Genomic DNA, 56,949 nt, shown 5'->3' with positions numbered 1-56,949 from the left:
CGAGGTACACGTCCACGCTCTCGCCGAGCTGCGCGATCGCTTCTTCCACGGTGGTGGCCGCCGGCTGGCCGGTGCGGTTGGCCGAGGAGACGGCCAGCGGTCCGGTGGCGCCGAGCAGTTCCAGCGCGGTGTCGTCGTTGGGCACGCGCAGCGCGACGGTGCCGCGGGTCTCCCCCAGATCCCAGGTCAGCGAGGGCTGTGACTGCAGGATGAGGGTCAGTGCGCCGGGCCAGAAGGCCTCGGCGAGCTTGCGGGCTTCATCGGGGATATCCCGGGCGAGCCCGTCCATGGTGGCGACCTGGGCGATCAGCACCGGAGGCGGCATATTGCGCGAGCGGCCCTTGGAGGCCATCAGCATGGCGACGCCCTGCGGGCTGAAGGCGTCGGCTCCGATCCCGTAGACGGTGTCGGTGGGTAGCACGATGCAGCGCTTCTCGCCGAGGGTTTCCTTGGCTGCGCTGATCGCTGCGGCGCGCTGCTCTGCGTTGCTGACATCAAATGTTGTGCTCACGGGTTTATTCTTTCATGCGGTCGGTGGATAACGGGGCAAGGCCGCTGGTGGCTCGCGCCCGTCCGGTGAGGTCCTGGTGCCCGGTGACCGCCTCGAAACCCAGTGCGGCGAGCATCGCGGCGGCGCTTTCGGCTTGCACCTCCGCGTGTTCCATCACGTACATGCCCCCCGGGCGCAGCAGGCGCAGGGCTTCGGCGGAAACCGCCCGCGGGATCTGCAGCCCGTCGCTGCCCAGCCCGTACAGCGCCATCTGCGGGTCGTGCTCACGCACCTCGACCTCGCGCGGGATCGCGTTCGGCGGGATGTACGGCGGGTTCGAAATCACCAGGTCGATGGTTCCGTGCAGAGCTGCGGGCAGCCGTGCCGCGTCCTGGTGCAGGACGTGCACGCCCAGCGGTTCGCAGTTCGCCCGGGTATAGCCGATCGCCTCGGCGGAGAGTTCCACCGCCCATACGGTGGATGCGGGCAGTTCGGTGGCCAGCGCGGCGGCGATCGCCCCGGACCCGGAGCACAGGTCTACACAACGTGAACCTTGTAGCGAACCGATGAAATCCAGGCCCACCTGCACCACCGACTCGGTTTCCGGACGCGGAGAGAACACCCCGGGCCCGACCTTTAGGGTCAGGTAGCGGAAATGGCCTTCGCCGGTCAGGTGCTGCAGCGGGATGCGCCGCGCCCGTCGGGCTACAAGGTCCAGATATTGTGCGTACTGTGCCTCGTCGAGGTTCTCCCCGCGCAGCTCACGCAATTTGAGCTCGGCACGGCTGTCCCCGGTGACGAAGCACAGCAAGAGGTCGGCATCGACGCCGGGGCTTGGCACCCCGGCGCCGGAGAGAACCGCGGCGGCGTCCCGCCGCGCGGTATTGAGCTGCTCCACGCTATGGCTCTTTGCCGCTTAGCGTTCGCCCAGCGCCGCCAGGCGCTCTTCTTCATCGAGCTGGATGCAGGATTCGATCACCGGAGCCAACTCGCCGTCCATCACCGCGTCCAGGTTGTACGCCTTGTAGCCGGTGCGGTGGTCCGCGACGCGGTTTTCCGGGTAGTTGTAGGTGCGGATGCGCTCGGAACGGTCCATGGTGCGGATCTGGCTGGCGCGCACCGCCGAGTTCTCCTCGTCGATGATGGCCTGCTGGTGGGCCAGCAGACGCGAGCGCAGCACGCGCATCGCGGCTTCACGGTTCTGGATCTGCGACTTCTCGTTCTGCATGGCAACCACGATGCCGGTGGGGATGTGGGTCAGGCGCACCGCGGAGTCGGTGGTGTTCACGGACTGCCCGCCGGGGCCGGAAGAACGGTACACGTCGACCTTCAGATCGTTCGCGTGGATGTCCACCTCTTCGGGCTCGTCCACCTCGGGCAGCACCAGCACGCCGGCGGCCGAGGTGTGGATGCGGCCCTGGGATTCGGTCTGCGGGACGCGCTGCACGCGGTGCACGCCGCCCTCGAACTTCAGCTGCGCGTAGACGCCTTCGGCCGGGTCGTTGGACTTGCCCTTGATCGCCACCTGGGCGTCCTTGTAGCCGCCCAGATCGGACTCGTTGAAGGAGATCATCTCCACCTTCCAGCCCTTGTGCTCGGCGAAGCGGGTGTACATGCGCAGCAGGTCCGCGGCGAACAGGGCCGCCTCGTCGCCGCCTTCGCCGCCCTTGACCTCCAGGATCACGTCGCGCGCGTCGTTCGGGTCGCGCGGGATCAGCAGGCGGCGCAGCTTCTCCTCCAGCTCGGGCAGGTCCGCCTTGAGGGTTTCGACCTCTTCGGCGAACTCCGGATCCTCATCGGCCATTTCCTGCGCGGCTTCCAGATCCTCGCTGGCCTGCTTCCACTTGTTGTACGCGTCGACGATGCCCTTGAGCTGAGCCGAACGTCGTCCGAGCTTGCGGGCCTTGGCCTGGTCGGCGTAGACCGCTGGGTCTGAAAGCTCCGCCTGAATCGCGGCGTGCTCCTCAAGTAGCGTCTTGACGGATTCAAACATGTTGGCTGTTCTTCCTGTTATGCGTTGCCCGGCTCACGGATCGTGCGTCGCGCGCTGTAGTCAAAGTCTATGTCGTGTGACGCGCCGATGGCGTCCAGGCGGTCGGCGTGAAATGCCAACTGCCTGGACGCCATGGCGGTCAGGGGTGCTAATCCTTGTTGGGAGTGGTCTTATTGACCAGCATCAAGAATTCGGCGTTCGATTCGGTTTCGCGAATCTTGCCGGTGAGCACCTCGAGGGCCTGCTGCGGATCGATGCCCGAGAGCATCCGGCGCAGACGCCACATGATGCGCACCTCTTCGGCGCTCATCAGCTGCTCTTCGCGGCGAGTGGAGGACTCGTTGACGTCGACCGCCGGGAAGATGCGCTTGTCGGCGAGCTTGCGCGAAAGGCGCAGCTCCATGTTGCCGGTGCCCTTGAACTCCTCGAAGATGACCTCGTCCATCTTGGACCCGGTCTCCACCAGCGCGGTAGCCAGAATGGTCAGCGAGCCGCCGTTCTCGATATTGCGGGCGGCACCGAAGAAGCGCTTCGGCGGGTACAGCGCGGCCGAATCCACACCGCCGGACAGGATACGTCCGGAGGCCGGAGCGGCCAGGTTGTACGCACGGCCCAGACGGGTCATCGAGTCAAGCAAGACCACGACGTCCATGCCCATTTCCACCAGGCGCTTGGCGCGCTCGATGGCGAGCTCTGCGACGGTGGTGTGGTCATCTGCCGGGCGGTCGAAGGTGGAGGCGATAACCTCACCCTTCACGGTGCGCTGCATGTCGGTGACTTCTTCGGGACGCTCATCAACGAGCACCATCATCAGGTGCACTTCTGGGTTGTTGATGGTGATCGCGTTCGCGATGGCCTGCAGGATCAGCGTCTTGCCGGCCTTTGGAGGCGAGACGATCAGGCCACGCTGGCCCTTGCCGATCGGGGCGACCAGGTCGATCACACGTGGGCCGACCAGCTTCGGATCGGTTTCCAGGCGCAGGCGCTCGGTCGGGTACAGCGGAACGAGCTTGTTGAACTCGACGCGCTCCTTGTTGTCTTCGGGCTTCTTACCGTTCACCGAAGTCAGCTGCACCAGGGCGTTGAACTTCTGGCGCGGGTTCGGGGTTTCGCCATCGCGTGGAGCGCGGACCGCACCGACGATCGCGTCGCCCTTGCGCAGGTTGTACTTCTTGACCTGGCCCAGCGTGACGTAGATGTCGTTCTGGCCCGGCAGGTAACCGGAGGTGCGGACGAACGCGTAGTTCTCCAGCACGTCCAGGATGCCAGCCACCGGCAGCAAGACATCGTCTTCGCTCAGCTGTGGCTCGTCCAGGTCATCACGGCGGTTGCGGCGGTTGCGGTTGTTCCGGTCGTTGCGATCATTGCGGTCGCTACGATCATTGCGGTCGTTACGATCGCTGCGGTCGTTGCGATCGTTGCGATCCCCGCGGTTACGTTCGCGGCGGTTGCGGTTGCGTTCGCTGCGCTCGGCATTGCGGTCGTTGCGATCGTTGGAACGCTCATTGCGGTCCTCGGAGTCGTTTGCGCCCTGCTCGTCGTTGCGCTCGTTGTTGCGGTCGCTATTGCGGTCGTTGTTGCGCTCACGCCGGTCATTGCGGTCGTTGCCGCGCTCTTCGCGATCGTTGCGGTTGTTGCCGCGCTCTTCACGATCGTTGCGGTTGTTGCCGCGCTCTTCACGATCGGTGTCGGCCTCGCTGCGCTCAGCGCGCTCGCCACGATCGGCGTTGCGCTCGCGACGATTGGAATTGCGTTCGCGGCGGTTGCCGCGTTCGCGCCGCTCTTCGCGGGCCTCTGGCTGGTTTTCGCCCTCGGCGGCCGGGGCCGATGCGCCAGCATCTGCTTTGGCTTCCGCAGCGGTTTCGGTGTTCTCCGCGGCGACCGGTTCGGCCTTGGCACGCGAGTTGCGTCGCTGGCGCGGAGCCTGCGTCTGCTCGGCCTTCGCGGCCGGAGCCTGCTCGGCCGCTGGCTGAGGAGTTTCGCCGCCTTCGGCTGCCGGAGCGGTGACCTTGCCCGAATCGGTGACGCGACGCGAGGTGCGACGTGCCCGCACAGGCTTTTCTGTCTGCTCGGTCTTCGGCTCTGCAGCAGCCGGAGCTGCCGCCTGGGTCGAAGCCTCGCCCTGAGCTGGCGCCTCGGCCTCGGCCTTAGGTGCGCGACGACCGCGCGGGGCCTTGGCCGCTGCCTTCTTCGCAGGAGCCTTTTCCGCGGTTTCGCTCTGCTCCTTGGCCGGAGCCTTAGCTGCCTTGGCGGATTCCTTGCCGGTTTCCTTGGAAGCTACAGAGCCACCGCGCTGATGATCGCCAATGGATTTCACCAGATCGGCCTTGCGCATGCGCGATCCGCCGGTAATACCTAGCTGGGAGGCCAGCTGCTGGAGCTGGGTCATCTTCAAAGAGGCCAGGCCGGCGCTCTTGGTTTCGGAAGTCTTGGTGTCCACGCCTTCGTTGAGGCTTGTGGTTTCGGTCACGAAAGTTCCTTCTGACTCGTAGGATGGGCTGGTTCAAGCAACCCACTGTGCCGTATGTATAGGCGTCACGACCGAGATTCGATGGTCATCACGCCATCCAGGCCGCTCACGCTAAAAGATTGTGTAAGGCAAACGCTGGACTTAAAAGGTTGATATCTCGACGGCACGAGGAGTGCACAAACGTGGGATATCAGAGGTGCTGCGAACTGCAGAAAAGATCCGGAACGGCTGGACGAACGAAAGTACGGTAAACCGATTTCGCCCGATCAACACTGGCCAAGTGGATTCACTACTGCGCAATGCGCTCAGCAATCCGGTCTGCCGTGAGTGTTACAGCACTTCTACTGTAACACCGTTCTTGGCCAGTTCGGGCACTTTAATGCTCCACGACACCGAAGATCCTGTGGCGAATGACTCGATTACCGCGCGGGCGGCCTGCAGCTGGGCCTCATCGGAGACCAAGGTCAAGATCGTGGGACCGGCCCCGGAGACCACCGCGGCCAGAGAATTCCCGCGCAAGGCGCGCAGCAGCGCGGCGCTTTCGGGCATGGCCACCGCCCGGTAGTCCTGGTGCAGGTAGTCCCGGGTGCCGCCGAGCAGCTGGCTTGGGTCATTGCTCAGCGCGTGGATGAGCAGCGCGGCGCTGGCGGAATTCGCCGAGGCCTGCGCGTGGTCGATCTGCGCGGGCAGCACTCCGCGGGCGGCCTCGGTGGAAAGCCCATTCGAGGGCACGGCGAGCACCGCGCGCACCGCCGGATGCAGCGGCACGGCCACGGTGCTGAAGCTACCTGCCGCATCGGTGGTGGAAATGCTCAACCCCCCGTACACGGCCGGGGCCACGTTATCCGGGTGCCCCTCCCAGGCGGCGGCGGCCTGGAAAATGGCGTCGATCCCGCCGCGCGCTTCTTCCGGGAGCAAGGCGTCGGCGGCGGCGAAGGCGGCAACGATGGCCGCGGCGGAGGAGCCCATGCCGCGGGCATGCTCGATATTGTTCTCCGCGTTCAGCTCGATGCCCACCGGAGCGAAACCGCGCGCCTTCCAGTAGCCGTGCATCTGCGCGATGATCAGGTGCGACTCGTCCGTGGGCAGCGTGTCGGCGCCCTGCCCGGTGAGCGTCACGGAGCTCTGCTCGGCCGTGCGGATTTCGAGGCGGTCACGGTATTCCAGCGCCAGGCCCAGCGAGTCGAAGCCCGGGCCGAGGTTTGCACTGGTGGCCGGCGGGGCCACGATGAGGTGCTGGCCCAGGGCGATCTGCTGCGTCATGGTTCCTTCGAGAAGTTCGGGGTTCATCGGCGTATCAATCTTGGCTCGGATAGTGCTCGGCCCGCCGCATCGAAAGATGATGCGGCGGGCCGATGCTGCATTTTTTAGGCCAGGCCCAGGGCGGTGGCGACTTCGACCACGTCGAAGCCGACCTTGGTCGGTTCCACCTGTGTGCCGTCCGGGTTCTGCAGGGCCCAGTTCGGGTCCTTCAGGCCGTGGCCGGTGACGGTGATGACGATCTTCTTGCCCTTCGGCACGTTTCCGGCGCCGTGGTGCTTGAGCAGCCCGGCAACCCCGGCGGCGGAACCAGGTTCCACGAACACGCCCTCGCGGGAGGAGAGCCAGCGGTGCGCGGCGAGGATTTCCTCGTCGGTCACCGAATCGATCTGTCCGCCGGATTCATCGCGCGCGGCCTCGGCCTGCTCCCAGCTGGCCGGGTTGCCGATGCGGATCGCGGTGGCGATGGTGTCCGGTTCGGTCACCGGGTGGCCCAGCACGATCGGCGCGGCGCCGGCAGCCTGGAAGCCCCACATGATCGGGGTCTTCGTGGAGACCGCCGCGAGCTTGCCGCCGGCCTGGTTGGTGTACTCGGATGCGTACTCCTTGTAGCCCTTCCAGTAGGCGGTGATATTGCCCGCGTTCCCGACGGGAAGCACATGGTAGTCCGGGGCGTCGCCGAGGAAGTCGACGACCTCGAACGCGCCGGTCTTCTGGCCTTCGATGCGCGCCGGATTCACCGAGTTCACCAGGAACACCGGGTAGTTCTCGCTCAGCTTGCGCGCCACGTCCAGGCAGTTGTCGAAGTTGCCGTCGATCTGGATGATGTCGGCCCCGTGCGCAATCGCCTGGGACATCTTGCCCATGGAGATCTTGCCCTCCGGGACGAGCACCGCGCACTTCAGCCCGGCCTGCGTGGCGTAGGCCGCGGCGGAGGCGGAGGTGTTGCCGGTGGAGGCGCAGACCACGGCCTTGGCGCCGGCGGCCACCGCGGCGGTCATCGCCATGGTCATGCCGCGGTCCTTGAAGGATCCGGTCGGGTTCATTCCCTCGACCTTGAGGTAGACGCTCGATCCGGTCAATTCGCTCAGCGCCGGAGCGAAGACCAGCGGGGTCCCGCCTTCGCCGAGCGTGATGACCTGGGTGTTCTCATCGACCGGCAGTCGGTCGGCATATTCGCGGATGACTCCACGCCACTGATGCGCCACTTAGTTTCCTTCAACTCGCATTACGGATAGGACTGAATCCACCGCGTCCAGCGCCGAAAGCGCCGCCACGGTGGAGCTGAGCGCGGCCTCGGTGCCCTGGTGGGTGAGGATGCGCAGCTGGGCCGCTGCTTCCGGCTGCGCCGCCTGCTGGTTCATGGATTCGATGGAGACCCCATGCTCGCCGAAGATCGCGGCGATGCGCGCGAGCACTCCGGGCTCGTCGGAGACGGTCAACCCGATCCAGTAGCGGGTGGTGATCGCGGAGAAGTCCATCAGGTTCGCGGCGGCATCCGCGGAGCCATTGGGCAGCGGGGCCCCGGCGGCCAGCTGGCGGGTGACGGCGATAACGTCGCCCATCACCGCCGATGCGGTCGCGTTGCCGCCGGCCCCGGCACCGTAGAACATCAGGTCCCCGGCGTTCTGCGCCTGGACGAACACCGCGTTGAACGCACCGTGCACGGTGGCCAGCGGGTGGCTGCGGTTGACCAGCGCGGGGTAAACGCGCACCGAAATGCCCTGCTCGGATTTCTCGGCGATGGCCAGCAGCTTGATCACGTAGCCGGCCGCGGCGGCCGCGGATACATCGGCGGCGGACACCTCGGTGATGCCCTCGGTGTGCACCTGGTCCGAGGAGACGGTGGTGTGGAAGGCCAGCGAGGCTAAGATCGCGGCCTTCGCGGCGGCATCGTGCCCGCCCACGTCGGCGGTTGGATCCGCCTCGGCATAGCCGAGCGCCTGGGCTTCGGCGAGCACATCGTCGAAGGCGGCGCCGGTGGTGTCCATCGCGTCGAGGATGAAGTTGGTGGTGCCGTTGACGATGCCCATCACCTTGGTGATGTGGTCCCCGGCCAGCGAATCGGCGATCGGGCGCAGGATCGGAATCGCCCCGGCCACCGCGGCCTCGTAGCGCAGCTGGGCGCCGGAGGCGGCGGCCAGCGCGTTCAATTCGGCGCCCCGGGCGGCGATCAGCGCCTTGTTCCCGGTGATCACGCTGGCCCCGCGGGCCAGCGCCCGGGAGATGTACTCCCCGGCCGGCTCCATGCCGCCGAGCAGCTCGATCACCACGTCGGCGCCATCGATCAGCGCGTTGGCATCGGTGGTGAACAATTGCTGGTCGAGCTGCACATCGCGCTTGGCTTCCAGATTGCGCACGGCAATCCCGGTCAGTTCCAGACTCGCGCCGGAGCGGGCCGCCAGGGCGCCGCTGTCTTCGATCAGGATTCGTGCCACCTGGGCACCTACCGTGCCGCAACCCAGCAGGGCGACCTTCAGGCTTTTTTCACCGCTCACTTAAACTCCCATGTCACGGGCCAACAAATCGGATTCGGTTTCCCTGCGCACGATCAGACGGGCTTGGCCGTCGCGCACCGCAACCACCGCCGGACGGGTCAGGTAGTTGTAGTTGCTCGACAGCGCCCAGCAATAGGCGCCGGTGCCCGGAACCGCCAGCAAATCGGCGGCGGCTACGTCCTCGGGCAGGTAAACGTCATTCACGACTATGTCACCCGACTCGCAGTGTTTCCCAACTACGCGAGAAATAATCGCGTCGCTTTGCGTCACACGGTTGGCCAGCACGGCGCTGTAGTCCGCGTCGTAGAGCACCGGACGGGCGTTGTCGCTCATCCCGCCGTCCACCGACACGTAGCGCCGCGGCGCCGTGCCCCCGGCCCCGTCTTCGACGAACACGTCCTTGCGCACGCCCACCTCGTAGAGGGTGAAGGTCGAAGGCCCGGCGATGGCGCGGCCCGGTTCAATGGAAAGCCGCGGGCAGTCGATGCCCAGCTGCGCGCAGGTCGCGGCGACCACCTCGGCCATCTGCCCGGCGAGCTTCGCCGGGGTGGAGGGGCGGTCGGCCTCGGTGTAGGCGATGCCGTAGCCGCCGCCCAGGTCCAGTTCGGGCAGCGTGACCCCGTGGCGTTCGCGCACCTCGGCGAGGATGCCGAGCATCGTGCGCGCGACGATGGCGAAGCCCTCCGCGTCGAAGATCTGCGAGCCGATATGCGCGTGCAGGCCGAGCAGGTTGATGCCCGGGGCTTCCAGGGCGCGGGCGATGGCCGCCAGCGCCGGGGAGGTGCCGGTGGGCCCGGGCTGGATGGACAGCCCGAACTTCTGGTCCTCGTGCGCGGTGGCGATGGCCTCGTGGGTGGAGGCGTGCACCCCGGGGGTCAGGCGCAGCATCACCTGCGCCGCGATCCCCTCCGCGGCTGCGACCAAGATCACGCGTTCCAGCTCGTCCAGCGAGTCGATGACGATGCGTCCCACGCCCATGCGCAGGGCGCGGGAGATCTCCGGCACGGACTTGTTGTTCCCGTGCAGCGACAGATTCGCCCCGGGCACGCCGGCGGCCTGGGCCACCGCGAGCTCGCCGCCGGAGCAGGTGTCCAGGCGCAAACCCTCGGCGGTGACCCAGCGGGCCACCTCGGTGCACAAGAACGCCTTGCCGGCGTAGTACACGTCCACCTCGCCGCACAGCTGCGCGAAGGCGGCGTCGAAGGCGGTCTTGAAGCCGCGGGCGCGGGCGCGGAAATCGTTTTCGTCCAGCACGAACAGCGGGGTGCCGAATTCCCTGGCGAGCTCCGAGACCGGCACGCCCTGCACGGCCACTTCGCCGTGGGCATCGCGGGAAACTCCGGAGGCCCACTGCACTTCGCGCAGCGCGTTGGGGTCGGCGGGGAAACTGAGCCAGGCCGGAGCCAGTGGTGAAGCGGTCATAAGAATTACATCCTCTCCGGGGCCGAAACGCCCAGCAATCCGAGTCCGTTGGCCAGCACCTGGGTGGTGGCGTCGTTCAGCCACAGCCGGGTGTGGTGCACTTCCTGCACCGGGTCGTCGCCCAGCGGGGTGACGCGGGTGGCCGCATACCAGGAGTGGTAGGCCCCGGCGACCTGTTCCAGGTAGCGGGCAATGCGGTGCGGTTCGCGCGACTGCGCGGCCCCGGCGACCACCGAGGGGAACTGGCCGAGCACGGCCAGCAGTTCGTTCTCGCTCGGGTCGGTGAGCAGCGCCGCGTCGAAGCTCTCGCGGGTGACGCCCTTGGCGACCGCATTCGCCGAGGCGCCGAAGGAGCGCGCATGGGCGTACTGCACGTAGAACACCGGGTTGTCGTTGGTGTTCTTCTTCAGCTGCTCCGGATCCAGTGCGATCGGGGAATCGGCCGGGTAGCGGGCCAGCGAGTAGCGCAGCGCGTCGGCGCCGATCCAGTTGATCAAATCGCGCAGCTCGATGATATTGCCCGCGCGCTTGGAGAGCTTCGCACCGTTGACGGAAATCAGCTGGCCGATCAGCACCTCGATGTTCTTGTCCTTGTCATCCCCGGCGCAGGCGGCGATGGCCTTCAGCCGGTTGACGTAGCCGTGGTGGTCGGCTCCGAGCAGGTAGATCTTCTCGCTGAAGCCGCGGTCCTTCTTGGACAGGTAGTAGGCCGCATCGGCGGCGAAGTAGGTCGGTTCCCCGTTGGCGCGGATCAGCACCCGGTCCTTGTCGTCGCCGAAGTCGGTGGTGCGCAGCCAGACCGCGCCCTCCAGATCGAAGATATGCCCCTGTTCGCGCAGCCGGGCGACGGCGTCCGCCACCGCGCCACCGTCATGCAGGGTGGATTCGGAGTAGAACACATCGAAGTGCACGCCGAAGTCCGCCAGCGTGGACTTGATGTCCGCCAGCTGCGCGGTGTACGCCAGTTCGCGCAGCTTAGGCAGCGCGGTGGCCTCGTCCTGCTCGGCAAGTTCCGGGGCGGCGCCCTGCACGATGTCGGCCAGCTCCTTGATGTACTCCCCCGGGTAGCCGCCCTCGGGGACCGGCAGGCCATGCATGCGGTTGTACACCGAGCGGGCGAACACGTTCATCTGGTTGCCGGCGTCGTTGATGTAGTACTCGCTGGTCACCTCGGCGCCCGAGGCGCGCAGCACGCGGGCGATCGCGTCTCCCAGCGCCGCCCAGCGGGTGTGGCCGATATGCAGCGGGCCGGTGGGGTTGGCGGAGACGAATTCCATGTTGACCACGTGCCCGGCCAGCGCCTGGTTGTGCCCGAAGCTCGCCCCGGCCTCGACGATGGAGCGGGCCAGCTCGCCGGCGGCGGCCGCGTCCAGGGTGATGTTCAGGAAGCCGGGTCCGGCGATCTCCACCGCGCCGACGCCCGGGACTTCGGAAAGCCGTCGCACCAGCATCTGCGCGAAGTCGCGCGGGGCCATGCCGGCCTTCTTGCCCAGTTGCAGCGCGATGTTGGTCGCCCAGTCGCCGTGCTCACGGCTTTTGGGTCGCTCGACGCGCACGGTGTCGGGTACCTCGACGGCGATTTCGCCGGCGGCTACGGCCTGCGTCAGGCATGCGGATATGGCAGCGGAGAGTTCTTCAGGAGTCACCGTTCAAGAATAGCGGTTTTTCGCAGGCATCTTCGGCATTGATGACTTTGCACCCTGTGATGCTGCAGGCATCCCCCGCGCTGGCGCGCCGCCGGGCCAATTGCGCAGATGGCGCTTTCACCTGATAGTATTTTTCCTGTTGCCCAGCAACTTGCCTCTGTAGCTCAGTGGATAGAGCGTCTGCCTCCGGAGCAGAAGGCCGAAGGTTCGATTCCTTTCAGGGGCACCAGCAAAAAGGTTCCGCAGTTGCGGGGCCTTTTTCTTTTCCCCGCGGTGCCGGGTCGCTGCCCCGCCGCCGAGGCTGGCGCTCAGCCGCTCAGCCGGGCGTGGCGCTGCAGCCGGCGCATCCCCTCCGCGTCCGGACCCGGTGCTGGCTGCACCGTTTCTTCCAGTGCCCCGCGCACCAGATGTTCGTCGATCCCGACGCCGATGGCCACCAGCCCCGCTGCCTCGCCTGAAGCATGCGCGGCCACGTGGATATGGCGCCCGACCAGGTTCACCGCCCAGGATTTCGCGCCGCGGGCCGTGGCCACCTGGACGACCCCCTTCAGCCGGTAGACCCCGGACGGCGGGCGCTCGAGCAGGTCCAGCAGCGCGCCGGCCGCGATGGGAGCGGCGGCGGCCACGCTCACCGAGGCGGCATGCTGGTGGGTATGCGAGCCGTGCTCGGCCCGCATCAGCGCGCCGAGCGGCAGCTGGTCTTCGGGGTCTTCGGCCAGGGCCACGTCGAATACCAGCTCCGGGTCGATGGCCCCGCGCACCGCGCGCACCAGCGGAACGCGCGGATTGCGCAGTGCGATGCGCTCTGCGATGCGCGCCAGGACGTCGGCTTTATCCTCGCCCGGGTGAGCTTCCTGTCCGAGCTGGTCGAGCTTGTTCAGCACCACCAGCGAGGCGGCCTCGAATCGCGCCGGCGGATCGGCATGGGTGTCCACGGTCTCGAAGTAGTTCGCCGCATCCACCACCTCGATCAGCCCGGCGGGCCGGATGTTCTTCGCCTGGCTGAAGCGGATCAGCCGGGCCAGGGACAGCGGTTCGGCCACCCCGCTGGCCTCGATGATGATCACGTCCAGCCGCAGCCGCGGCGCGGCGAGCCTGGCCAGGGCCTCGTCCAGTCCCCCGGAATCGTCCAGGCAGCACACGCAGCCGCCAGTGATGGATTGCGCGGCGTCCACCTGCCCGGTGATCAGCCCGGCGTCGACATTGATGGCCCCGAAATCGTTGACCACCACCCCGATCCGCGCCCCCGGGGTGCGCAGCAGGTGGTTGAGCACGGTGGTTTTGCCGGCCCCCAAGTATCCGGTCAGCGCGATCACCGGAATCTGCCTGCGTGCCATCTATCCACCTGGACCTTTCATGCGGTGCTCGCCGGTGCTGCGGAAGCCGCGAGCGGGAAATTCTTCAACCGCTCCCACCCTAGTACGCCGCGCGCCGCCGCGTTGTCCGGTTAAAGCACCGATGGCCGCCGGCGAACCCCGGAATACGGGGAGAGCCGGCGGCCAGCGGAAAGGCAAAGCGGCAAAAGCTACTGCAGCATCGTACGATCGTCGAGCTGCGCGCCCTTGATCTTCTCGAATTCGCCCAGCAGGCCCTTGACCGTCATCTTGCTCTTCGCCTCCTGGTCCAGGTCCAGGATGATCTGCCCGTCATGCATCATTATCAGCCTGGTGCCCAGGGCCAGCGCCTGTTCCATATTGTGCGTGACCATCAGCGTGGTCAGCGCATGGCGCTGCACGATCTCGTTGGTCAGCCGCGAGACCAAGGCCGCGCGCTGCGGATCCAGCGCGGCGGTGTGCTCATCGAGCAGCAGGATCTTCGGCTTGGAGAAGGTGGCCATCAGCAGGCTGAGCGCCTGGCGCTGGCCACCCGAGAGCAGCCCGACCTTTGTCTTCAAGCGATTTTCCAGCCCCAGCTCCAGGGACTTGAGCTCCTCGACGAACAGCTTCCGGCGCTTGGCACCCACCCCCATGCCCAAACCGCGGAAGCGGCCGCGGGCGTGGGCCAGGGCCATATTCTCCTCGATGGTCATCGTCGGCGCGGTGCCGGCCATCGGATCCTGGAAGACCCGGCCGATGTACCTGGCGCGGGTGTAGTCGGCCATCTTGGTGACGTTCTTGCCGTCGACGGTGACCGTCCCGGTATCCGGGAAGAGCTTGCCGGCGACCATATTCAGCACCGTGGACTTGCCCGCGCCGTTGGAACCGATGACGGTGACGAATTCGCCGGGCCCGAGGTTCAGGTTGATATTGCGCAGCGCCTTGCGCTCGTTGACGGTTCCCGGGAAGAAGGTCCGTGAGAGGTTGGAAATTTCAAGCATGGCTGCGCACCTCTTCCTGGATCGGCGCGGCGTCCGAATCCTTGCGTTTGAAGGTTTTCACGATCTTCTGGAAGCCCTTCCATTTCGGCAGCAGCAGCGCCACCACCACGAGCACCGCGGAGATCAGCTTCATGTCGTTGACCTCCAGCCCGGCGACCAGCGCGAACTGGATGACCAGCCGGTAGATGACCGCACCGAAGACGACGGCCAGAGCGGCCAGCCAGATGTAGCGCTGGGTGAAGATGGCCTGGCCGACGATCACCGAGGCCAGCCCGATCAGGATCACGCCGATGCCCATGCCCACATCGGCGAAGCCCTGGTACTGGGCGATCGCCGCGCCGGAGAGGGCGACAAAGCCGTTGGACAGGGCCAGGCCCAGGATCTTCTGGCTATCGGTGCTCACCCCGAAGGAGCGGATCATCTCGTGGTTGTCCCCCGTGGCGCGCATCGCCATGCCCATTTCGGTGTGCAGGAACCAGACGATCGCGGCCACGAAGACCAAGGCGACCGCGAAGAGGATGAGGATCGAGCCCGCGGAGCCGAGAATTCCCGCCGTGCGCAGCGGGCTGATCAGCGTGTCCTCGCCCAGCAGCGGCGTATTCGCCTTGCCCATAATGCGCAGGTTGATCGAGTAGAGGGCGATCATCGTCAGAATACCGGCGAGCAGGCCGTCGATCTTGCCCTTGGTATGCAGCAGGCCGGTGATCGCGCCGGCGACCATGCCGGCGAAGAAGGCGAGCAGCGTGGCCAGCCAGGGGTTCATCCCGTTCACGATGCCCACCGAGGCGACGGCGGCACCGGTGGTGAAGCTGCCGTCGACGGTGAGGTCCGGGAAATCCAGGATGCGGAACGTCAGATATACCCCGAGCGCCATCAGGGCGTAGATGAGCCCGAGTTCAACCGCTGTGATCATAATTGGATCCTTGAGTTGTGAGAAGGTTCTTGGTCACGAGGAAGGCGAGGCGTCTACGTGCTCGCCTCGCCTTCCTCGCAGGTGGGTGGTGCTTTGGCCCTAGTAGGTTTCGACCGCCTCGGACTTCAGTTCCTCGGAGAACTCGATGCCGATCTTCGTCGCGGCGGTTTCGTTCAGGTACAGCTCCACCTCGGTGAGGGTTTCCACCGGCATAGTGGCCGGTTCCGCCTCGCCCTTGAGCAGCTTGTCCGCCATCACCGCGGTCTGCTCGCCGAGCTTCTCGTAGTTGATGCCGTAGGTGGCGGTGGCGCCACGCTTTACGGAGTCACCATCGGCGGCGATCACCGGGACCTTCTTGCCCTGCGCGGTCTGCAGCAGGCCTTCCAGCGCGGAGACGACCGCGTTGTCGGTCGGCACGTAGTAGGCGTCGACGTCCAGCGAGTTGGCCGCCTGCTGCACCTCGGAAGGCGCGGAGATGGCGGACTTTTCGATGCTCAGGCCGAGCTCGCCGGCCGCTTCCTCGGCCCACTGGACCTGGATGGCGGAGTTCGCTTCGCCCGAGGAGTAGACGATGCCGACCTTCTTGGCATCCGGGGAGAGCTCCTTGAGCAGTTCCAGCTGCTCCTTGACCGGGTTCTTGTCCGAGGTGCCGGTGACGTTGGCGCCCGGAGCCTCGTTGGAGGCCACAAGCTTCGCGTCCATCGGATCGGTGACCGCGGAGAAGAGCACCGGAATGCTGGTGATCGACTGGGCCGCGGCCTGCGCCGATGGGGTGGCGATCGCCAGGACCAGGTCGATGTCGCTGTCGGCCGCGAGCTTGCCGGCGATCGAGGCGTTGGTGGCCTGGTCGCCCTGCGCGTTATTGTCGTCGTAGGAAATCTTGTCGCCGGTGTAGCCGGCGTCTTCCATGCCCTGCTTGAAGCCCTTGGTGACGGCGTCAAGGGATGGGTGCGAGACATACTGGAAAATGCCGATCTTGACCGGGCCTTCGGCGGCGGCTCCGCCGTCGCCGGACCCCTCGCTGCCGGTGCCCCCTCCGCAAGCGGTCAATGCCAGCGCGCCGGTGGCGGCCACTGCGGCTAATTTCAAAGCGGTGAATCGCTTCATGGTGATCCTTTCAACAAGTTCCCTGTGCGAGTGATGTCCCCGTGCACGGTGGCCCGGTAGCCAGCTCATCGGCGAAGACAAGCGAACCGGGAACTGCCCGAACCACGTGCAGGTGATTACCCACGATCTTACATGTGAAAGACCTCACTTCGCCCATGATCCCGGTGATACCAAAGACGTTTGCCCCTTGAAACGGCCAATGCCGGACACAAGTGGGCATTTGGCGTGCTCTCGGGCGCACATCCGTATTCGGAGACGAGAGGCTGCCGGCCTTTCGGTGGACGGATTAAAAAATTGACATCGCCATGCTGTGACGCAAATCAAGGGATTTTGCCGGCGCGTGCCCGGTTTTGCGCCCCCGCGGGCGTGGTGAGTCGCGGTGTCTGCCGGCAGCTGCCTGGCCGGAATAGAATGGGCTCATCATGGCCCTCACCATTTCTTATCCCGAAGCCCTTCCCGTTTCCGCCCGCCGCGCCGACATCCTCGATGCGGTGCGCAAGAACCAGGTGGTGATCATCGCCGGTGAAACGGGGTCCGGCAAGACCACCCAGCTGCCCAAGATGCTGCTCGAGCTCGGGTTGGCCAAGCACGGCATGATCGGGCACACCCAGCCGCGCCGGCTGGCCGCGCGCACCGTGGCCGAGCGCATCGCCGAGGAGCTGGGCACGAGCATCGGCGACGAGGTGGGCTTCCATGTGCGCTTCACCGGGGAGGTCTCGCGCAACACGAAGCTGAAGGTGATGACCGACGGCATCCTGCTCGCCGAAATCCAGCGCGACCGGCTGCTGAAGAAGTACTCGGCGATCATCATCGACGAGGCGCACGAGCGCAGCCTGAACATCGACTTCCTGCTCGGCTACCTCAAGCAGATCATGGTCCAGCGCCCGGAGCTGAAGATCATCATCACCTCCGCAACCATCGACCCCGAACGCTTCGCCGCGCACTTCGGCACCCGGGACGCTGCAGGTGCGCTGGTGCCCGCGCCGATCCTCGAGGTCTCCGGGCGCACCTTCCCGGTGGAGATCCGCTACCGGCCGCTGGAGGCCGGCGGTGAAGAGCCGGACGAGGCGGATGCGAACGCGCTGGAAGAGGAGCGCGACCCGCTGGATGCGGTGACCGACGCGGTGCGCGAGCTGTCCGCCGAGGAGCCCGGAGACATCCTGATCTTCTTCTCCGGGGAGCGCGAGATCCGCGACGCCGCCGACGCCCTGCGCGCGATGGTGGCCGGCAACAAGCGGCTGCCGCGCTACGAGGTGCTGCCGCTGTTCGCCCGGCTCTCGCTGGCCGAACAGCACCGGGTCTTCCATCCGGGGTCCGCGCCGCGGCTGATCCTGGCCACCAACGTGGCCGAAACCTCGCTGACCGTGCCGGGCATCAAGTACGTGATCGACACCGGCACCGCGCGCATTTCGCGCTATTCGCACCGCACCAAGGTCCAGCGCCTGCCCATCGAGCGGGTCTCGCAGGCCAGCGCGAACCAGCGTTCGGGCCGCTGCGGGCGCGTCTCGGAGGGCATCGCGATCCGGCTGTATTCCGAAGAGGACTACGCCGCGCGCCCGGAATTCACCGACCCCGAGATCCTGCGCACCTCGCTGGCCAGCGTGATCCTGCAGATGATCTCCATGGGCGTGGTGGCCACCGCCGCCGACGTGGCCGACTTCGGCTTTGTGCAGCCGCCGGACGCGCGGGCGATCTCCGACGGGGTGAATCTGCTGCGCGAACTGGGCGCGCTGGGCGAAGACAAGCGCGCCCAGGTCACGCAGATCGGCCGCAAGCTCGCCCAACTGCCGCTGGATGTGCGCCTGGGCCGGATGATCCTGGAGTCCGCGGAGCGCGGCGTGGCGAAGGAACTGATGGTGCTCGCCGCCGCGCTGAGCATCCAGGACCCGCGCGAGCGGCCCAGCGAGGACACCGGGCAGCGCGAACGCGCCGCCGAACTGCATAAGCGCTTCAAAGATGAGAAGTCCGACTTCATCGGGCTGCTGAATCTTTGGGCCTACCTGCAGGAGCAGCAGAAGGAGCTGTCCTCCTCCGCCTTCCGCCGGCTGTGCAAGGCCGAGCACATCAACTACCTGCGGGTGCGCGAATGGCAGGACCTGTTCACCCAGCTGCGCCAGCTGTCCAAGTCGCTGGACATCACCGTCGCCGCGGCCCCGGTGGACCCGGCGGCCAACGAGGATGCGGTGCACAAGTCACTGCTCTCCGGGCTGCTGGGGCATATCGGGCTCTATGACGAGCGCAAACGCGACTACCAGGGCGCGCGCGGCGGGCGCTTTTCGATTTTCCCCGGCTCCGCGCTGTTCAAGAAGTCCCCGACCTGGGTGATGGCCGCCGAGCTGGTGGAGACCTCCCGGCTCTGGGCGCGCACCGCGGCGGTCATCGACCCCGCCTGGGTGGAGGAGCTCGCCCCGAATCTGCTCAAGCGCAGCTACTCCGAGCCGCATTGGTCCAAGAAAATGGGCTCGGTGATGGGCTACGAGAAGGTCACGCTCTTCGGGCTGCCGATCGTGCTCAAGCGCCGCATGCACTACTGGCGGGTGGATAAGCCGCTGGCCCGCGAGCTGTTCATCCGGCACGCGCTGGTGGAGGGCGACTGGCGCACCCACCACAAGTTCTTCGAGCGCAACCGGGCGGTGCTCGCCGAGGTGGAGGAGCTCGAAACCCGGATGCGCCGCCACGATCTGCGCATCTCCGACGAAGACCTGTTCGACTTCTACGATGCGCGGCTGGGCGAAGAGGTCGTCTCCGAGCGGCACTTCGACCGCTGGTTCAAACGCGCGGCGGCCAAGGATCCGGGCCTGCTGGACTTCGATCCGGCCGCGGTGCTCGCCGGCGACGCACAGCAGCTCGATGAGACCGCGTTCCCGCGCACCTGGTCCCACGGGTCCATCGCGCTGCCGCTGAGCTACGAGTACAACCCGGCCGCCGCCGACGCCGAAGGGGACGGGGTGAGCCTGCAGGTGCCGGTGGTGTTCCTCAACCAGCTCGATCCGGCGCGCTTCGCCTGGCTGATCCCGGGGCTGCGCCACGAGCTGCTCACCGCGCTGATCCGCTCCATGCCCAAGGCGATCCGCAAGAACTTCGTGCCCGCCCCGGATGTGGCAGGCCAGGCGCTGGCCATGCTCGACGCGGACTTCGATCCGGGCAGCGACGACCTGGCCGTTTCCCTGGCACTGGTGCTGCGCCGGCTGCGCGGCATCGTGGTGGACCCGGCGATCTTCGACTTCTCGACGCTGCCGGCGCATCTGCGCTTCGGCTTCGAAGTGGTGGACGCCGCGGGCAAGCCGCTGGGGCACGGCGATGACCTCGCCGCCCTGCAGTACAAGCTGGCCGCGGCGAACCGGGCGGCGCTGGCCAGCCAGGTCAACTCCCCCGCCACCGTGCGCGCCGCGGCCCCGGCGCAGGCCAAGGGCGTGAAGGGATCCAAGGCCACCCCGCCGGCTAAGGCTCCGAAGTCGGCGCCTGGCTCCGGGCAGTGGGACCAGCGCGGGCTGACCGGCTGGCCGAAGCTGCACACGGCCGGGAACGCGCTGCCGGCCCAGGTCACCACCACGGTGATGGGCCAGGAGATCACCGCCTATCCGGGGCTGCACGACGCCGGCAAGGATGCGGCGCTGAGCGTCTACCGCACCGCGGCCGAACGCGATGCCGCGCACCGGGCCGGGATCATCCGCCTGCTGATGCTGCGCCTGCCGCCGGCGGCGAAGTTCGTCATCGGGCACCTGAGCAATGCCGAGCGCCTGGCCTTCAGCCAGAACCCGCACGGGTCGATCGACGAGCTGATCGCCGACTGCACCATGGCCGCGGTGGACAAGCTGGTGCCCGAGGCGCTACCGATGGATGAGGCGGGCTACGAGAAGCTCTTCGAAACCGTGCGCGCCGAGCAGATCGACACGGTCTTCTCGATCACCTCGGTGATTTCCCAGGTGTTCGGCGCCGCGACCCGGGTGGCGAATGCGCTGAAGTCCACCAAGTCGCTGGCGATGTACGCCGCGGTCAGCGACATCCGCTCGCAGCTGGAGCAGCTGATCTACCCCGGGTTCATCGCCGCCACCGGGGCCGCGCACCTGATGCGCCTGCCGCGCTACCTGGCGGGCATCGAATCGCGGTTGGTGAAGCTCAATTCCGGGGCGGTCACCCGCGACGGGCAGTCGCTGACGGTGATCCAGAAGCTGGAGGACGACTACGACGGCGCGCTGGGGCGGGTGCCGGAGGGCGCGCGCACCCCGGCCGGGCTGCGCGAGGTGAAGTGGATGCTCGAGGAGATGCGCATCTCGCTGTTCGCCCAGGAGCTGGGCACCGCCTATTCGGTCAGCGAGAAGCGCATCCGCAAGGCCATCAAGGACGGGCTCGCGGCGCTCTAGCCGCGGGGCCCGCCGGCGGCGATCACCTGCACCGGGTCCTCGTAGATGATGCGGCCCGGATCGGCAGTTTCCAGCCGTTCCCAACGGATCTGGTGCGCATCGAGCAGCAGCAGGTAGGGCTCCACGCGCGCCAGCAGGTGCACGGCGCCGTGCTTGAACCAGGCGGCCGCGCCCGGGTTGAGCGCCCGGTCGTAGACCTGCGGGTCGCTGAGGCTCGGATTCGGGTAGGCCGCGTTGTACCAGTCGTTTCCGGCCCGCCAGCGCGCGTGCTCGGCCGGGCTCAGTTCCCCCTGCGCGCCCAGCTTGTTGACCAGCGCGAAAATGCCGGGGTGCACCCCGCGTTGATTGGGCACCAGCGACTGGTAGCGGATGAACCGCGCAGGCTCAATCGGCGGGCACAAATTCGCTGTGCCCGTCTTCGCGCAGGGCCGCACGCAGCTTGGCCGCGCTCGCGTCCATGCGTGCCGCCTCCGGGTTCAGCATCGCGTTGGACAGGTCGAAATCGGCCAGCGAGTTCGTCGGCCATACATGCACGTGCAGGTGCGGCACCTCAAAACCGGCGATCATCAGCCCGGCGCGCTGCGCGTTGAAGGCGCGTTTCTGCGCGCGGCCGATCTTCGCGGCCACCAGGTTCAGGTGGCTGAGCAGCGCCTCGTCGGCGTCGGTGAATTCGTCGATCTCCGCGCGCGGGACCACCAGGGTGTGCCCGTCGGTCAGCGGTCCGATGGACAGGAACGCGACGCAGCTCTCATCGGACCAGATGAAGCGTCCGGGGATCTCGCCGTCGATAATTTTGGTGAAGAGCGTGCTCATGGCGGCCTTTCTCGGCTCGGTTAGTGACGGTGTTGTTCATCGCTCGTGGCGATCGGAGACTGCGGGTAGGAGCAGTATTGCGACCAGCTGCCCGGGTAGAGGGCGGCCGTGCGGCCCGCGTGCTCGGCGGCGAGCACCTGGTGGGCGGCGGTGATCCCGGAGCCGCAATAGGCCGCCAGCGGAAGGTTTTCCGGCGCGATTTTGGCGAAGGCCGCCGCGAGCCGCTCGGCGGAAAAGAATTTGGCCTGCGCGTCGAGGTTGTCGGTGGTCGGCCGGTTGCGCGCCCCGGGGATATGCCCGGCTACCGGGTCGATCGGCTCCTGGATGCCCAGGTAGCGGGCGGTGGCGCGCGAGTCGATGAGCGTGCCGGAGTAGCTGGCCAGCTCCTGGTATTCGAGCACCGGCATCCCGCCCCAGCTCAGCGCCACCTCCGACGGCTCCCTGGTTTCGATCCCGGTGGCCAGGTGGCCGCCGCGTTCCTTCCACGCATCCAGTCCCCCGTCGAGCACGGCCACGTTCTCAAAGCCGGCGTGGCGCAGCAGCCACCAGGCGCGGGCGGCGGCCAGCGCCCCGGAATCGTCGTAGGCGACGACGAAGGAATCCGCTCCGATCCCCCAGCGGCGCGCGGCGGCCTCGAAGTCGGCCGGTTCGGGCAGCGGGTGGCGTCCGGTATGCGCTCCGGTCGCCCCCGAAAGCTCGGTCTCCAGTTCGACGAACACCGCGCCGGGGATATGCCCGGCGGCGTAGTGCTCCTGCCCGTCTTTGCGGCCGAGCACCCAGCGCACATCGAGCAGCACCAGGCTTTCATCGGCTAGCCTGGCGGTGAGTTCTCCGGCGCTGATCAGCGTGTTCATTTTCTCTCTCCCGCCGGTGTTCCGGAATTCTGCCCGCTGCCTTCGGCCAGCTCGTCGAGCAGGTGGGTGGTGCCCGCCTCCAGCCGGCGCAGCAGGCTGCCGGTGGCTTCGGCGCGGGCGCCGAGCATGGTGTCGAAGAGGTTCAGCCCGCGTTCGTTGAGCAGCCCGTCGTGGATCGGCACCCAGACCGGCGCGTTCAGCGCGGTGGCGAAGTCCATGGTCTGCCCGATCCTCGCCCACGGGGCCATCAGCGGCAGCAGCAACACCTGCGGGCGGATCCCGATCGGCACCTGGTAGCTGTCTCCCGGGTGGAAGAGCTGCTCGTCGCCCAGCAGGTAGCCGACGTTGGCCACCAGCTCGATCGAGCCGTGGATTCTGGCGTGGGTTCCGCCGAAGGTGCGCACCCGGATGCCGCCGACCACGAAGTCCTCCCCCGGCGCCACGGTGATGATCTGCGCCCGCTTGGGCGCCGGCAGCTGCTCGCGCAGGATCCGGGCCAGCGCATCGGGGGCATACACGCGCAGCAGCGAGCTGTCCTGCACCGCGGCGAGGATCTGGCGCTGGTCCGCATGGTCGGGGTGCTGGTGGGTGAGCAGCACGGCGCTGACGCCGGCGAAGGCCCCGTCCAGCTGCGAAAAGCTGCCCGGATCCAGCAGCAGCGAACCGTCGATGGTGGTGGCTTCCAAGCAGGAATGCCCGCGTAGTGTGATGCGCATAGCTTCAGCCTAGGCCGACGGCGCGCCCTCGGCCAGCCACTGACACGCACTCGGCCGAAAAGTTGGCTAAAATTGGGTGGAACGGGGCCGAACGCGTTTCGCCCGAAACAGCTTTTCAGAAGGAATGGTGCAAGTCGATGGTGCAGCCAGAAACCCGCGTGACCAAGCAGCGGCTCGCGGTGGCCGAGGCCTTGGGCGAGGTCGATGATTTTGCGACCGCCCAGGAACTGCACCGCTGGCTGGTGGATACGCAGAAGAAGGTCTCGCTGGCCACCGTCTACCGGCTCTTGCAGTCCATGGCCGACGACGGGCTGGTGGACGTGCTGCGCAGCGGCGACGGCGAGGCGCGCTTCCGCCAGTGCCTCACCGAGGTGCACCACCACCACCTGGTCTGCCGGGTGTGCTCGAAGACCGTGGAGGTGCTCGCCCCGGCGGTGGAGCGCTGGGCCGCGCGCGTCGCGCAGGAGAACGGCTTCACCGACCCGGAGCACACCGTGGAAATCTACGGGCTCTGCGAAGAGTGCCGCCGCAAGGCCAGCTGAACGGCTCCATCGAACCCCAAAGGCGAAGGCCGCCCGCCATTTACGGTGGGCGGCCTTTGCGCTGCGCCGAGCGGGCCGGTGGCCCGCTCGGCTAGACCAGGTGCTTGCGCGGGGAGCGCAGCGCCTCGATCCCCCGGCAGACCAGGTAGATCACGAAGGATATGGTGGTCACATACGGGCTGATAGGCAGCGAGCCGGCCAGCGCCAGCAGGATCCCGCCGAGCACCGAAATTTCGGCGAAGAGAATCGCCAGGAACACCGTGAGCCCGGGGTTGGAGCTGATCCGCAGGGCCGCGGCGGCCGGGGTGATCAGCAGCGCCAGCACCAGCAGCGCGCCGACCACCTGGATGGCCACGGCCACCGCCAGGGCGAGGATCACCATGAAGATTATCGACAGCCCGCCGGTGCGCACCCCGCGGGCGTTGGCCAGCACCGGGTCCACCGAGGCGAAGGTCAGCGGCCGCCAGACGACCAGCAGCGCGAGCACCACCACCGCGCAAAGGGCCAGCATGCCGGAAAGCTGCACATCGTCCACCGCGACGATCTGCCCGGTGAGCAGTCCGAACTTATTCGCGCTGCGCCCCTCGTAGAGCGAGAGGAACAGGATCCCGAGCCCCAGGCCGAAGGGCATCAGCACCCCGGTGATGGAGTTGCGGTCCTTGGCCCGGGTGCCCAGCACGCCGAGCACCAGCGCCGCGACCAGCGAGCCGAACACCGAGCCGGTGACCACATCCACGCCGATGAGCAGCGCAAAGGCCGCCCCGGCGAAGGAGAGTTCGGCGATGCCGTGCACCGCGAAGGCCATATCGCGCATCATGATGAAGATGCCGATCAGCCCGCCGACGATGCCCAGCGCCGCCCCGGCGATCAGCGAGTTGGTCACCAGCGGCAGCAGCTGCGCGTAGTCATCAAAATTCAGCGTGCGCTCCAGGAAGTCTGCGAAATTCATCGCGCGCCTACCTTCCGGTCTCTAGTGCGTGGTCTTCGGGGTGCTCATGCCCATCCGGCGGCAGCGCCCGGTTCCCGTCGCCGCTGACCACCACGATCCGCCCGTTCACGCGCAATACCTGCACCGGGGCGCCATAGAGCGCGCTCAGCACCTCGGAGCGCATCACTTCGTCGACGCTGCCCAGGTGGAATTTGCCCTCGGCCAGGTAGAGCACCCGGTCCACATAGGGCAGGATCGGGTTGATCTCGTGGGTGACGAAGATGACCGCGGCCCCGTGCTGCACGGCCTGGCGGTGGATCACCTCGCTGATCGCCTGCTGGTGGTGCAGGTCCAGGGAGAGCAGCGGCTCGTCGCAGAGCAGCACCCGCGGATCCCCTGCGAGCGCTTGCGCGGCGCGCAGCCGCTGCTGTTCGCCGCCGGAAAGATCGGAGACCGGGCGGTGCGCGTAGTCCTGCGCGCCGACCAGCTCGAGCAGTTCGTCCACCTTCGCGTGAACCTTTCGGCGGGCCAGCCGGATGCCGGGGCGGTTGCCGTCCACGCCCAGGGCCACCAGGTCGCGGGCGCGCAGGGGCACGTTGTCGCCGAAGGGGCGCTGCTGCGGGATCAGGCCCACCAGCTCCGAGCCGCGGCGCACCGGGTCCCCGGCGATGGACACGGTACCGGCGTTCAGGGCCGTGGTGCCGAGCATGGTGTTGATAAAGCTGGTTTTGCCCGAGCCGTTGGGCCCGAGCACCGCCAAGAACTCCCCGGGCTGCACTTGCAGGTCCAGCCCCTCCCACAGCGCCCGGGACCCGAAGGCCAGGCGTGCGGCGTCGAAGGTGACAATCGGGGATGTGCTCATGAACCGGCTTTCGCGCTTAAAGAAGACTGCGGCACCGCTGAAGCGGTGCCGCAGTCAATCCTACCAGTTGCGACTGGTTCGCATTACGCGTTTGGCTGTGAGACTAATTGCCGTTCGCCTTGCTCGGTGGAGCGTGGCGCTTCTGCGTCGAGTCGCTGATCTCGCCGACCAGCACCTCGATGATGTCCTCCAGGAACAGCACGCCGATGGTGTGCCCCGCCTCGTCGACCACGGCCGAGAGGTGGTTGCCCTCCTGGCGCATGCTCTCCAGCGCCTCCTCGATTTCCGCGTCCTGCTTGACCACGCCCAGCGGGTGCAGCGGCAGGTCGCGCAGCGGCGCGGTGGAGTGCGCGTCGTCGATCAGCATCACGTCCTTGACATGCCAGTAGCCCACCGGCACCTCGTCGCGGGTGATCAGCATGCGCGAGTAGCCGGTCTTGCCGACCTTCTTCTCGAATTCGCGCGCGGTGGTCTGCCCCCACTCCAGGGTGAACAGGTCATCGACCCGAACCATGCAGGAGGCGGCCGTGACGGTGGAGAATTCCAGCGCCTTGGTCAGCCGCAGCGCATGCTCGTTGCGCAGCGTGCCCTCCTGGGAGGAGGTGTCGATGATCGAGCGGACCTCCGCGGCGGTGTAGGAGCTGGTCACCTCGTCCTGCGGCTCGACGCCGAAGAGCTTCAGGAACAGGTTCGCCGCGCCGTTGAGCATCGAGATGATCGGCTTGAGCACCTTGGCCACGCCCACCAGCGGCATGGCAAGCACCAGCACCGCCTTGTCGGCGACGGAGACCGAGATGTTCTTCGGCACCATTTCGCCGAAGGTCACGTGCAGGAAGGTCACCAGCACCAGCGCGATGAGGAAGGCGGCGGTGTCCGCGATCTGCTCCGGCATGCCCAGCGCCGTCATCGGCACCTCCAGCAGGTGGTGCAGCGCCGGTTCGGAGATGTTCAGGATCAGCAGCGAGCAGACGGTGATGCCCAGCTGGCAGACCGCGAGCATGATCGAGACGTGCTCCATCGCATACAGCGCGATCTTCGCCCGCTTGTTTCCCTCGTCGGCCAGCGGCTCGATCTGCGAGCGGCGCGCGGACATGACCGCAAATTCGCCGGCGACGAAAAATGCATTGACCGCCAGCAGCACGACCAGCCAGGCCAGCCCGATGAAGTCACTCATTGGTCTCCTCCTTGGTCCGCGCGGCAGGTTCGAAGCGCACCTGGGCGATCCGGCGGCCATCGAGCTCGGTCACCGTGAAAATTCCCGCCTCGGTGTGCACCGTATCGTTCAGTTCGGCCAAACGCCCCAGTTCGGAGAGCATGAACCCGCCGATGGTGTCGTAGGCCGAATCGTCGGCGATGACATCGCTGGCGAAGTGCTCGTTGACCTGGTCCGGGCGGTACATGCCGGGGAACAGCCACTTGCCGTCCGGCTGGGTGACCGCCTCTTCCTCGTCCTCGTCGTGCTCATCGGAGACCTCGCCGACGATCTCTTCGACCAGGTCCTCCAGAGTGACCAGCCCGGCGGTTCCGCCGTACTCGTCCATCACGATGGCCACCTGGAACTCCGCGGCGCGCAGCTGCTCGAGCAGCACGTCGAGGTGGATGGTTTCCGGCACGTAGAGCGCATCGCGCGCGAATTCGCCGACCTGCAGTGCCGCGCGGCGTTCGCGCGGCACCGAGACCACCGCCTTGACATGGCAGATGCCCTGGATGTCATCGCTCGATCCCTCGGTGACCGGGAACCGGGAGAACCCGGTGTCCGCGCTCATCAGGATCAGTTCGGATAATGCCGCCTCGGACTCGATGGTGGACATCGAGGTGCGCGGGGTCATCACATCGGCCGCGGTGCGTTCGGAGAATTCGATGGTCGATTCCACGAAGCGCGCGGTCTGGATGTCCAGCGTGCCGAGTTCCGCCGAGCGGCGCACCAGCGAGGCGAGCTCCTGGGCGCTGCGGGCGGCCGAAATTTCCTCCTTGGCCTCCAGCCCGAAGAACTTGCGCAGCACCGAGTTCGAAAAACCGTTGAGCAGCACGATGGCAGGCTTGAAGATGGCGGTGAAGATCAGCTGCGGGCGGGCCAGCGCCTTGCCCACGGCCATGGCCTTCGCGATGGCCAGGTTCTTGGGCACCAGCTCGCCGATCAGCATCGAGAGCAGCGTGGCGATCACCATCGAGATGACCACCGAGATGGCCTTGGAGCTGGCTCCCACCACGCCGAGGTTCTCGAGCACCGGGGCCAGGAGCTTGCTCATCGCCGGTTCGAGCACATAGCCGGTGAGCAGGGTGGTCAGGGTGATGCCCAGCTGGCAGCTGGAAAGCTGGGTGGAGAGCGAGGTCAGGCACTGCAAAAGAGCTTTGGAACCGCGTTCGCCGCGATCGATGGCCTGTTGAACGGTGCTCTTGTCGAGGGCAACGAGGGAGAATTCCACGGCCACGAAGAAGCCGGTGCCCAGAATCAGCAGCAGGCCGAAAAGTATGTAGATCCATTCCATGGGCGGCTAACCACGCCCCCGGATTGGATGGGTTAAGTTGCGTCTAATTTGCCGTAAGCGGCAACTAGAAGGCTCCAATTGGGAGGCGGAGCCTTCGGGACGATGGCAAAGATGGCCGGCACTGCGCCCGCGGGCGGCGGTCCGGCTAGGAGAATGAGATTCCATAGTGCGACTCATTCTATCCAATGATCCTGCTTCGCGCACAATAGCCACGCACGCACGACCAGCGGCACGGGAAACAAGCTAAACGGGCAGTGTTAAGCGCCACTTTCGAGATATTCCTGACGACTCGTGGCAAAACCTTTGAAAAAGTCACTAGACTGGGGCGCAGGTCTAGAAATCTTGTGAGTATCGGTGGCCATTATTCACGTCCTCGGGCTACCACCGGCTCAAGCTAGAACAACGTAGAAATCAGGGAAGAGGCGTTGCACGTGCCAGAGCAAGCACACCACCGACTTACTGAAGAGTTTGGTGGAAACGAGTGGCTAGTAGACGAGCTGTACCAGCAGTATCTCGTCGATAAGAACTCGGTCGATAAGAAATGGTGGGACATTTTCGAGTCCCTCACCACCGAAAACAACGCACCGGCAGCACCAGCGGCCAAGGCCGCGCCGAGCGCGCCGCCGGCGGCGGCGGCGAAACCTGCTCCTGCAGCCAACGGCCAGGGCGCACCACGCGCCGCGGCCGAGGCGCGCAGCACCGAATCGGCTCCCGCGACAGCCGCGGCCAAAGCCGAACCAGCAGCAAAGGAAGCGGCGCCGAAGACGGCTCCGATTCCGGCCCAGGCTCCGAAGGCTACGCCTTCCACCGAGCTGTACGGCGAGGAGAAGCGCACCCCGTTGCGCGGGCCAATGAAGGCCATCGCAACCAATATGGATGCTTCGCTCACCGTGCCGACCGCCACCACCGTGCGCGCGGTTCCGGCCAAGGTGATGATCGATAACCGCATCGTCATCAACAACCACCTCAAGCGTGCCCGCGGCGGCAAGATCTCCTTCACCCACCTGATCGGCTTCGCCGTGATTCGCGCGCTGAAGCAGATCCCGTCGATGAACGTCACCTACGACGTGATCGACAAGAAGCCGACCGCCGTCCAGCCGGCCCACGTGAACTTCGGCATCGCGATCGACATGCCAAAGCCGGACGGCTCGCGCATGCTCGCGGTCCCGAATATCAAGGTCGCCGAGACCCTGAGCTTCAACGAGTTCTGGGCCACCTACGAAGACCTGATCAAGCGCGCCCGCAATAACAAGCTGACCGCCGACGACTACTCCGGCACCACCGTGTCGCTGACCAACCCCGGCGGCATCGGCACCGTGCACTCGGTGCCGCGCCTGTCCAAGGGCCAGGCCGCGATCATCGGTGTCGGCGCGCTGGAATACCCGGCCGAGTACCGCGGATCATCCGAGAAGACCGTCGCGTCCCTGGGCATCGGCAAGCACATCACGCTGACCTCCACCTATGACCACCGCGTCATCCAGGGTGCCGGTTCGGGCGAATTCCTGAAGCTGGTCGAGGCGCTGCTGCTCGGCGAGCAGGGCTTCTACGATGAGATCTTCGAGCAGCTGCGCATCCCATACGAACCGGTGCGCTGGGCCATCGACAACCAGGTCGACGTCGACCTGGCGGTCAACAAGGTCGCCCGCATCCAGCACCTGATCAACTCCTACCGCGTGCGCGGCCACCTGATGGCCGATACCAACCCGCTGGAATACATCCAGCGCAAGCACCCGGACCTGGACATCCAGACCTATGGGCTGACCCTGTGGGATCTGGATCGCGAATGGGTTGCCGGCGGACTGGGCGGCAAGAACCGCGCGCTGCTGCGCGACGTGCTGGGCATCCTGCGCGACGCCTACTGCCGCACCACCGGCACCGAGTACATGCACCTGCAGAACCCGGAAGAACGCGAGTGGTTCCAGGCGAAGCTGGAGTCCGGCTACGCGAAGCCGACCCGCGACGAACAGCTGCGCATCCTCTCCAAGCTGAACGCCGCCGAGGCCTTCGAAACCTTCTTGCAGACCAAGTTCGTCGGCCAGAAGCGCTTCTCCCTGGAGGGCGGTGAATCGCTGATTCCATTGCTCGATGCGATCATTTCCGACGCGGCCGACGAGCAGCTGGACGAGGTCGCGATCGGCATGGCGCACCGCGGCCGGCTGAACGTGCTGACCAACATCGCCGGCAAGACCTACGCGCAGGTCTTCCGCGAATTCGAGGGCACCGCAACCCCGGGCTCCGTCCAGGGTTCGGGCGATGTGAAGTACCACCTGGGCACCGAGGGTTCCTACACCTCGGACGCCGGCAACGCCACCAAGGTCTATCTGGCGGCCAACCCATCGCACCTGGAAGCCGTGGATCCGGTGCTCGAGGGCATCACCCGCGCGAAGCTGGACCGCATGGGCTCGAAGAACAACGTGCTGCCGATCCTGGTGCACGGCGACGCGGCCTTCGCCGGCCAGGGCGTCGTCTCCGAGGTGCTCGCGATGAGCCAGCTGCCGGGCTACAAGACCGGCGGCACCGTGCACGTGATCGTGAACAACCAGATCGGCTTCACCACCGCTCCGAGTTCTTCGCGCTCTTCGGTGTACGCCACCGATGTGGCACGCACCGTGCAGGCACCGATCTTCCACGTCAACGGGGATGACCCGGAGGCAGTGGTGCACGTGGGCCAGATGGCCTTCGAGTACCGCCAGAAGTTCGGCAAGGACGTGGTCATCGACCTCATCTGCTACCGCCGCCGCGGCCACAACGAGGGCGACGATCCCTCGATGACCCAGCCGATCATGTACAACCTGATCGAAGCGAAGCGCTCCACCCGCAAGCTGTACACCGAGGCCCTGGTCGGCCGCGGTGACATCACGCAGGAAGAAGCCGAAAACGTGCTGGCCGAATACAAGGAGAATCTGGAGCGCATCTTCTCCGAGACGCATGCCGCCCAGACCTCCCCGATCCCGATCATCACCCCGGGTTCGACCATCAACGACCTGGAGAAGCCTTTCGCGCAGGCCGCCGACGAGAACACCGTCGATGGCGCCCGCGGTTCGGCGATCAGCGAGCAGACGCTGGCGAAGATCGGCGCGGCCCACCTGGCGGTGCCCGAAGACTTCACCATGCACACCAAGCTCAAGGCACTGCTCGAACGCCGCGAGAAGATGTCCCGCGAAGGCGGCATCGACTGGGGCTTCGCCGAGCTGGCGGCCCTCGGCTCGCTGTCCATGGAAGGCGTGCCGGTTCGCCTGGCAGGCCAGGACTCGCGCCGCGGCACCTTCGTGCAGCGCCACTCGGTCTTCCACGACCGCGAGAACGACAACGAGTGGTACCCGCTGCACCACCTGAGCGATGACCAGGCACCGCTGTGGATCTACGACTCGCTGCTTTCCGAATACGCGGCCCTCGGCTTCGAATACGGCTACTCGGTGGAACGCCCGAATGCATTGGTCTTGTGGGAAGCGCAGTTCGGCGACTTCGTCAACGGCGCGCAGACCGTGATCGACGAGTTCATCTCCTCGGCCGAGCAGAAGTGGTCGCAGTCCACCTCCCTGGTGATGCTGCTGCCGCACGGCTACGAAGGCCAGGGCCCGGACCACTCCTCGGCGCGCATCGAACGCTTCTTGCAGATGTGCGCGGAGAACAACATGGTGGTCGCCCAGCCTTCGAACGGTGCCAACCACTTCCACCTGCTGCGCCGCCAGGCCTACGCCCGGCCACGCAAGCCGCTGATCGTCTTCACCCCGAAGCAGCTGCTGCGCCTGAAGGCCGCGGCCACCTCGGTGGAGGACTTCACCACCGGCGGCTTCCAGGAGGTCATCGGCGACAAGTCGATCGCCAATGCGGAGGCCGTGGAGAAGGTGCTGCTGGTTTCCGGTCGCCTGTACTACGATCTGCTCGCCGCGCGCACCAAGGCGCAGGATGAGAAGGTCGCGATCGTCCGCGTTGAGCAGCTCTACCCGGCTCCGGCCGAGCAGATCGCTGCCGAGCTGGCCAAGTACCCGAACGCCAAGGTTTCGTGGGTTCAGGACGAACCAGCCAACCAGGGCCCATGGCCGTTCTTCGGCCTGTACGTCGCCCCGGAGCTGGAGAAGAAGGTCACCCTGGTCTCGCGTCCGGCCTCGGCCGCGACCTCTGCCGGTACCGCCAAGCGCCACGACGCCGAAGCCGCGGTGCTGCTGAAGCAGGCCTTCGCCCGCTAGCCGACACGCTCGGTTCAACGGCGCACAGCCGGCGAACCCGACCCCGTCATCACGGAGCCGGGTTCGCCGGCTGTGGCATTTAACCCGCTTTGTCCTCCCCGATCCGGCAAGTCAACACTGCTAAGGTTGACGAAGATTCAGATTTCCCAACGAAAGGTCGCCAAGTTGGAGTTTCGCACCATCCGCATCACCGCCATCGGCGATGAGCTACTTGCAGGACATGGTGACCCGCGTGCGCTGGGCTGGTTTGGCCGCGTGATGGCTCGGACCCAGGACCCGGCATTGCGTTTGCAGTCCTTCGTGCTCGCCAGCCCCGCCGAAGGTTCCGAGGCCCTGGCCGAACGCTGGATGGGGGAAGCCTCCCGCCGTTTCGGCGATCAGGTGGAAAACCGTCTGGTCATCGCGCTCTCCGATCGCGACGTCGACCTCGGGCTGACCACCGCGCGCAGCCGGCTGAACCTGGCAAACATTCTCGACTCGGCCTCGCAGATGAGCATCAAGGCCTTGCTCGTCGGCCCGGCCCCGGGCTTGGATGATGCACGCAACGAACGCGTCGCGGAACTGAACCGGGTCTATTCGGATGTGGCCCTGCGCCGCAACCACCACTACATCGACACCTTCACGCCCTTGCGGGCGCACTCGCAGTGGCGCAGCGACCTGACGGCTTCCGGCGGAGTGCCCGGACAGGCCGGCTATGGGCTGATGGCGTGGCTGGTGCTGCACCGCGGCTGGTACTCCTGGCTGGAGTTGCCCGAACCCGACGCCAGCTAAGCCGTCGGGCAGCAGATCGCGGCCCATGCCTCTGGTTAGGGAAATCACATCAAGGTGTGAAAGACTACTAGCCGACCCGGGAGATCGGGAAGAGAAATATTGATCGCGCAAAGGAGTCACCATGTCGAAGCGTTCGCGTAAGCGTAAAGATCGCAAGCGTGGCGGTGCCAACCATGGCAAGCGCCCAAACAGCTAAGCGATGCGAGTAAAAAGAACCCCGTAGCATTCGAAGTTTTCGAAGGATACGGGGTTTTTCTTATGCCCTTGGCCGCCTGCGCCTCGCGCCGGCGGCAAAAGCGCGACAATCAGTGTCCGGATTCGATCCGAATCTGCGAAATACGCGTGATGATATTCGCCTTCAGCTGCTGCGGGGCATGCTCCTGGCAGCTGCGGCGCACCACCGAACGGATAATGCATTCCAGGTCGTACTGCTCGGTGCATTCCGGGCAGTGATCCAGGTGTGCCTTGACGTCTTTGAGGTCATTCAGCGTCAACGCGCCGTCCAGGTATTCATAGATGCGCACCATGCGGTCATCGGCGCAATCCCCCAATGAGTTACAGTCCATCGCTACTTCTCTGCTTTCTTCGCTGTGGCCTTGGTTTTGCTCTCCGCCGGCTTGATGCCGCGGTCGGCTGCATAATCTGCGAGTAGTTCACGCAACGACTTGCGTCCGCGATGCAGCCGGGACATCACCGTGCCGATCGGCACCCCGAGGATTTCGGCCGCTTCCTTGTAGCTGAAGCCCTCGACGTCCACGAAGTAGACAGCCATCCTGAAGTCCTCGCCGATGGACTGCAGCGCAGCCTTCACATCGGAGTCCGGCAGGTGGTCCAAGGCCTCGGCCTCGGCGGAGCGCAACCCGGTGGAGGAATGCTCCATCGCGGCGGCCATCTGCCAGTCCTCGACCGTGTCGGTGGAGGTGCGTTGCGGCTCGCGCTGCCGCTTGCGGTACAGGTTGATGTAGGTGTTCGTCAGAATCCGGTACAGCCAAGCCTTCAGATTCGTGCCGGGCTTGTACTGATGGAATGCCGAGTAGGCCTTCGTGAAGGCCTCCTGCACCAAATCTTCGGCGTCCGACGGGTTGCGCGCCATGCGCAGCGCCGCCGAGTACAGCTGGTCGACATAGCCCAGCGCATCGCGTTCGAAGCGCTCGCGACGTTGTTGATCGGTCTCCTTGCTCACATCGGGCAAGTCCGTGTCCACGGTGTTATCAGTCATCACCACAGAGTCTACGCGCTTGGCCCGATGGCTGGACAGGGTGCGGCTCACACCGGGGCAAGCCGTCTGCTGCGTCTGAATGTCTTCAATCGTCGTCACACTTATCTCAACCGCGGTAGCTATGCGGATATTCCCGCCACGCTCTCGGCTAGAATTGTGCCAAGAGTCCGACGGCTGATTTGAAGGAAGTGCGATTATCTCTGTGAGCACTCATGGAAGCGAGCTGAACTGGTGGGAGGCACCTTTTGCCTCCGGCGCGCTGGATGCGACGGTGAGCGTTCCGGCGTCGAAATCCTTGACCAACCGGTATCTGGTGTTGGCCGCGCTGGCAGATTCACCCTCCACGATCCACAACACGCTGATCAGCCGCGATACGGAACTGATGCTGCGTGCTCTGGAGCAGTTCGGCGTGCGCGTTCAGCGAACCGCGCAGGAGGACGGCTCCACCACGGTGGTGCTCACCCCAGGTGGCCCCGCGGGCGCCGAAACCCCGCGCGTGGACTGCGGGTTGGCCGGCACCGTGATGCGCTTTGTGCCCGCACTGGCGGCAGTCACCGGGGCGAAGGTCCACTTTGACGGGGACCCCGCCGCCCGGGTGCGCCCGATGGCCCCGGTGCTTGACGCGCTGGCCGCGCTCGGCGTCGGATTCGATTTCCACGCACAGCCCTCCATGCTGCCCTTCACCATGGATGCCTCCGCGGTGGCCGCGCGCGAATCGGTCACCATCGACGCTTCGGCCAGCTCCCAATTCATTTCCGCGATGCTGCTCATCGGGCATGCGCTGCCCGGCGGGCTGCACCTGCGGGCCGCCGCAGGGCATATCGCCAGCCCCGACCACATCCTGATGACCGTGGCCACGCTGCGCGAACTAGGCGTTGCGGTCGCGGAAGACGCCGACGGGCGCGGCTGGCAGATCGCTCCCGGCGCCATCGCCGGCTTCACCGTCACCGTGGAACCGGATCTCTCGAATGCCGGACCGTTCCTGGCCGCGGCGCTGGCCACCGCGGGCACCGTGCGGGTGCCTTTCTGGCCCGAAAACACCACCCAGGTCGGGGGCAAATGGGTGCAGATCCTCAGCGCCATGGGCGCCGAGGTCTCGCGCTCCGCGGACGGGGTGCTCTCGGTGCGCGGTTCCGGAACCATCCACGGGATCGACTACGCGGATGCCTCCGAGCTGGCTCCCACCCTGGCGGCGCTGTGCGTGCTGGCCGATGCGCCGAGTACGCTGCACGGCATCGGGCATCTGCGCGGCCACGAAACCGACCGGCTCGCCGCGCTGGAAACCGAGCTGTCCAAGGTGGGCGCCCGGGTGCGCGCCACCGAGGATGGGCTGCGCATCGAACCCGGGGCGCTGCAGGCGGCGGACCTGCACAGCTATGAGGACCACCGGATGGCCACCGCCGGCGCGCTGCTGGGTCTGGCCATCGAAGGGGTGCGCGTGGAGAACATCGCCACCACCGCAAAAACCATGCCCGATTTCCCGCAGCTCTGGGCGCAGATGGCCAGCACCGCAGCGCCCGGCGCACCGGGTCAGGCAGGCTGATGAGCTACAGCGAATACGACGATTTCACGGTGCGGGTCCGGCCCAACAAGAAGGGCTCCCGCCCGCGCACCAAGGAGCGCCCGGCCTACGAGAAGGCGGTCATCGGACGCATCATCACCGTGGACCGCGGCCGCTACACGGCAATCCTGGACGAGGACACGCCCGAGGAGCGGATCGTGGTCGCCGCGCGCGCCCGCGAGCTGCGCCGCCAGGCGGTCGTGCCCGGGGATCTGGTGGCGCTGGTCGGCGACACCAGCGGCAAGCCGGACACCCTGGCACGGCTGGTGCGCATCGAGGAACGCACCACGCTGCTGCGCCGCAGCGCCGATGACACCGACGCGACCGCGCGGGTGGTCGTGGCGAATGTCGACAAGCTGGTGATCGTGGTCGCCGCCGCCAACCCCGAGCCGCGCACCGGCTTCGTGGACCGCGCCCTGGTGGCCGCCTATGATGCCGGGATCCAGCCGGTGCTCTGCGTGACCAAGGCCGATGTGAAGGACCCGGCCGAATTCCTGGGCCACTACGAGGGGCTGGCGCTGCCGGTAGTCATCTCGCGCACCACCGGGGATGAGGCCACCGGCGTGGATGCGCGCGGTGCCGACGGATCCAGCGCCCGGCTAGCGGTCGGCGCGCTGGAGGAACTCGAAGAACTGCTCTCGGGCTGCGTTTCGGTGGTGCTCGGCCATTCCGGGGTGGGCAAATCCACGCTGGTCAACGCGCTGACCGGATCCACCCGTGCCACCGGGCAGGTGAACTCGGTGACCGGCCGCGGCCGGCACACCTCATCGAATGCGCTGGCGCTGCGCCTGGGCGAGGCCGCCGGCGGCTGGCTGATCGACACCCCCGGCATCCGGTCCTTCGGGCTGGGCCTGGTGGATCCGGACAATATCCTGGGCGCTTTCGAGGAGCTGGCAGATATCGCCACCGGCTGCCCGCGCGGCTGCAACCACCAGGCCAACGCCGCCGGCTGCGCGCTGGAAGCCTGGGTGCAGGATCCGCAAACGCCTCCGGCCGCCGCCTCCCGGCTGGCTTCCTACCGCCGACTGATCACCACCGAGGACACCACGCACGAGAAGGAGCTGGGCGCGCTCTAGCGCCACCACACCATGGCCGAATACACCTTGCAGCAAGACCTTGAATTCGCCTTGGCGATGGCCGATAAGGTCGATGCGCTCACCTTGGCCCGCTACGGTTCCAACGACCTGCGGGTGGAAACCAAACCCGATATGACCCCGGTCTCCGACGCGGACCGCGGCGCCGAGGAACTGATCCTCGCAGAGCTCGCCGCGCACCGCCCCGAAGATTCGGTGCTCGGCGAGGAATTCGGGGTGCACGGCACCGGGTCCCGGCGCTGGGTCATCGACCCGATCGACGGGACGAAGAACTTCGTGCGCCGCGTGCCGGTGTGGGCGACGCTGATCGCGCTGCTCATCGACGACGAGCCGGTGCTCGGCGTGGTTTCCGCTCCGGCGCTTTCCCGCCGCTGGCATGCGGCCACCGGGCTGGGGGCATTCGTCACCGAGCCGGGCAGCGAAGGCCAACGCCGCTTGGCGGTCTCGGCGGTGGCCGAACTGCCCGACGCCTCGCTGTCCTACGCCTCGCTGAACGGCTGGAAGGAACGCGGCAAGCTCGATGGCCTGCTCGAACTGCTTGGGACGGCCTGGCGCACCCGCGGCTACGGCGACTTCCTGTCCTACGCGCTGGTCGCCGAGGGCGCGGTGGACGCCGCCTTCGAACCGGAACTGGAACTCTACGACATGGCCGCGCTGGTCCCCGTCGTGCGCGAGGCCGGCGGCCGCTTCACCTCCATCGCCGGCGTGGAGGGCTGCCACGACGGCAATGCGCTGGCCAGCAACGGGAAATTGCACGACGCGATCCTGCCCTACCTGAACCGCGGCTAGCCATGCCCGGATATGATCCGCGCAAGCTGACCACCAGCGAGGAAGACTACCTCAAGGCGCTGTACCTGCTCACCGAGTGGGAAGAGACCCCGGTCGGCACCGGTGCGCTGGCCGACCAGCTGGGCCTATCCCCCGCCTCGGCCACCGCGATGGTGCAGAAGCTGGCGGCTAAGAACCTGGTGGACCATATCCCGCGCGGGGCCATCTCGCTTCGCGCCACCGGGCGGCGCGAAGCGCTGCGCATGGTGCGCCGGCACCGCATCCTGGAGACCTTCCTGCGCGATGAGCTCGGCTATGGCTGGGATGAGGTCCACGACGAGGCCGAACAGCTCGAGCATACCGTCACCGACCGATTCATCGACGCACTGCACGCACGGCTGGGCCACCCGGCGGTAGACCCGCACGGAGACGCAATTCCCTCGGCCGCCGGTGTGCTCGCAGCACGCGATGCGCAACGGCTGGACCGCTTCGACGGACCGCGCGCGGTCATCTGCCGGGTCAGCGACGAGGACCCGGAATTCCTGCGCCGCGCCAAGGACCTGGGACTCGTCCCCGGAGCGGTTATCGAGATTCCGCACGGCTTGGATTACATCTCGGCATCGCTGATCTGGGTTCGCGAACTGTGATTCGCAGGCAGACCGTCTACCGGCTCTTTGCGGTAGCAATTGGCGGCGCACTCGGAGCCTACGCCCGGGTCGGGGTGGACATGCTTCTGCCAGCCAACGAGTGGGCCGCGTCGACCTTGCTGGTCAATGTGCTGGGCAGCACCGCCCTGGCCGGGCTGAGCGCCTACGGCGCCCGCAGGCCATTGAATCCGCTGCTCCAGCTGGCCGCCGGTACCGGTTTCTTTGGCGCATTCACCACCCTGTCCACCGTGCTGCTGCTCTTCACCGCGATGAGCGCCACCGGCTACCTGGGCTATTTGGCCCTGACCGTCACGCTGTGCCTTGCCGCGGTCTTCACCACCCACCGAGTGATCCTCCGTCTGGTACCAGCATCCAAGGGCCGCCCATGATCGGACTCTTGCTGCTGGCTGGGGCGCTAGGCGCGGTGGGACGATACCTGCTTGACCGAGCGCTTCCCGCCACCCATGACGATACCCACAGCCTCTGGCGTGGCTGGCCGCTGGGAATCCTCACCGCCAACATCGTCGGCACCTTCGCGCTGGGCCTTTTCCTTGGCTATGCGCACGCTCACGGACTAGAGCTCACCCGGGACAGCTTCGCTGGCACCTTATCTGCCGCGGACCGTTTATGGTTGCTGACTGCCGGGTTCTGCGGTTCGCTGACCACTGCAAGCACCCTCTTCGTCGGCTTCCACCTGCTCTACGAGGTAAACCGCGCCCGCGCCATCATGTTCCTGTTAGGCACGCTGGTATTTGCCGGAATCGCCGGGCTGCTGGGCTGGTTGCTGAACGTCTAAACCTCGCCTGGCGGGTACGAGCAAGGGCCCGGTCAGTTGACCGAGCCCCTCATTACTAGCCGTGAAAACTTAGCGTGCCGCGCGGCGTCCACGATTTTGGCTGCGCTTGGCATCCTGCACAGGGGGCGGGGTGGCCGGACCGCGCTTCTCGCGGTCATGTGGAACCACGTATCCGCCGGTGGCCAGGATCAGGATTGCGCTAATGCCGGTCAACGACAGCATCGCGATCGCCCAGATTTGCGATTGATCGGTGAATGAATGATCCACGCTCAGCCAGAGCACGTAGGCACCGACCAGGTAGAACAGATGAATGAGCATCAAGCGTGTGCGCAAGCGGAGCCGGAACTTCGCCTTAGGCGAGAAGAACAGCGCCCAGATGATCAACAAAGGCACTACGACCACGAGGATCGATGGAATCGTCGGCCACGGAATGAAAGCAATGGCGGCCAGCGCAGCGGCGAAAAGCAAACCAACTTCGAGGAGGAATGCGACCACAGCATAGAGTGCCGAAATTACCGGTGATACCCGCTGGGAACCGTTTTTACCCATCGTTTTCGATCTCACTCCGTTTCAGCGATCTGGCCGTCGGCTTGGCCGTTCTGTTTAAGTCTAAGTGCTAAACCATAGCCCCGCGACATGACTCGCTCGCAAGGCTCCTTGTTACCTATCTTAACCACACATGGCAGGGGCCCTGGAAGCGGTGTTTCGACGACTGCTGGCGACAGGAGTTTTCGGTGTTGTAAACGTTGCGCAATCAACGATCATCACTCTGGTCACTGCTATGTTCCGCGCGATTGCAGTCCATAGGTGACCGGTATTCGTCCGCCCCATGTCAAGGGACATTGGTTTCTGCCCAACGGTGGCCACGAAAAATGCCCACTGATGGCCAACAAAACTGCCCACTGACGGTCACCACCACTGCCCACTGAACAATAAAAGCCAGTATGGCAGTGACCATCAACAACAACAACAGCCCACCATTGATATGGGTTACGTCAACGAGCTCACCCCCACCCCAGCCAACGCCTGCGTCAACCGCACCGAATCGCCACTGGTCTGGCAAATATGAGCATGATGCAACAACCGATCCACCGTCGCAGTAGCCAACGTCTTCGGCATCAACTCGTCAAACCCCGACGGATGCAAATTCGAAGAAATCGCCACCGAACGTTTCTCATACGCGGTATCAACCACCCGATACAAAGCCTCAGCAGCATCCTGGGGCACCGGCAACAGGCCAATATCGTCAATAACGACTAAATCTGCCCGAAGCACCTTGTCAACAGCCCTGTTCACCGTGGCATCCACCCGGTGCGACCGGATAATCCCGGCTAACTTCTCCAGCGTGAACCAGACAACTTTCATCCCCTGATCCACCGCCTGCTGACCCAACGCTTCAAGGAAAAAAGTTTTGCCGGTCCCTGACGGTCCTGCAAGCACCAGATTCTCTTTACGCTGCACCCATTCCAAGCTACGCAACGCTTGCTGCGTAGCCACCGGAATCGTTGAAAGCGCAGGATCCCACGTATCAAACGTCTTCCCCGAGGGGAAACCTGCAGCTTTGCGACGGGTCGCAGTCACCGAGCGGGAACGACCTGCCATCTCTTCTTCCAGCAACGCTCGCAATACTTCGACCGGTTCCCACCGCTGGGATTTCGCCGTTGCCAACAGCTCAGGTGCTGCCACGCGTGCGTGAGGCATCCTCAAAGCACGTAACTGCTGCTCAATCTCAGGCGGGAGCAGCGGGGCCGTATGTGTGGTGGTGATAGCCATTTTACTGTTCTTCTTCCGGTTCGATAACTCCAAAATCAGCCCAAGATCTAGTTCCTTGAGTCAAAGAATTTACTTCGCTGGCCTGCTGCTGTGCTGGCTGTTCCCGGGTGACTTCGGAGGCGAGGAGGGAACGTAGGTCCTCATATCCGAAACGGTGATGAGTTGCGGCCAAGCCCAAGGCACGATCCACCGGGGCAGCGCCGTGCAATTTAGCCAGGCTCACCGCTTCAGCCATTTTCACTAGGATCCTGTCAGTGCCGGTCGAGGCTGCTTCAGTAAGCCAGCTGGTCGCTTCGGCACCGATCTGGCAGAAGTCCCGCTCGGCCTGATTACGTGGCTTCGGTTCTTTGAACCCAGGGATTTTCTTGTCTTGGTTTCCGTTGAAATGCTCCGATTTCACGCCCACCATTCCTGGCCCCAGCTTCGAATGAGAGGCCACTTGCACCGGACCATCAACGCCCTGATGAACAATAATCACTGTCGCGTGGTGCCCCACCCCGACGGTGCGCACCCAAACGCTCTGACCCAAAAGGCTTCCCGGAACGGAGTAGCGGGCATTTTCATAGGTGATCATTGACGTGTTCATCGGAACCTTGCGGCTTTCACCTAAAGCCAAGGTAAACGGGTCGGCCGGGACCGCGTGCAATAAGGACTGCTCGGTGGCGGTGAGTCTATCCATCGGTGCTTGCCCTGTAGCACGGTGCTTCTTCTGATTCACTTGCGCCATGAACTGCTCGCACGCTTGCTCAACTTCTTCGAAGGACGCGTACGCTTCACGCAGGTTAGTGCCGGTAGGTACCAGATCTGCTTTCGCTATTTTCACTGCGTTCTCCACCCCGCCCTTCGTCGCAGGGTCCCGTGGTTCGCAGGTCAGCACACTGACTGAGTAGTAGCGGGCGAACGTTACTACGGACCGGTTACGGACCGGGATGCCGGCAACGTGCATGACGGTCACCGTTTTTTCGTTGTCTGTCAGCACGTAAGTTGGTGCTCCGCCGAGCAAGCGGAACGTGCGGTCCAACGCGGCGAACACCGTCGGGCCCTGCCGGTCAGGTAACGCAATGACCACGCGGAAGCGTGACCAGGCCAGCCAAGCAACAAACAACACAGTTTTCACTCCGTCCACGACCGGTCCGTCCCCGAAATCGTATTGAAGCCACAGCCCTGGCTCGGTGACCCACGGGGCATGATTACGTTGGTTTCCTAGCCGGTACGCGAGCTTCGCTTCCGCAACGCTGCGGCGGGTGGAGCGCTCTGAGCCGGTGAAGCCCATGCTGACCAAGGTTTCGTGGACTTTGTCGGCACGCACGACGCCGCTTGTTGCTTTGATGAGTTCTTCAATTTTGTCCCGAAAAGTGTCGGTGAGTTTCACCCGGGGTTTCACCGTGGGGATTGGGGCGCCCGCGTTACGGGCTTTGACGTGTTTGGCGACTGTGTGATGCGAGCATCCGGTCAGTTCGGCTGCGGCTGCGGCGCGAAACGACCCGGTCCGGTCGTACGCTGCAAGGATTTCCATGATTTCTCCGTCAGACTTCATAGAGGGGCTCCTTTCAGAACCATGGATTGATGAGTTGTTGGTACTTTTCATCAAACCCGATGGAAGGGGCCCCGCTCTCATACCTGCCGTGGCGGCGTGGTGGTGAGAAAGTGGGTGGTTACGAAATCAGTGGGCAAAGATCACTGGCCGTGGATGGGTATTACTGCTGTCCGTCAGTGGGCAGTTTTGTTGGCCGCGTGTGGGCATTTATTTGGCCACCTATGGGCAGTTTTTCATGTCCGCTTACAGCCCTATCCGCTGGTATATTGATCGCAGGAATTGTCGGCCAAATGCGTTGCCCACGAAACCTCTGAGAAGTTGGTTAAGGTACTGCAACTCCGGGCACTAATTGTCGTCCCCGACCGATACACTCGTGTCGATGTCTACTGAAGAACTCGTGAAGAAATTAGCTCCGCTCCCCTTGGTAGTTGCCTTGTCCCTCGCCGGCTGCACCGCATATGAAGTAACCCCGGGACCGCGGACGATGCCCGCCGTTGAGAAGGGAACCGAAGCCAACACCGGCTCCACCGAGCTGCGCTATTACGCCAATGAGCTCACCACGCCGGAGGACCCGCAGCAATGGGCCGACGAGAAAATAAACCAGTATCTCAATGGTCGGGGAGCTCGAAGTTTCGCGGCTTTCAAGGGCTGGACTCCGCAGCACGGAACCATCGGCTGGGAATCGCCGGAGACAGGTTTACTCGTGATCACCGTCCAGGACGCCTACTGGGTCAATCTTCAAGCCGCGCATTCGTACGCCGAAGCCGTGATGTCGGGGGTGGGATATGAGTCGCCGGAGCTGCAACGCGTCACGTTGACAACGCAGGATGGTAGCAATAGCGTTACCATTCTTCGCGAGGATGTCCCGGGCCTGTATTGAAAGAAACTAACGGAACTGTATCGAGCTGCCGCATTCCGTGATTAGCCATAGTCGCCCGGCCAATAGCCAAGCCAATTAGGCCGTCGGGCAAAAGAAAACCCCGGGATCACGAGGATCCCGGGGTTAAAATACGTGGAGATGGGGAGAATTGAACTCCCGTCCGATGTGGCGTTGCCAGGTCTTCTCCGGGCGCAGTTTGCTGCGGAATTTCTCTGCCCCAACCATCACGCAAACATGTGGTTGATCCGGGCACAGTTACCAAAATATGTACCCAACAGCGGTAACGGCCGCTGGATACAGTGGCTATCTAAATGACGTAAGGAACAGGGGCGATAGCATCCCCTGGCTTACGGACTGTCTGGCTGCTTAGGCAGCGAGAGCGAAGTCAGTGCGCTTTGAGTCGGCACTTATTGTTTTGCAAAGAGCGTTTACGAGATAACTTTGCATCCTCGGCCCGCTTCATCTGTCGCGACTCACACCGTCGAAACCGATCATCCCCGTATTTTGTTGTCAGTCCCGGTCTCCCGGGTGCAACCACACCAATGGTGCGTTAATCAATCATAGCGCAATTCGGGAGGGTATCCCAACGAGTTTCGCCTCACGCTTATGCGTGGCCGCGATTACGCTCTCGCATTGCCCGTAGTGCTTCGCGATTGTCCTGCTGTTCACGCAGCGTCTGTCGCTTATCGTATTCGCGCTTGCCGCGGGCCACACCGATTTCGATCTTCGCGCGCCCATCTTTGAAGTACAACTTCAATGGGACGATTGTCAGACCTGACTCAGAGATTTTACGTTCGATCTTGAGCAGTTCTGCGCGATGCAGCAATAGCTTGCGACGACGTCGGGCGGCATGATTAGTCCACGAACCGTTCAGGTACTCAGGAATGTAGCAGTTCTCAATGTAGAGCTCATTGCGGTAGAACTGGCCGAAGCCCTCCACCAGCGAAGCTTTGCCTTCGCGCAGTGACTTAACTTCGGTCCCTGTCAGCACCATGCCCGCTTCGAAGGTATCTAGAATCTCAAAATCGTGGCGCGCCTTGCGGTTGCTCGCGATGATGCGATCTTCTTGGTTCTTCTTAGCCATGACACTCCTTGCATGTCGCGGGCGGATTCCCGCGCACAAATAACAAGTCTAACGCTAGAGAAGTCCCAATGGGTTCACATGCGAACCGTTGATGATCGTTTCGAAGTGCAGGTGACAGCCGGTCGAGTTACCCGTCGTGCCCACATACCCGACAACTTGGCCCTGGTTGACGTGCTGCCCGTTGCTCACAGCGATACGTGAAAGGTGATGGTAGTTTGTCGCCAAAGCCTTGCCCTTGACGACACCGTGCGAGACGGTCACCTTATTGCCCGAGGAACCACCCCATCCGGCGAACCACACTTCACCACTGGTAGCTGCGACAACCGGTGAACCACATTGGCCGCCGAAACCCCAGTCGACGCCTGCGTGAACATAGCCACCGCGACCGGTGTAGTCAATGGTTCCCGCCGGGGTCGGACGCCAGCCGAAGCTGGAAGTAATTCGCGAGCTGCTCGTTGGCTTGATCAAGCCCCAGCTGCTTGGTTCCGCGCGGGATTCGGTCTTCGGCTTTGCCTTGGGAGCGACGTATTGCTTCTTCTGGTACGTCTGCTGCTTCCGCTTCGCTTCGGCGGCTTGGCGCTCCTGCTCGGCCTCGTAGGCTTCCTTCTCTTTAGCGATGCGCTGACGCTCCGCCTCGGCTTCCTTGCGAGCTTTCTCCTCCGCCTTGCGCTTGCGCTCGGCTTCTTCGCGGATCAGGCGCTCTTGGCGTTCTTTGATCTGCTGATTCACCGTGGCGTATTCCTGCTCTTGCGACTTCAGCTTCGCCTGAATCTGCGGCTTCTTAGATTCCAGCTCGGCGCTGAGAGATTCGGTGCTGGCCACGAGGGCGTTCAATTCATCTTTGGCCGATTGCGCTGCATCGCGGGCGCCCTGTTCCTGCGCGAGAGCTTCTTCGGCTTGTCCCTTGAGTGAAGAAATTTCTTCCTCCACGGCGGCCAGGCGAAGTTTGTTACTCTCGTCAGTTGCCTTCTCTTGCGCCAGATCGTTATATACGGCGTTCTGAGAATCCATGGCCCTATTGGCCATGTCTAGACCGTCGGCCATGGCAGTGGCCGAGTCCATGTTCAGGATCATGTCTAGACCACTGGAAACTCCACCGCGCTTGTAAGCCTCGGAGGCGATTTGCGCCATGGTGTTTTCAGCTTCAGCTATCTTGGCTGCGTTTTCTTCGATCGCTTTGGCAACCTTGTCACGGGTGGCCTGGGCACTGATCAACCGGTTCGTCAGGTCAGCGACAGTGGCTTGGGCATTTGCTACACGGCTTTGCGCGTCGGCCAAGGCCGCTTCTGCCACTGGAACTTGGGCTTGTTGCTCTCGCAGCTTGCGATCCGTCTCAACGATATCCGCGTCTAGGACTTCCATATCCTGTTCAAGGTTGTCGATGTTCTGTTCGACCTTTTCCTTACGGTCATCCAGTTCGTCGGCGAGTACGATACCCGCCGGCAAAGTAAGCGACAAAGCAAGGGCTCCACCGATGGTGGCGCGTAGGAACTTACGTCGCACCGCGTTGGATAGCATACTGCTCCTTAGAGGGTTTTTGTGCATCAAGTTCTGAAGTTCGATCAAAGATAACGAACAGCTAAACCTTCAGGTAACGCTTCAACGTTACCACTGAAGAAATTGTGGCTAAAACGATACCAATAATCAAGAGCCCTGGAGCAACGAGTAGAACTTCATTCGTCGAGATGAAGGCAACGCCAACGTTTTCGTTGGCGAGTTTATCTTGAACAAGGAACTTCACAAGCAGCCACAAGGTGCCCGAAGCAAGTAAACCACCGATAACGGAGGCAATCACGCCTTCGATAATAAACGGAAGTTGGATGGTCGTTTTCGAAGCACCGACCAAACGCATAATCGTGGTTTCCAAACGCCGGTGCATCGCAGAAAGTTGAATGGTCGTACCGGTCAACAGCACCGCGCAGGCAATCATCACGATCGCCACCACAGCCGCAGCGGCCGATGCTACTCGGACGAGCTGGAAGACCTTTTCCAAAAGTTCGCGTTGATCCACCACCGAGTCGACGCCCGCAACGGTGGAGAACGCCTCGTTGATCACCGGATACTTCTCCGGGTCAACTAGCCCAACACGGAACGACTCCGGAAGCTGATCCTCGGTGACCTGATCCACCAGGGAAGAGTTCTTGTATTGCTCCTTGAAGTTCTTCAGGGCATCAGACTTCGACTCATACGCGAATTCCTTGATGTACGGAGACATCTCGTCAGATTCCAGCAGCTGTTGAATACTCGTGCGCTGCTCATCGGTGACCCCCTCGCCGGCGCAATTGGGCGCGGCGGTGTTGTCGTCGCACAGGAAGACCGCAACTTCCATGCGGTCGTACCAGTAGCCCTTCATCTGGTTGATCTGCAGCTGCAGCAACGCCGAAGCGCCGACGAAGGTCAGGGATACGAATGTCACCAAAACAACCGAGACGACCATGATGACATTTTGCCGAAGGCCCTTAGCAGCCTCGCGGAGGATAAATCCTAGTCTCACTGGTCCTCGTCCTTCTCTACGTTCGTTGCGAGCTCGCCAGATGCTTCCTTAGCGGCCTCACCGGTGAGCAGCTCGCGAGAACCATCTTGATTAATTACGGTGGTCATCGCCGTGTACTGACCATCAGCTTCGTCGCGGACGACGTTGCCCTTACTCAGTTCGATGACGCGATGACGGAATTCGCTGACCAATTCGTGGGCATGCGTGGCCATCAGCACGGTGGTGCCATTCTGATTAATCCGATCAAGCACGTTCATAACCTCGACGCTGTTTTTGCGGTCGAGGTTACCAGTCGGCTCATCGGCAAGCAGGATCGATGGCTTGTTCACGATGGCGCGGGCAATACCCACGCGTTGCTGCTCGCCACCTGAAAGTTCGGTTGGTTTACGGCGGGCTTTGTCTTCTAGCCCGACCATTCTCAGCGCGTCCGGAACTCGATCACGAATCTGCGCGCGGGAGGCACCAATAACTTCCATCGCAAACGCGACATTATCGAACACTGTCCGTTCGCGAAGTAGCCTAAAGTCCTGGAACACGAAACCGATGTCGCGGCGCAATTTGGGCACACGGCGGCTCGGGATACGGTTCAGGTTTTGACCTGCAACGTATACCGCTCCATCCGTGGCTCGTTTTTCGCGCAGTATCAAGCTCAGAAAAGTAGACTTTCCCGAGCCGGATTCTCCAACTAAGAAGGCGAATTCGCCACGGTTAACCTCGATGTTTACGTCATTCAAAGCAGCATTCTTCTGCTTCGGCTCGTAAACCATCGAGACATTTTCGAATTTAATCATGTCTTCAATCGCTAGTTGCCGTCGGGGCGCGACCCACGGAAACTCGGGTCGAGATCGAACGTTTTTGATGCGCCAGTCTTCCAAACCTTATCGGTGCAACGTGAACATCGTGTGCGGCTGGGGCGGTGTGTTGTCACATTCATGCTGTTTCCACAGCCTTGGCGCAATCCGTGAAGCACGGTGACCTGACTACTTTTTCGTCCAACAAGTAGCCCCGGTGACCTTGCGCACATCAGCGGTGCTTCCGGATAGTTCAGGGGTCCGGCATATCCCACAAGGGATTCTGATCTTTTCGCTATTAAATGCTTCAGGGGCAAGCGTCGGCAAATGACCGGCGCTTACCCCTGAAATTAGACTGCTAGATCAGCGGGTGGCCATTGCGCTTTGCTGCGAGGGCCTCGGCGATGAAGGCCCTGCCAATAAAGATCGCCACTCCGGCGACAACCACGGGCCAGGCCAATACGTAAATGGTGAGTGCCAACATGTTTATTCCTTCCCCTTCGGAGTATTCGTACCTTCGGTTTTATCGGCACCACTCGTGGCGGTGGCGATCAGCTCGTCGACCGGGTCGAAGTCGCCAGCGCGCTCGGCGATGACCGCAAAGTCAAAGTCTTCCTTGGAACGGAACGACATGAAGTAGCAAATCAGGGTACTCACCGAGTAAGCGACGAGCGAGGCGGTCAAGGTCGTGTAGTCACGCAAGAAGCCGAAGCAGAATGGGGCCGCGACGAGCGTGGCGATGGTGCCGACGATCAATGCCGGGCGCAGCCCAAAGAAGCCGAAGCTCATCAGACCAAGCACGATGCCGATACCAAGAATCGCCAGGAGCTCGATGACTACGGCGGTGAATCCGGTCATTGGGATCAAATCGAAACGCACCGGAACGAAAACAGCCAAGGCGACCAAAACCGCTGCGGTGAAGGCCTTGTTCGTGACCTTTTTCCAGTAGAAGCTGGCAAGCACTGGGAAAACCAAGGCACCCCAAAGTGCACCGACGAAGACCAAAAGGTCAAGGATGTTCAATTGCAAACTAGCGAGGCAGACCGCCAAGACCGTTGCCACGATCATCGTGATGCGTCCTACCAACAACATGGTCTTCGGATTGGCTTTCTTCTTGCCTGCAACGTTCTGGCCGTAAACATCGGCCATCATAATCGATGACAAAGCAGCTAGGTCCGAGTCAGCGGTGGATGAAAGCGCACCGATGATCATAACGAAGAACAGAGCCAACAAGATACCAGGCAGGTAGCTCATGGCCATCTCCGGAATGATGTTGTTGACGTTGCCATCGGTTGGTTCGAAGCCTAGGTACAGGGCTAGTACGCCGATCATGCCGACGCCGATTACCATGGCGCCGTAGCCGATGGTAGCGGTGATGAAGGTCGGCTTGATCAAATCCTCGCGAACCGCAAACAGACGCTGTGCGATGGTTTGGTTACCGATTGCGTAAGCCAACACCGCGGCGATATACGGGGCACCCTGGTTCAGGAATGCTTCGGAAGAGAAGAAGTTCGATTGTTGGGCGGTCAGGTTGCCGGCACCGGTCTCGAACGCCGCGGGGAATCCGGCAGCGAAGAAAATGAACGGGACGATGATTGCCACGGCGCCAAGCATCGCCATAACTTGCATGAAGTCGGTGAGAACTGAGGCGCGAAATCCGGACCACAGCGTGTAGAGCAATACGCCACCGGCTACCGCGAGTACGCCTTGAATGAAGTTGAAGGGAGAGAGCATGGAGATGAGCACGCCACCGGCGATGAAGTTGGACATCAATGAGATGACCGAACCGACAATATTCGAACCGGCTAGCATCAGCTGGCTGGAGCGACCGTGACGGGCGTGCATGACTTCGGCCAGGGTATGGGCCTTCGGTGCGACTTTGCGGATCCGCTTACCGAACGGGTAGATGAACAGAATCATCAAGGCGCCCCAGAGTCCGTAGTGGATAGGACCACTGATGCCGTAGGTGTAGCCCGAGGCGGCGGAGGCATACATTGAGGATGCCCAGATCCATGTCGCGGTCATACTGGCCGCGGAGATTCCGAATCCGATTTTATTGCCTGCGGTCATGTAACCGTCGGCGTTTTCATTTTTCTGGCCAATCTTCGTGGAAACGAAAAAAGTTCCCCCATAGAATAAGACCAGTAAAAGTACGATGATCAAGGCGCTGAAACCGACCGTTTCCGGGTTGTTCACACGCCACCTCCTTCAAACGACGTAGTTGAGAATTGGCATCTTCCGAGGCAAGCCTCGAAACTTTTGATGCGTGGTTCGCACGTCTCATCCCGCGAAATGATTCGCGAGGATTCGCTTAGCCGACGTACATAAGCCCTCTATCCATCAATCACTTCCTTCACTCACGTTACGTATCGTTATCAATTGCTTCGCATCCTCGTGCTGGCAAGCAAAGAGCTGCCCCGATTCCGGGACAGCACCGCCGCATTAATGCGATTTCCTTCGTTAAAAACCGAAATTACACACGCAATTGCGCGCGAATGTCCGTTCAAATCTATAGATTCTCGGTTGTTCATTCGTTGCCGAGACCTCGCAAATGATGCGCCTAATTTTCGCGTCTATCTGCCATTATCGATGGCGTTTTCGACGGCTTCAAAGAGGCCAATGCGCCTACATCGAGCGGGTCTGAGCTACTAGAATCGCGAAAACTGCAGGGCGCAATGCCCTCAGCAACCATCTCATCTTAGCATGTACTTGATTTTCACGTAGCTGAAATCCTAGGATTTCGGCTCGAAACCGGCAATAAACTTGAACTTTTTAGTTCTAAAAATCAGAGGAATTTAGAAACAAAAAAGCCTGAAACTATTTCAGTTCCAGGCCTTTGAGTTAGTTCGCGGGGCGTCGGTTTCCCGCTCGCCAACGGATTCCCGCGTCAATGAAATCATCGATTTCACCGTCGAGTACCGCCTGAGTATTACCGACCTCGTGTTCGGTACGCAGGTCCTTCACCATCTGATAGGGGTTGAGCACGTAGGAGCGCATCTGGTCACCCCACGATGCTTTAACGTCGCCAGCCAGCTCTTTCTTCTGCGCGCTCTCCTGTTGCTTCTTAATCAGCAACAAACGCGACTGCATAACGCGCAATGCGGCGGCGCGGTTCTGGATCTGTGATTTCTCGTTCTGCATCGACACCACGGTGCCCGTGGGAATGTGAGTCATGCGGACCGCCGAGTCCGTGGTGTTCACGCTTTGGCCGCCTGGTCCCGAGGAACGGAAGACGTCCACTCGAAGCTCGGATTCGGGGATTTCGATGGTGTCGGTCTGTTCGATCAAGGGCACAACTTCCACCGCGGCAAAGGACGTTTGACGGCGACCTTGATTGTCGAAGGGTGAGATCCGTACCAGGCGGTGGGTTCCGGCTTCGACGGAAAGAGTTCCGAAGACGTATGGCACGTCTATTTCGAAGGTGGCGGATTTCAAGCCGGCTTCTTCCGCATAGGAGGTATCCATTACGGTGGCCTTGTAACCGTGCTTTTCCGCCCAGCGCAGGTACATGCGCAACAGCATTTCGGCGAAGTCTGCGGCATCGACGCCGCCTGCTCCGGCACGGATCGTCACCACCGCACCGCGCGAATCGAACTCGCCATTGAGCAACGTGACGATTTCCAGCTCATCCAGCGCCTTGTGGATCGAGATGAGTTCCTTGTCCGCTTCGGCTAGGGTTTCGTCGTCGTCTTCCATTTCGGCAAGTTCCACGAGAACTTCAAGATCGTCGATTCGCGTGCGCAACTTATTCAGGCGTTCAAGTTCCGTCTGTCGATGGGACAGCTTGCTGGTGACAACCTGCGCGCTGGCTGGATCATCCCATAGGTCAGGGACGCCGGCTTCTTCCGAAAGCATGGCGATATCGGCCTTAATTTGAGCAACGTCGCTTACGTCCTCAATCGCAGAGAAAGTGGATCGAAGCGAACGAATTTCAGCGGAGAAGTCAGTTTTTGCCATAGTTATCTAAGCCTACGCCATGTAAGCGGACGGCTTAAGCTCGCGACACTATCTGCTCAAAACGGTGCGCGCGGAGGAATTGACGCTGATGTTCACCCCGGAAGGGACGATCCACCCGATGATCGGTGGCTGTACCGACCCAGTCAGAGATAAACGCGCCCCCTGACCATCGGGCAGAATCTGTACCGATCCAATGGCAAGATTATCTACACGCTGTCCCGCGTCCACATCCTGCAGATAGCGCTGAACTGCCGCCCGCACTTGAGCCTGGTTCAGTTCGATTCGTGGCTGACCTCCGTCGGCTACAAATTCGAACTCATCCACGGCCGCGACGATCGCGCCATCAGCGACGGACAAAAGCTGGCGCGCTTTGAGGTTCACCGCGCTCGCGGCGAGCACCACCGAAATAGTCAACAAGGTGATCGCGCACAACCCAATGGCAAGCACCAGCGACTGCCCGTCCTCGGCGCGGGCAGTTCGCAGTAACCTCGACCGCCTCCCGCCGCTAGCCAAAACGGTCGATTCGTTGCGTCGAGGCAGCCTCGACGGTGAAAGCGGAGACATCAAAGTAGTCGGAGACAAACGGCAACTGCACGCGCAAGGACACTTGAATCGTGACAATGCTACCGGGGCTCAGACATTCAAGATCGCAGGATATCTGCGTGCTGGCACCAGATAAACCGAAGTTATTCATCGCACGCTCCACCACCCGATGGGCATTTGACTGCGCCTGGGCGGGTGTATCGGCGACGGCGAAGACCTTGGCGGCTTGGTCTGCCGCACCGACTACTGCATAGGATCCTGCCTGGAGCTGACCTGCAGCGAGAATCAGGTAAATCATTGGGATCAGCAGAACCGTGGAGGCGAACACAAATTCCACGATGGCGCTGCCCTCATCGCGCGAGGCTCGGGGCATCCGTTTACTCATAACGCACCGCTTCGCCGCGAACATTCAAATTCCACCCGTTGGGCAATAGCCCGATCAACGGCACCCGCGTCGACACTGTGACGCTCACTAGCTGACTATCCCCGACCGCGCTCGTTGACACCTGCACGTTCTGGGCGAAACCGCTATGCAAGGATTCGGCAATCAACAGGCGGGTTCGACCGCCCGCGTCGGATGGAGTTCGGTTAGCCAATGCCCCGTAGTGCGCGCCGTTGGCCGCCGCGTCGGTGAGCGTATTGCGCACATGGAGCACCAGCGTCAGTTGAATCAGAGTAAGTGTGATGACGATCAGCAAGCTGGTGATCATGACGAATTCGGCCACGGCCGATCCCGCCTCATCCGGGCTTTGTCTCCGGAAGCGACGTAGGACAACGGTCGCGGCGCAGCTCATCCTCGCGAGGCCCTGGCTCAGCCTAATCCAGAGACTCGATCGATCGCCTGGTTGAAGAGGTCCTGCAAACGCGGACCAGCGATGGCCAACAACGCGGCAACCAGCAGAGCGGACATCAGGGTAATCATGACCCATCCGGGGACGTCGCCGCGCTCTTCGCGCATCTTCAGCGTGAATTGACGCCAGAAATTCTGGCAGCCTTCGGTCAGCCGTAGTGACATGATCAGAAGCCACGATTGGAAGCTGGACATGGGATTACTTCCTAACATTTGTGCGTTTGGCAAATACTGTGATCCTGCGGCAAATTGTCAATAGCTCATCTCCAAGAGTGCTAGGCCGGGGAACACGGCAAATACGATGGTCAACGGCAGGACTCCAAAAACTATTGGAATCAGCATGCTGATTTCACGTTTTCCAGCAACTTCCATCAGCTCTCGTTTGGAGGCATCACGCACATCTTGAGCCTGATCTCGGAGCACTTGTGCCAGCGGCGTGCCTCGCTCTGTGGCCACGACGATAGCGTCGACGAACCTGGTCATCGCCCCAACTTGGATACGATCGGACATATTCTGCATTGCCTGAATCATCGAGTTGCCGGCATGGATTTCGTTGAGTGTTTCGGTGAATTCATCGCCGATCACCCCATGGCAGATACGCGAAATCCGTTCGATCGCGCCGGTGGTCGATTCACCGGCTCCCACAGTGAGGGCGAGAACCTCCGCGACCGTGGGGAATTGCGTGAGAACCTTGCGGGCACGACGTTGAATCTGTTCGTTCAACCACCAGCCCCGGGCCATGAACCCAAACATGCCGCAGCCGAGCACCACGATGAGAGCAAAAGCCAAATTTGTGGGCCGGCTCAGCGCGAGCAGGGCCATGAGCCCCGAGCCGGCCAGCAGGCCAAACAGCGCGCAGATGATCTCTTGCGAGCGGTAATCCACAACACTGACTTTCAGTCCTGCGGCGCGAAGCCGTTTGCGTACCGTCTCGGTGCCGGGGCTGTGCAGACTGGCGAGGCGTTTGATCTGGGACAGTAGCGGCGCAGCGAATTGCACCACCGCCGGGCTACGCGATTCGGCCCGCCAGGAATCTTCGAGCATCCTCGAAGAACGCATGCCCACACGAATGTGCGGGGCAACGCGTTCGGCGAAGGACATCGGACGCCAAGCGGGCAGGTTAACGATGATCATCCATAGGCCCAGGCCGAGGCCGAAGCCGCACAGCACCGCCCAAGGGATCAGCGAGTTCATGCCAGCACCCGCTCTTCGACCGGCAACGTGCCAAGGCGCAGCATCACCCGGTAGCACAACAGCGAGATGAGCAGTCCACCGATGAGTACTACCACCCCACCCGAGGTCAGGTAGGCGTTTTTCGCCGCTTCTTGGGTGCCGAGCACCAGCAACAGGATCCAGGGGGCCGCAACCGCCAGCCGGGCTGCGGAAACGATCCACGACTGGCGGGCTGCCAGTTCTCCTCTGGTGCGCACGTCATCGCGCAAAAATGCTGCCAGAGTGCTCAAGGTTTGTCCCAGGTCGGTACCGCCGACCTCGCGGGTGATGCGCAGTGTGGCCAGGATCTTATCGGAGACCGGATCCGCCAGACGCGCACCCAATTGCTCAAGTGCAATGGAAAAATTGGAGGTGGCCCGATAGTCCAGGGCGAAGTCACGAAATGCCGGACGCAGCAGTTCTGGTCCCATGGTGGCCAGCTGGCTCAGCGATTCGGGAAGCGATAGCCCGGCCCGTATGGCGCTGCGCAGGTGGTCGACCACCTCTGGCCACTGTTCGTGCAACGCCGCCTGCCGTTTGGCTGCCTGATGGCGCAGATACACCCATGGCGCCCACAGCCCGAAGAGCAAAAACACGCTGGCAAAAAGCCACGAGCCGGTCAAAGCGAGGGTGATCAGCACGAACACCAGTCCATTGGCCGCGCAGATCGCCACAAATTTTGCCGGGCTCAGGCTCACGATGCCCGCACGCAGCAGGGACAGCCGGATCGCCGACTGGCGTTTGGCCCGCGGCGGGGTGGGGTCGAAAAGCAGCCAGTCCACAATCAACGCGATGCCCAGCCCGCCGAGTAATCCTAGAAATGCGATCATGAGCGTTCCATCAGCAATTGGGCGACGTTAATCCCGGCGAGCGTGAATTTCTCGTGCGCCCAGTCGGCTCCGGGTGCCTGGGTCAGTTCGCCCTGCCCGTATTCGAAAAGCGTTGAGGTTTCGAACTGGCCGTCCTCCACCCGGCCCCGCACGCTGAGGATTTCCTGCACATAGCGTTTTCCGCTCGGGTCGCGGGTGCAGTGCACCACCAGGTCGATGCAGGCGGCCACGGTTCGCACGGTGAAGTCGCTGGTGATATTGGGGCCGGCCAACAGCGGCAGGGTGCAGATCTTGGTGATTGCATCGCGCGCAGAGTTCGCATGCAAGGTGCACAGTCCGGCGATCCCTGAGTTCAAGGCGATGAGCATGTCCAATGATTCGGCCTCGCGTACCTCACCTACGATGATTCGATCCGGGCGCATGCGTAGCGCTTCCTTGACCAGTCGGCGCATGGTGATTTCCCCGGTGCCCTCCAAATTTGCTAGGCGGGTTTGCATGCTGACCACATCGCGCAGGGCCAAATTCAGTTCGAAAATCTCCTCGATGGTGATGATGCGTTCACGCGATCCGATGGAGGATGCCAAGCAGTTGAGCATCGTCGTCTTGCCAGCTTGGGTAGGTCCGGTGACCACCACATTGAGCCCGGCGGCGATCGACCATCCCAGGAACGCTGCCCCATCCTGGCTGAGCGAGCCGATTTCCACCAAATCTTCGAGCTTCGTTGCACGGGCGATGAATTTACGGATGTTCACCGCCCAGTGTTCGTGGGTGATGTCCGGGATGACTACGTGCAGTCGGGATCCATCGGGCAGTTGGCAGTCCACGAAGGGTTGGGACAGATCCAGCCGGCGCCCGGAGGATTTCAGCATTCGTTCCACCAGGCCGGCAACCTCGTCTGATTCGAGCCTAATATGCGTCAGTTCGCTTTGCCCGCCACGCGCGCAAAAAACCTGATGCGGCGAGTTGATCCAAATTTCTTCGACGTTGGGGTCATCGAGCAGGGGTTGCAACGCTCCGAATCCTGCCACATTATCGAAGACCGAACGGCGAACCTGATCGAGCGATCCGGTAGCCGGGACCGCCCCGAGCAGTGAGCGTTCGTCGTAGTCGCGCAAGACATCGTCGATCAGGGAACGGATGAGCGCAGGTTGTTTGCCAGGGTCCAGTCCGCGCCGGCGCACCAGCTCTCGCACTTCGTCTTCCACGATGGATAGCGCGTCCACGTCAAAGTCCTTAGCCGAAACTATGAAAATCGTTCCCGAATGCTTCGAGGTACACCGGCGAGCGCGGCACCGGAACAACGTCTTGCAACCCTCTTCTGGAGGTTAACTAGAAGGGGTATGTCAAGGGAGCCTAGCCCCACCGGCCAGCGCTTTCAATAGCTTGCCCGAAGATGTGGATAACCTCCGACGGCTTTTCCACAGTGCGAGGTGCGGCTTGAATCGTAGACCATCGTGCGTGCTGAAGTGTTGCCAAGACCCAGCTAGCGATCGAGGAGGAGAATTCATGGTGCGCTATGAGTTGCTGCTGGCGGCGCGGTGTTTCGCCCAGCCGCGCCAAATTCGGCTCGACGTTTCCACTCAGCTAGATGGCGCTGGGCTGGCCAAAATTCTGGCCGACTCCTTCGGCGCGACGCGCTGGTTTGTGGCAGACACCGCGCTGGAAGATTGTGGGATGCTCAGCGCGCGCACCCACCTGTTGCTTACCGATATTCCGCGAGCCACTGCCACCTCGGGGGTCCGGATGCCTGCCGCGCTGCAACTCTTTGTCGCATCCGGGCCGGATGCCGGGGCGAGCGTGCGACTGGACCAAGGCGTGCATCGGCTGGGGCGCTGTGCCCCGCTGTGGCTGCAGGACCCGCTGATCGCCCGGCATCATGCCCAAATTACCGTGGACCAATCGGCCCTGGTACTGACCTGTGATGATGCGAACACGATCCGGGTGGGCGAGCGCGTCGGGAAGCGGAGTTCGGTGACCCGGCTGCAGCTGCACCGCGGATCGCGCTTTTGGTTGGGAGACACCGAATTGTGCGTCGGCGATCCGGTACTGCTTGATACCGGTCAGTGCCTGTCCGCCGAGCAACTGCGCTGGCAGTTGCCAGACAAACCGGAGCTACAACGGTTGATCGCGTTGTGCTTGGCTGCCCTGGTGCCGATGCTTTCCGGGGTGTTGCTGGCGGTGCTCACCGGGTCGATGTTGTTCTTGTTGCTCAGCGCTGCCTCGGCCCTCTTGGGAATCGTACCTGCCGGGCAGCTGATCCTCGAGCGT

General features: G+C 63.5%; 53 protein-coding genes, 1 tRNA gene and 1 other RNA gene (2 of these 55 running past the window's edge). 14 read left to right on the top strand and 41 right to left on the bottom strand.

Features of this window, described 5'->3' with window-relative positions:
- From ACT3TP_RS03715 to argS, 9 genes are all read right to left on the bottom strand, one after another.
- Positions 1-511, bottom strand: partial view of an L-threonylcarbamoyladenylate synthase gene (locus ACT3TP_RS03715; protein ID WP_444619404.1) — the 5' portion only. The gene continues 179 nt to the left of window position 1, outside the view; 511 of the gene's 690 nt are visible here — the first part of the coding sequence; it begins with the start codon at positions 509-511; its stop codon lies beyond the left edge, outside the window.
- Between the two features lie 4 nt (positions 512-515).
- Entirely contained in the window at positions 516-1,388 is an 873-nt protein-coding gene (prmC, locus tag ACT3TP_RS03710) for a peptide chain release factor N(5)-glutamine methyltransferase (protein WP_444619402.1), read from the bottom strand.
- 18 nt (positions 1,389-1,406) lie between these two features.
- Positions 1,407-2,483 (bottom strand): peptide chain release factor 1, encoded by a 1,077-nt coding sequence (gene prfA, locus ACT3TP_RS03705; RefSeq protein ID WP_444619400.1) that lies wholly within the window; start codon positions 2,481-2,483, stop codon positions 1,407-1,409.
- Positions 2,484-2,631: 148 nt separating this feature from the next.
- Complete coding sequence (rho, locus tag ACT3TP_RS03700) at positions 2,632-4,953, bottom strand: transcription termination factor Rho (protein ID WP_096283909.1); 2,322 nt, start codon at positions 4,951-4,953, stop codon at positions 2,632-2,634.
- A gap of 330 nt (positions 4,954-5,283) precedes the next feature.
- Positions 5,284-6,216: a homoserine kinase gene (gene thrB / locus ACT3TP_RS03695; protein WP_096283911.1), complete on the bottom strand. Its 933-nt coding sequence runs from the start codon at positions 6,214-6,216 to the stop codon at positions 5,284-5,286.
- Positions 6,217-6,320: 104 nt separating this feature from the next.
- Positions 6,321-7,421 carry a threonine synthase gene (gene thrC, locus ACT3TP_RS03690; protein ID WP_444615461.1) on the bottom strand — a complete coding sequence of 367 codons (1,101 nt, stop codon included), beginning with the start codon at positions 7,419-7,421 and terminating at the stop codon, positions 6,321-6,323.
- Positions 7,422-8,711, bottom strand: a complete 1,290-nt coding sequence (locus ACT3TP_RS03685) for a homoserine dehydrogenase (RefSeq protein WP_444619398.1) — start codon at positions 8,709-8,711, stop codon at positions 7,422-7,424. It lies immediately after the preceding gene.
- On the bottom strand, positions 8,712-10,133 hold the full coding sequence (gene lysA / locus ACT3TP_RS03680) for a diaminopimelate decarboxylase (RefSeq protein WP_444615460.1): 1,422 nt from the start codon (positions 10,131-10,133) through the stop codon (positions 8,712-8,714).
- A 5-nt stretch (positions 10,134-10,138) separates the two neighbouring features.
- The gene (gene argS / locus ACT3TP_RS03675) at positions 10,139-11,779 is read right to left on the bottom strand and encodes an arginine--tRNA ligase (protein ID WP_096283919.1); all 1,641 of its coding nucleotides are present in this window, start codon (positions 11,777-11,779) and stop codon (positions 10,139-10,141) included.
- Positions 11,780-11,932: 153 nt separating this feature from the next.
- On the opposite strand from argS, the gene ACT3TP_RS03670 reads away from it, so the two are divergent.
- Positions 11,933-12,008 (top strand) — tRNA-Arg (locus tag ACT3TP_RS03670).
- Positions 12,009-12,087: 79 nt separating this feature from the next.
- Here ACT3TP_RS03670 and ACT3TP_RS03665 read toward each other — a convergent pair.
- The 4 genes from ACT3TP_RS03665 to ACT3TP_RS03650 all read right to left on the bottom strand — a co-directional run bounded on the left by ACT3TP_RS03665 (position 12,088) and on the right by ACT3TP_RS03650 (position 16,116).
- Complete coding sequence (locus ACT3TP_RS03665) at positions 12,088-13,116, bottom strand: CobW family GTP-binding protein (protein WP_444615459.1); 1,029 nt, start codon at positions 13,114-13,116, stop codon at positions 12,088-12,090.
- Positions 13,117-13,304: 188 nt separating this feature from the next.
- Positions 13,305-14,096, bottom strand: coding sequence for an ABC transporter ATP-binding protein (locus ACT3TP_RS03660; protein ID WP_096283923.1), 792 nt, complete (start codon positions 14,094-14,096; stop codon positions 13,305-13,307).
- Positions 14,089-15,009: an ABC transporter permease gene (locus ACT3TP_RS03655; protein WP_141393459.1), complete on the bottom strand. Its 921-nt coding sequence runs from the start codon at positions 15,007-15,009 to the stop codon at positions 14,089-14,091. Before ACT3TP_RS03655 ends, ACT3TP_RS03660 begins: the two co-directional genes overlap by 8 nt.
- Positions 15,010-15,108: 99 nt before the next feature.
- Positions 15,109-16,116, bottom strand: coding sequence for an ABC transporter substrate-binding protein (locus ACT3TP_RS03650; RefSeq protein WP_444619396.1), 1,008 nt, complete (start codon positions 16,114-16,116; stop codon positions 15,109-15,111).
- Positions 16,117-16,538: 422 nt separating this feature from the next.
- On the opposite strand from ACT3TP_RS03650, the gene hrpA reads away from it, so the two are divergent.
- Positions 16,539-20,480, top strand: a complete 3,942-nt coding sequence (gene hrpA, locus ACT3TP_RS03645) for an ATP-dependent RNA helicase HrpA (protein WP_444619394.1) — start codon at positions 16,539-16,541, stop codon at positions 20,478-20,480.
- Here hrpA and ACT3TP_RS03640 read toward each other — a convergent pair.
- The 4 genes from ACT3TP_RS03640 to ACT3TP_RS03625 are packed head-to-tail and all read right to left on the bottom strand — an operon-like array spanning position 20,477 to position 22,863.
- On the bottom strand, positions 20,477-20,833 hold the full coding sequence (locus ACT3TP_RS03640; RefSeq protein ID WP_444619392.1) for a hypothetical protein: 357 nt from the start codon (positions 20,831-20,833) through the stop codon (positions 20,477-20,479). The genes hrpA and ACT3TP_RS03640 overlap by 4 nt on opposite strands.
- Before the next feature lie 31 nt (positions 20,834-20,864).
- Positions 20,865-21,293, bottom strand: coding sequence for an HIT family protein (locus ACT3TP_RS03635; protein WP_105554283.1), 429 nt, complete (start codon positions 21,291-21,293; stop codon positions 20,865-20,867).
- A 20-nt stretch (positions 21,294-21,313) separates the two neighbouring features.
- Complete coding sequence (locus ACT3TP_RS03630; RefSeq protein ID WP_444619390.1) at positions 21,314-22,147, bottom strand: sulfurtransferase; 834 nt, start codon at positions 22,145-22,147, stop codon at positions 21,314-21,316.
- Positions 22,144-22,863, bottom strand: a complete 720-nt coding sequence (locus tag ACT3TP_RS03625; RefSeq protein ID WP_444619388.1) for an MBL fold metallo-hydrolase — start codon at positions 22,861-22,863, stop codon at positions 22,144-22,146. Before ACT3TP_RS03625 ends, ACT3TP_RS03630 begins: the two co-directional genes overlap by 4 nt.
- 137 nt (positions 22,864-23,000) lie before the next feature.
- Between ACT3TP_RS03625 and ACT3TP_RS03620 the strand changes: the two genes are divergently transcribed.
- Complete coding sequence (locus ACT3TP_RS03620) at positions 23,001-23,405, top strand: Fur family transcriptional regulator (RefSeq protein ID WP_096283935.1); 405 nt, start codon at positions 23,001-23,003, stop codon at positions 23,403-23,405.
- Between the two features lie 91 nt (positions 23,406-23,496).
- Here the strand turns inward: ACT3TP_RS03620 and ACT3TP_RS03615 are convergent, their stop codons facing one another.
- From ACT3TP_RS03615 to ACT3TP_RS03600, 4 genes are all read right to left on the bottom strand, one after another.
- Positions 23,497-24,354 (bottom strand): metal ABC transporter permease, encoded by an 858-nt coding sequence (locus tag ACT3TP_RS03615; protein WP_105554286.1) that lies wholly within the window; start codon positions 24,352-24,354, stop codon positions 23,497-23,499.
- Positions 24,355-24,361: 7 nt separating this feature from the next.
- On the bottom strand, positions 24,362-25,195 hold the full coding sequence (locus ACT3TP_RS03610) for a metal ABC transporter ATP-binding protein (protein WP_444619385.1): 834 nt from the start codon (positions 25,193-25,195) through the stop codon (positions 24,362-24,364).
- Between the two features lie 103 nt (positions 25,196-25,298).
- Positions 25,299-26,369, bottom strand: a complete 1,071-nt coding sequence (locus ACT3TP_RS03605) for a hemolysin family protein (protein WP_105554288.1) — start codon at positions 26,367-26,369, stop codon at positions 25,299-25,301.
- A complete protein-coding gene (locus ACT3TP_RS03600) occupies positions 26,362-27,684 on the bottom strand; it encodes a hemolysin family protein (protein ID WP_444619383.1) in 1,323 nt (440 codons plus the stop codon). Before ACT3TP_RS03600 ends, ACT3TP_RS03605 begins: the two co-directional genes overlap by 8 nt.
- Positions 27,685-28,115: 431 nt before the next feature.
- Between ACT3TP_RS03600 and ACT3TP_RS03595 the strand changes: the two genes are divergently transcribed.
- The 3 genes from ACT3TP_RS03595 (at position 28,116) to ACT3TP_RS03585 (ending at position 32,841) form a co-directional block, all read left to right on the top strand.
- Positions 28,116-31,874: a multifunctional oxoglutarate decarboxylase/oxoglutarate dehydrogenase thiamine pyrophosphate-binding subunit/dihydrolipoyllysine-residue succinyltransferase subunit gene (locus ACT3TP_RS03595; RefSeq protein ID WP_444619381.1), complete on the top strand. Its 3,759-nt coding sequence runs from the start codon at positions 28,116-28,118 to the stop codon at positions 31,872-31,874.
- A 165-nt stretch (positions 31,875-32,039) separates the two neighbouring features.
- Positions 32,040-32,645 (top strand): GDSL-type esterase/lipase family protein, encoded by a 606-nt coding sequence (locus ACT3TP_RS03590; protein ID WP_096283947.1) that lies wholly within the window; start codon positions 32,040-32,042, stop codon positions 32,643-32,645.
- A gap of 121 nt (positions 32,646-32,766) precedes the next feature.
- Complete coding sequence (locus ACT3TP_RS03585) at positions 32,767-32,841, top strand: 50S ribosomal protein bL37 (RefSeq protein ID WP_374954809.1); 75 nt, start codon at positions 32,767-32,769, stop codon at positions 32,839-32,841.
- A 109-nt stretch (positions 32,842-32,950) separates the two neighbouring features.
- On the opposite strand, the gene rsrA is transcribed toward ACT3TP_RS03585, so the two are convergent.
- A complete protein-coding gene (rsrA, locus tag ACT3TP_RS03580; RefSeq protein ID WP_096283949.1) occupies positions 32,951-33,211 on the bottom strand; it encodes a mycothiol system anti-sigma-R factor in 261 nt (86 codons plus the stop codon).
- Between the two features lie 2 nt (positions 33,212-33,213).
- A complete protein-coding gene (locus ACT3TP_RS03575) occupies positions 33,214-33,864 on the bottom strand; it encodes a sigma-70 family RNA polymerase sigma factor (RefSeq protein WP_096284260.1) in 651 nt (216 codons plus the stop codon).
- 202 nt (positions 33,865-34,066) lie between these two features.
- Here ACT3TP_RS03575 and aroA point away from each other — a divergent pair, with 202 nt between their 5' ends.
- Genes aroA through ACT3TP_RS03545 form a run of 6 tightly spaced genes read left to right on the top strand, consistent with a single transcriptional unit; the run spans position 34,067 to position 38,730 of the window.
- Positions 34,067-35,407, top strand: a complete 1,341-nt coding sequence (aroA, locus tag ACT3TP_RS03570; protein ID WP_255248350.1) for a 3-phosphoshikimate 1-carboxyvinyltransferase — start codon at positions 34,067-34,069, stop codon at positions 35,405-35,407.
- Positions 35,407-36,501 (top strand): ribosome small subunit-dependent GTPase A, encoded by a 1,095-nt coding sequence (gene rsgA, locus ACT3TP_RS03565; RefSeq protein WP_105554293.1) that lies wholly within the window; start codon positions 35,407-35,409, stop codon positions 36,499-36,501. The genes aroA and rsgA overlap by 1 nt, the downstream gene beginning before the upstream one ends.
- Before the next feature lie 12 nt (positions 36,502-36,513).
- Entirely contained in the window at positions 36,514-37,308 is a 795-nt protein-coding gene (locus ACT3TP_RS03560) for an inositol monophosphatase family protein (protein WP_444619378.1), read from the top strand.
- 2 nt (positions 37,309-37,310) lie between these two features.
- Complete coding sequence (locus ACT3TP_RS03555; protein ID WP_096283957.1) at positions 37,311-37,934, top strand: metal-dependent transcriptional regulator; 624 nt, start codon at positions 37,311-37,313, stop codon at positions 37,932-37,934.
- Complete coding sequence (locus ACT3TP_RS03550) at positions 37,931-38,323, top strand: FluC/FEX family fluoride channel (RefSeq protein WP_176484089.1); 393 nt, start codon at positions 37,931-37,933, stop codon at positions 38,321-38,323. Before ACT3TP_RS03555 ends, ACT3TP_RS03550 begins: the two co-directional genes overlap by 4 nt.
- Complete coding sequence (locus tag ACT3TP_RS03545) at positions 38,320-38,730, top strand: fluoride efflux transporter FluC (protein WP_096283961.1); 411 nt, start codon at positions 38,320-38,322, stop codon at positions 38,728-38,730. The genes ACT3TP_RS03550 and ACT3TP_RS03545 overlap by 4 nt, the downstream gene beginning before the upstream one ends.
- Positions 38,731-38,799: 69 nt before the next feature.
- Here the strand turns inward: ACT3TP_RS03545 and ACT3TP_RS03540 are convergent, their stop codons facing one another.
- The 3 genes from ACT3TP_RS03540 to istA all read right to left on the bottom strand — a co-directional run bounded on the left by ACT3TP_RS03540 (position 38,800) and on the right by istA (position 42,040).
- Positions 38,800-39,279, bottom strand: coding sequence for a DUF2568 domain-containing protein (locus ACT3TP_RS03540; RefSeq protein ID WP_096283963.1), 480 nt, complete (start codon positions 39,277-39,279; stop codon positions 38,800-38,802).
- 441 nt (positions 39,280-39,720) lie between these two features.
- Positions 39,721-40,503 (bottom strand): IS21-like element helper ATPase IstB, encoded by a 783-nt coding sequence (gene istB, locus ACT3TP_RS03535; protein WP_444619375.1) that lies wholly within the window; start codon positions 40,501-40,503, stop codon positions 39,721-39,723.
- Position 40,504: 1 nt separating this feature from the next.
- The gene (istA, locus tag ACT3TP_RS03530) at positions 40,505-42,040 is read right to left on the bottom strand and encodes an IS21 family transposase (RefSeq protein ID WP_096283967.1); all 1,536 of its coding nucleotides are present in this window, start codon (positions 42,038-42,040) and stop codon (positions 40,505-40,507) included.
- Positions 42,041-42,419: 379 nt separating this feature from the next.
- On the opposite strand from istA, the gene ACT3TP_RS03525 reads away from it, so the two are divergent.
- Positions 42,420-42,920 (top strand): hypothetical protein, encoded by a 501-nt coding sequence (locus ACT3TP_RS03525; RefSeq protein ID WP_141393460.1) that lies wholly within the window; start codon positions 42,420-42,422, stop codon positions 42,918-42,920.
- Between the two features lie 130 nt (positions 42,921-43,050).
- Here ACT3TP_RS03525 and ssrA read toward each other — a convergent pair.
- The 15 genes from ssrA to ACT3TP_RS03450 all read right to left on the bottom strand — a co-directional run bounded on the left by ssrA (position 43,051) and on the right by ACT3TP_RS03450 (position 55,904).
- Positions 43,051-43,419, bottom strand: a transfer-messenger RNA (tmRNA) gene (gene ssrA / locus ACT3TP_RS03520).
- Between the two features lie 105 nt (positions 43,420-43,524).
- Positions 43,525-44,004, bottom strand: a complete 480-nt coding sequence (gene smpB, locus ACT3TP_RS03515; protein WP_096284099.1) for an SsrA-binding protein SmpB — start codon at positions 44,002-44,004, stop codon at positions 43,525-43,527.
- 54 nt (positions 44,005-44,058) lie between these two features.
- Positions 44,059-45,522 (bottom strand): peptidoglycan DD-metalloendopeptidase family protein, encoded by a 1,464-nt coding sequence (locus tag ACT3TP_RS03510; protein WP_444619373.1) that lies wholly within the window; start codon positions 45,520-45,522, stop codon positions 44,059-44,061.
- Between the two features lie 61 nt (positions 45,523-45,583).
- On the bottom strand, positions 45,584-46,498 hold the full coding sequence (ftsX, locus tag ACT3TP_RS03505) for a permease-like cell division protein FtsX (protein ID WP_096284103.1): 915 nt from the start codon (positions 46,496-46,498) through the stop codon (positions 45,584-45,586).
- Positions 46,495-47,289 carry a cell division ATP-binding protein FtsE gene (gene ftsE / locus ACT3TP_RS03500; RefSeq protein WP_096284105.1) on the bottom strand — a complete coding sequence of 265 codons (795 nt, stop codon included), beginning with the start codon at positions 47,287-47,289 and terminating at the stop codon, positions 46,495-46,497. Before ftsE ends, ftsX begins: the two co-directional genes overlap by 4 nt.
- Before the next feature lie 358 nt (positions 47,290-47,647).
- A complete protein-coding gene (locus ACT3TP_RS03495; protein ID WP_096284107.1) occupies positions 47,648-47,773 on the bottom strand; it encodes a putative transporter small subunit in 126 nt (41 codons plus the stop codon).
- Between the two features lie 2 nt (positions 47,774-47,775).
- A complete protein-coding gene (locus tag ACT3TP_RS03490) occupies positions 47,776-49,485 on the bottom strand; it encodes a sodium:solute symporter family protein (protein WP_444619371.1) in 1,710 nt (569 codons plus the stop codon).
- Between the two features lie 645 nt (positions 49,486-50,130).
- Complete coding sequence (prfB, locus tag ACT3TP_RS03485; RefSeq protein ID WP_096284111.1) at positions 50,131-51,246, bottom strand: peptide chain release factor 2; 1,116 nt, start codon at positions 51,244-51,246, stop codon at positions 50,131-50,133.
- Positions 51,247-51,294: 48 nt separating this feature from the next.
- Positions 51,295-51,693, bottom strand: coding sequence for a hypothetical protein (locus tag ACT3TP_RS03480; RefSeq protein WP_096284113.1), 399 nt, complete (start codon positions 51,691-51,693; stop codon positions 51,295-51,297).
- A 58-nt stretch (positions 51,694-51,751) separates the two neighbouring features.
- Complete coding sequence (locus ACT3TP_RS03475) at positions 51,752-52,174, bottom strand: hypothetical protein (RefSeq protein ID WP_444617053.1); 423 nt, start codon at positions 52,172-52,174, stop codon at positions 51,752-51,754.
- A complete protein-coding gene (locus ACT3TP_RS03470) occupies positions 52,167-52,514 on the bottom strand; it encodes a TadE family protein (protein ID WP_255248353.1) in 348 nt (115 codons plus the stop codon). Before ACT3TP_RS03470 ends, ACT3TP_RS03475 begins: the two co-directional genes overlap by 8 nt.
- 86 nt (positions 52,515-52,600) lie before the next feature.
- Complete coding sequence (locus ACT3TP_RS03465) at positions 52,601-52,804, bottom strand: hypothetical protein (RefSeq protein ID WP_444617061.1); 204 nt, start codon at positions 52,802-52,804, stop codon at positions 52,601-52,603.
- A gap of 87 nt (positions 52,805-52,891) precedes the next feature.
- On the bottom strand, positions 52,892-53,833 hold the full coding sequence (locus ACT3TP_RS03460; protein ID WP_096284155.1) for a type II secretion system F family protein: 942 nt from the start codon (positions 53,831-53,833) through the stop codon (positions 52,892-52,894).
- Positions 53,830-54,681, bottom strand: coding sequence for a type II secretion system F family protein (locus tag ACT3TP_RS03455; RefSeq protein WP_096284157.1), 852 nt, complete (start codon positions 54,679-54,681; stop codon positions 53,830-53,832). Before ACT3TP_RS03455 ends, ACT3TP_RS03460 begins: the two co-directional genes overlap by 4 nt.
- Positions 54,678-55,904, bottom strand: a complete 1,227-nt coding sequence (locus tag ACT3TP_RS03450) for a CpaF family protein (protein WP_096284159.1) — start codon at positions 55,902-55,904, stop codon at positions 54,678-54,680. The genes ACT3TP_RS03455 and ACT3TP_RS03450 overlap by 4 nt, the downstream gene beginning before the upstream one ends.
- Before the next feature lie 283 nt (positions 55,905-56,187).
- On the opposite strand from ACT3TP_RS03450, the gene ACT3TP_RS03445 reads away from it, so the two are divergent.
- Positions 56,188-56,949: the beginning of an FtsK/SpoIIIE domain-containing protein gene (locus ACT3TP_RS03445; protein WP_444619367.1), read on the top strand. 2,910 nt of this gene lie beyond the right edge of the window; 762 of the gene's 3,672 nt are visible here — the first part of the coding sequence; its start codon is at positions 56,188-56,190; the stop codon falls past the right edge of the window.

This window comes from Glutamicibacter sp. AOP38-B1-38 (genome assembly GCF_052377485.1).
GTDB lineage: Bacteria > Actinomycetota > Actinomycetes > Actinomycetales > Micrococcaceae > Glutamicibacter.
The sequence above is the reverse complement of the archived record's forward strand: the minus strand, read 5'-3'. Positions and strand labels throughout refer to the sequence as shown.

What these genes read in the sequence shown, in the direction of transcription:
- ACT3TP_RS03600 (WP_444619383.1), bottom strand. Translation starts at nt 27,684, where the DNA reads ATGGAATGGATCTACATACTTTTCGGCCTGCTGCTGATTCTGGGCACC.
- rsrA (WP_096283949.1), bottom strand. Translation starts at nt 33,211, where the DNA reads ATGGACTGTAACTCATTGGGGGATTGCGCCGATGACCGCATGGTGCGC.
- prfB (WP_096284111.1), bottom strand. Translation starts at nt 51,246, where the DNA reads ATGGCAAAAACTGACTTCTCCGCTGAAATTCGTTCGCTTCGATCCACT.
- thrB (WP_096283911.1), bottom strand. Translation starts at nt 6,216, where the DNA reads ATGACGCAGCAGATCGCCCTGGGCCAGCACCTCATCGTGGCCCCGCCG.
- ACT3TP_RS03555 (WP_096283957.1), top strand. Translation starts at nt 37,311, where the DNA reads ATGCCCGGATATGATCCGCGCAAGCTGACCACCAGCGAGGAAGACTAC.
- ACT3TP_RS03610 (WP_444619385.1), bottom strand. Translation starts at nt 25,195, where the DNA reads ATGAGCACATCCCCGATTGTCACCTTCGACGCCGCACGCCTGGCCTTC.
- ACT3TP_RS03560 (WP_444619378.1), top strand. Translation starts at nt 36,514, where the DNA reads ATGGCCGAATACACCTTGCAGCAAGACCTTGAATTCGCCTTGGCGATG.
- ACT3TP_RS03455 (WP_096284157.1), bottom strand. Translation starts at nt 54,681, where the DNA reads ATGATCGCATTTCTAGGATTACTCGGCGGGCTGGGCATCGCGTTGATT.
- ACT3TP_RS03605 (WP_105554288.1), bottom strand. Translation starts at nt 26,369, where the DNA reads ATGAGTGACTTCATCGGGCTGGCCTGGCTGGTCGTGCTGCTGGCGGTC.
- ACT3TP_RS03510 (WP_444619373.1), bottom strand. Translation starts at nt 45,522, where the DNA reads ATGCTATCCAACGCGGTGCGACGTAAGTTCCTACGCGCCACCATCGGT.
- ACT3TP_RS03665 (WP_444615459.1), bottom strand. Translation starts at nt 13,116, where the DNA reads ATGGCACGCAGGCAGATTCCGGTGATCGCGCTGACCGGATACTTGGGG.
- rsgA (WP_105554293.1), top strand. Translation starts at nt 35,407, where the DNA reads ATGAGCTACAGCGAATACGACGATTTCACGGTGCGGGTCCGGCCCAAC.
- ACT3TP_RS03625 (WP_444619388.1), bottom strand. Translation starts at nt 22,863, where the DNA reads ATGCGCATCACACTACGCGGGCATTCCTGCTTGGAAGCCACCACCATC.
- ACT3TP_RS03475 (WP_444617053.1), bottom strand. Translation starts at nt 52,174, where the DNA reads ATGAGTAAACGGATGCCCCGAGCCTCGCGCGATGAGGGCAGCGCCATC.
- smpB (WP_096284099.1), bottom strand. Translation starts at nt 44,004, where the DNA reads ATGGCTAAGAAGAACCAAGAAGATCGCATCATCGCGAGCAACCGCAAG.
- ACT3TP_RS03525 (WP_141393460.1), top strand. Translation starts at nt 42,420, where the DNA reads ATGTCTACTGAAGAACTCGTGAAGAAATTAGCTCCGCTCCCCTTGGTA.
- istA (WP_096283967.1), bottom strand. Translation starts at nt 42,040, where the DNA reads ATGAAGTCTGACGGAGAAATCATGGAAATCCTTGCAGCGTACGACCGG.
- ACT3TP_RS03575 (WP_096284260.1), bottom strand. Translation starts at nt 33,864, where the DNA reads ATGACTGATAACACCGTGGACACGGACTTGCCCGATGTGAGCAAGGAG.
- ACT3TP_RS03540 (WP_096283963.1), bottom strand. Translation starts at nt 39,279, where the DNA reads ATGGGTAAAAACGGTTCCCAGCGGGTATCACCGGTAATTTCGGCACTC.
- ftsE (WP_096284105.1), bottom strand. Translation starts at nt 47,289, where the DNA reads ATGATTAAATTCGAAAATGTCTCGATGGTTTACGAGCCGAAGCAGAAG.
- ACT3TP_RS03630 (WP_444619390.1), bottom strand. Translation starts at nt 22,147, where the DNA reads ATGAACACGCTGATCAGCGCCGGAGAACTCACCGCCAGGCTAGCCGAT.
- ACT3TP_RS03495 (WP_096284107.1), bottom strand. Translation starts at nt 47,773, where the DNA reads ATGTTGGCACTCACCATTTACGTATTGGCCTGGCCCGTGGTTGTCGCC.
- ACT3TP_RS03655 (WP_141393459.1), bottom strand. Translation starts at nt 15,009, where the DNA reads ATGATCACAGCGGTTGAACTCGGGCTCATCTACGCCCTGATGGCGCTC.
- ACT3TP_RS03465 (WP_444617061.1), bottom strand. Translation starts at nt 52,804, where the DNA reads ATGTCACTACGGCTGACCGAAGGCTGCCAGAATTTCTGGCGTCAATTC.
- ACT3TP_RS03615 (WP_105554286.1), bottom strand. Translation starts at nt 24,354, where the DNA reads ATGAATTTCGCAGACTTCCTGGAGCGCACGCTGAATTTTGATGACTAC.
- prfA (WP_444619400.1), bottom strand. Translation starts at nt 2,483, where the DNA reads ATGTTTGAATCCGTCAAGACGCTACTTGAGGAGCACGCCGCGATTCAG.
- ACT3TP_RS03620 (WP_096283935.1), top strand. Translation starts at nt 23,001, where the DNA reads ATGGTGCAGCCAGAAACCCGCGTGACCAAGCAGCGGCTCGCGGTGGCC.
- lysA (WP_444615460.1), bottom strand. Translation starts at nt 10,133, where the DNA reads ATGACCGCTTCACCACTGGCTCCGGCCTGGCTCAGTTTCCCCGCCGAC.
- ACT3TP_RS03545 (WP_096283961.1), top strand. Translation starts at nt 38,320, where the DNA reads ATGATCGGACTCTTGCTGCTGGCTGGGGCGCTAGGCGCGGTGGGACGA.
- ACT3TP_RS03460 (WP_096284155.1), bottom strand. Translation starts at nt 53,833, where the DNA reads ATGAACTCGCTGATCCCTTGGGCGGTGCTGTGCGGCTTCGGCCTCGGC.
- istB (WP_444619375.1), bottom strand. Translation starts at nt 40,503, where the DNA reads ATGGCTATCACCACCACACATACGGCCCCGCTGCTCCCGCCTGAGATT.
- ACT3TP_RS03650 (WP_444619396.1), bottom strand. Translation starts at nt 16,116, where the DNA reads ATGAAGCGATTCACCGCTTTGAAATTAGCCGCAGTGGCCGCCACCGGC.
- hrpA (WP_444619394.1), top strand. Translation starts at nt 16,539, where the DNA reads ATGGCCCTCACCATTTCTTATCCCGAAGCCCTTCCCGTTTCCGCCCGC.
- ACT3TP_RS03660 (WP_096283923.1), bottom strand. Translation starts at nt 14,096, where the DNA reads ATGCTTGAAATTTCCAACCTCTCACGGACCTTCTTCCCGGGAACCGTC.
- ACT3TP_RS03635 (WP_105554283.1), bottom strand. Translation starts at nt 21,293, where the DNA reads ATGAGCACGCTCTTCACCAAAATTATCGACGGCGAGATCCCCGGACGC.